The organism is Idiomarina fontislapidosi, from assembly GCF_003226255.1.
GTDB classification, from domain to species: domain Bacteria; phylum Pseudomonadota; class Gammaproteobacteria; order Enterobacterales; family Alteromonadaceae; genus Idiomarina; species Idiomarina fontislapidosi.
The window spans coordinates 1-57,671 of the sequence record NZ_QJST01000010.1; the positions used below are offsets into that span (position 1 = coordinate 1).

General features: G+C 47.7%; 54 protein-coding genes (1 of these 54 running past the window's edge). 25 read left to right on the plus strand and 29 right to left on the minus strand.

The features are described from left to right. Positions 1-214: 214 nt before the first annotated feature. On the minus strand, positions 215-679 hold the full coding sequence (locus tag DFP83_RS10240) for a hypothetical protein (RefSeq protein WP_110575393.1): 465 nt from the start codon (positions 677-679) through the stop codon (positions 215-217). A 14-nt stretch (positions 680-693) separates the two neighbouring features. Further along, complete coding sequence (locus DFP83_RS10245; protein ID WP_110575395.1) at positions 694-963, minus strand: hypothetical protein; 270 nt, start codon at positions 961-963, stop codon at positions 694-696. Positions 964-1,487: 524 nt separating this feature from the next. On the opposite strand from DFP83_RS10245, the gene typA reads away from it, so the two are divergent. Next, positions 1,488-3,326: a translational GTPase TypA gene (gene typA / locus DFP83_RS10250; RefSeq protein WP_110575397.1), complete on the plus strand. Its 1,839-nt coding sequence runs from the start codon at positions 1,488-1,490 to the stop codon at positions 3,324-3,326. Between the two features lie 61 nt (positions 3,327-3,387). Here the strand turns inward: typA and trhA are convergent, their stop codons facing one another. Further along, entirely contained in the window at positions 3,388-4,050 is a 663-nt protein-coding gene (gene trhA / locus DFP83_RS10255) for a PAQR family membrane homeostasis protein TrhA (protein WP_110575399.1), read from the minus strand. Next, positions 4,047-4,328, minus strand: a complete 282-nt coding sequence (locus DFP83_RS10260) for a DUF3081 domain-containing protein (protein WP_110575401.1) — start codon at positions 4,326-4,328, stop codon at positions 4,047-4,049. Before DFP83_RS10260 ends, trhA begins: the two co-directional genes overlap by 4 nt. 212 nt (positions 4,329-4,540) lie before the next feature. Between DFP83_RS10260 and DFP83_RS10265 the strand changes: the two genes are divergently transcribed. Continuing rightward, entirely contained in the window at positions 4,541-5,155 is a 615-nt protein-coding gene (locus tag DFP83_RS10265; RefSeq protein ID WP_110575404.1) for a TetR family transcriptional regulator, read from the plus strand. A 3-nt stretch (positions 5,156-5,158) separates the two neighbouring features. Here DFP83_RS10265 and DFP83_RS10270 read toward each other — a convergent pair whose 3' ends face one another. The 4 genes from DFP83_RS10270 to DFP83_RS10285 all read right to left on the minus strand — a co-directional run bounded on the left by DFP83_RS10270 (position 5,159) and on the right by DFP83_RS10285 (position 7,368). Further along, positions 5,159-5,671, minus strand: a complete 513-nt coding sequence (locus tag DFP83_RS10270) for an NADPH-dependent FMN reductase (RefSeq protein WP_110575406.1) — start codon at positions 5,669-5,671, stop codon at positions 5,159-5,161. 21 nt (positions 5,672-5,692) lie between these two features. Continuing rightward, positions 5,693-6,337, minus strand: coding sequence for a DUF2959 domain-containing protein (locus DFP83_RS10275; protein ID WP_110575408.1), 645 nt, complete (start codon positions 6,335-6,337; stop codon positions 5,693-5,695). Then, positions 6,337-6,573 (minus strand): YqaE/Pmp3 family membrane protein, encoded by a 237-nt coding sequence (locus DFP83_RS10280; protein WP_110575410.1) that lies wholly within the window; start codon positions 6,571-6,573, stop codon positions 6,337-6,339. The genes DFP83_RS10275 and DFP83_RS10280 overlap by 1 nt, the downstream gene beginning before the upstream one ends. 78 nt (positions 6,574-6,651) lie before the next feature. Further along, positions 6,652-7,368, minus strand: a complete 717-nt coding sequence (locus DFP83_RS10285) for an SDR family NAD(P)-dependent oxidoreductase (protein ID WP_110575411.1) — start codon at positions 7,366-7,368, stop codon at positions 6,652-6,654. Between the two features lie 65 nt (positions 7,369-7,433). Between DFP83_RS10285 and DFP83_RS10290 the strand changes: the two genes are divergently transcribed. The 3 genes from DFP83_RS10290 to DFP83_RS10300 are packed head-to-tail and all read left to right on the plus strand — an operon-like array spanning position 7,434 to position 9,682. Beyond that, the gene (locus DFP83_RS10290; protein ID WP_110575556.1) at positions 7,434-8,282 is read left to right on the plus strand and encodes a virulence factor BrkB family protein; all 849 of its coding nucleotides are present in this window, start codon (positions 7,434-7,436) and stop codon (positions 8,280-8,282) included. A gap of 55 nt (positions 8,283-8,337) precedes the next feature. Then, positions 8,338-8,778: a D-aminoacyl-tRNA deacylase gene (gene dtd, locus DFP83_RS10295; protein WP_110575413.1), complete on the plus strand. Its 441-nt coding sequence runs from the start codon at positions 8,338-8,340 to the stop codon at positions 8,776-8,778. A 1-nt stretch (position 8,779) separates the two neighbouring features. After that, a complete protein-coding gene (locus DFP83_RS10300; RefSeq protein ID WP_110575415.1) occupies positions 8,780-9,682 on the plus strand; it encodes a bifunctional GNAT family N-acetyltransferase/hotdog fold thioesterase in 903 nt (300 codons plus the stop codon). Here DFP83_RS10300 and hutH read toward each other — a convergent pair. From hutH to hutC, 3 genes are read right to left on the minus strand one after another with little or no spacing between them, the layout of a single operon-like run. Then, positions 9,679-11,205 (minus strand): histidine ammonia-lyase, encoded by a 1,527-nt coding sequence (hutH, locus tag DFP83_RS10305; RefSeq protein ID WP_110575417.1) that lies wholly within the window; start codon positions 11,203-11,205, stop codon positions 9,679-9,681. The genes DFP83_RS10300 and hutH overlap by 4 nt on opposite strands. 9 nt (positions 11,206-11,214) lie before the next feature. Then, complete coding sequence (hutU, locus tag DFP83_RS10310) at positions 11,215-12,888, minus strand: urocanate hydratase (protein WP_110575419.1); 1,674 nt, start codon at positions 12,886-12,888, stop codon at positions 11,215-11,217. A gap of 13 nt (positions 12,889-12,901) precedes the next feature. Next, a complete protein-coding gene (gene hutC / locus DFP83_RS10315) occupies positions 12,902-13,615 on the minus strand; it encodes a histidine utilization transcriptional repressor HutC (protein WP_110575421.1) in 714 nt (237 codons plus the stop codon). Between the two features lie 126 nt (positions 13,616-13,741). Here hutC and hutI point away from each other — a divergent pair, with 126 nt between their 5' ends. Continuing rightward, positions 13,742-14,962, plus strand: coding sequence for an imidazolonepropionase (gene hutI, locus DFP83_RS10320; RefSeq protein ID WP_110575558.1), 1,221 nt, complete (start codon positions 13,742-13,744; stop codon positions 14,960-14,962). On the opposite strand, the gene DFP83_RS10325 is transcribed toward hutI, so the two are convergent. Further along, entirely contained in the window at positions 14,913-15,968 is a 1,056-nt protein-coding gene (locus tag DFP83_RS10325) for a formimidoylglutamase (RefSeq protein WP_110575423.1), read from the minus strand. The genes hutI and DFP83_RS10325 overlap by 50 nt on opposite strands. Further along, on the minus strand, positions 15,968-16,453 hold the full coding sequence (rraA, locus tag DFP83_RS10330) for a ribonuclease E activity regulator RraA (protein ID WP_110575425.1): 486 nt from the start codon (positions 16,451-16,453) through the stop codon (positions 15,968-15,970). The genes DFP83_RS10325 and rraA overlap by 1 nt, the downstream gene beginning before the upstream one ends. A gap of 169 nt (positions 16,454-16,622) precedes the next feature. Between rraA and DFP83_RS10335 the strand changes: the two genes are divergently transcribed. Beyond that, positions 16,623-18,689: a putative bifunctional diguanylate cyclase/phosphodiesterase gene (locus DFP83_RS10335; RefSeq protein WP_110575427.1), complete on the plus strand. Its 2,067-nt coding sequence runs from the start codon at positions 16,623-16,625 to the stop codon at positions 18,687-18,689. An 11-nt stretch (positions 18,690-18,700) separates the two neighbouring features. Here DFP83_RS10335 and hslU read toward each other — a convergent pair whose 3' ends face one another. From hslU to priA, 5 genes are all read right to left on the minus strand, one after another. Beyond that, entirely contained in the window at positions 18,701-20,044 is a 1,344-nt protein-coding gene (hslU, locus tag DFP83_RS10340; RefSeq protein WP_110575429.1) for an ATP-dependent protease ATPase subunit HslU, read from the minus strand. 10 nt (positions 20,045-20,054) lie between these two features. Then, complete coding sequence (hslV, locus tag DFP83_RS10345; protein WP_110575560.1) at positions 20,055-20,600, minus strand: ATP-dependent protease subunit HslV; 546 nt, start codon at positions 20,598-20,600, stop codon at positions 20,055-20,057. Between the two features lie 125 nt (positions 20,601-20,725). Beyond that, the gene (locus DFP83_RS10350) at positions 20,726-21,289 is read right to left on the minus strand and encodes an SPOR domain-containing protein (RefSeq protein ID WP_110575431.1); all 564 of its coding nucleotides are present in this window, start codon (positions 21,287-21,289) and stop codon (positions 20,726-20,728) included. Positions 21,290-21,292: 3 nt separating this feature from the next. Next, on the minus strand, positions 21,293-23,035 hold the full coding sequence (argS, locus tag DFP83_RS10355; RefSeq protein ID WP_110575433.1) for an arginine--tRNA ligase: 1,743 nt from the start codon (positions 23,033-23,035) through the stop codon (positions 21,293-21,295). 82 nt (positions 23,036-23,117) lie between these two features. Beyond that, a complete protein-coding gene (priA, locus tag DFP83_RS10360; protein ID WP_110575435.1) occupies positions 23,118-25,313 on the minus strand; it encodes a primosomal protein N' in 2,196 nt (731 codons plus the stop codon). A gap of 171 nt (positions 25,314-25,484) precedes the next feature. Between priA and rpmE the strand changes: the two genes are divergently transcribed. Both rpmE and DFP83_RS10370 read left to right on the plus strand, forming a co-directional pair. After that, complete coding sequence (gene rpmE, locus DFP83_RS10365; RefSeq protein WP_006954592.1) at positions 25,485-25,697, plus strand: 50S ribosomal protein L31; 213 nt, start codon at positions 25,485-25,487, stop codon at positions 25,695-25,697. A gap of 252 nt (positions 25,698-25,949) precedes the next feature. Further along, positions 25,950-27,194: a malic enzyme-like NAD(P)-binding protein gene (locus DFP83_RS10370; protein WP_110575436.1), complete on the plus strand. Its 1,245-nt coding sequence runs from the start codon at positions 25,950-25,952 to the stop codon at positions 27,192-27,194. Here the strand turns inward: DFP83_RS10370 and metJ are convergent. After that, a complete protein-coding gene (metJ, locus tag DFP83_RS10375) occupies positions 27,191-27,517 on the minus strand; it encodes a met regulon transcriptional regulator MetJ (protein ID WP_110575438.1) in 327 nt (108 codons plus the stop codon). The genes DFP83_RS10370 and metJ overlap by 4 nt on opposite strands. Before the next feature lie 174 nt (positions 27,518-27,691). Here metJ and DFP83_RS10380 point away from each other — a divergent pair, with 174 nt between their 5' ends. Next, positions 27,692-30,130, plus strand: a complete 2,439-nt coding sequence (locus tag DFP83_RS10380; protein WP_110575440.1) for a bifunctional aspartate kinase/homoserine dehydrogenase II — start codon at positions 27,692-27,694, stop codon at positions 30,128-30,130. Here DFP83_RS10380 and DFP83_RS10385 read toward each other — a convergent pair. Then, complete coding sequence (locus tag DFP83_RS10385) at positions 30,127-32,586, minus strand: penicillin-binding protein 1A (protein ID WP_110575442.1); 2,460 nt, start codon at positions 32,584-32,586, stop codon at positions 30,127-30,129. The two genes, DFP83_RS10380 and DFP83_RS10385, sit on opposite strands and share 4 nt — an antisense overlap. Before the next feature lie 140 nt (positions 32,587-32,726). On the opposite strand from DFP83_RS10385, the gene DFP83_RS10390 reads away from it, so the two are divergent. From DFP83_RS10390 to DFP83_RS10455, 13 genes are all read left to right on the plus strand, one after another. Continuing rightward, entirely contained in the window at positions 32,727-33,440 is a 714-nt protein-coding gene (locus tag DFP83_RS10390; RefSeq protein ID WP_110575444.1) for a hypothetical protein, read from the plus strand. Beyond that, positions 33,428-33,910: a hypothetical protein gene (locus tag DFP83_RS10395; protein WP_110575445.1), complete on the plus strand. Its 483-nt coding sequence runs from the start codon at positions 33,428-33,430 to the stop codon at positions 33,908-33,910. Before DFP83_RS10390 ends, DFP83_RS10395 begins: the two co-directional genes overlap by 13 nt. After that, the gene (locus tag DFP83_RS10400; protein ID WP_110575447.1) at positions 33,907-34,692 is read left to right on the plus strand and encodes a hypothetical protein; all 786 of its coding nucleotides are present in this window, start codon (positions 33,907-33,909) and stop codon (positions 34,690-34,692) included. Before DFP83_RS10395 ends, DFP83_RS10400 begins: the two co-directional genes overlap by 4 nt. Positions 34,693-34,706: 14 nt before the next feature. Beyond that, on the plus strand, positions 34,707-35,933 hold the full coding sequence (locus tag DFP83_RS10405) for a type IV pilus secretin PilQ (RefSeq protein WP_241971630.1): 1,227 nt from the start codon (positions 34,707-34,709) through the stop codon (positions 35,931-35,933). A 119-nt stretch (positions 35,934-36,052) separates the two neighbouring features. Then, a complete protein-coding gene (aroK, locus tag DFP83_RS10410) occupies positions 36,053-36,583 on the plus strand; it encodes a shikimate kinase AroK (RefSeq protein ID WP_110575449.1) in 531 nt (176 codons plus the stop codon). 20 nt (positions 36,584-36,603) lie between these two features. After that, entirely contained in the window at positions 36,604-37,674 is a 1,071-nt protein-coding gene (gene aroB / locus DFP83_RS10415) for a 3-dehydroquinate synthase (protein ID WP_110575451.1), read from the plus strand. Positions 37,675-37,698: 24 nt separating this feature from the next. Further along, positions 37,699-39,165 carry an SPOR domain-containing protein gene (locus tag DFP83_RS10420; protein ID WP_110575453.1) on the plus strand — a complete coding sequence of 489 codons (1,467 nt, stop codon included), beginning with the start codon at positions 37,699-37,701 and terminating at the stop codon, positions 39,163-39,165. A gap of 57 nt (positions 39,166-39,222) precedes the next feature. Next, the gene (locus DFP83_RS10425; RefSeq protein WP_110575455.1) at positions 39,223-40,092 is read left to right on the plus strand and encodes a Dam family site-specific DNA-(adenine-N6)-methyltransferase; all 870 of its coding nucleotides are present in this window, start codon (positions 39,223-39,225) and stop codon (positions 40,090-40,092) included. After that, positions 40,089-40,544 carry a GNAT family N-acetyltransferase gene (locus DFP83_RS10430; protein ID WP_110575457.1) on the plus strand — a complete coding sequence of 152 codons (456 nt, stop codon included), beginning with the start codon at positions 40,089-40,091 and terminating at the stop codon, positions 40,542-40,544. The genes DFP83_RS10425 and DFP83_RS10430 overlap by 4 nt, the downstream gene beginning before the upstream one ends. Then, the gene (locus tag DFP83_RS10435) at positions 40,541-41,218 is read left to right on the plus strand and encodes a class I SAM-dependent methyltransferase (protein ID WP_110575459.1); all 678 of its coding nucleotides are present in this window, start codon (positions 40,541-40,543) and stop codon (positions 41,216-41,218) included. The genes DFP83_RS10430 and DFP83_RS10435 overlap by 4 nt, the downstream gene beginning before the upstream one ends. Continuing rightward, complete coding sequence (locus tag DFP83_RS10440) at positions 41,215-41,703, plus strand: peroxiredoxin (protein ID WP_110575461.1); 489 nt, start codon at positions 41,215-41,217, stop codon at positions 41,701-41,703. Before DFP83_RS10435 ends, DFP83_RS10440 begins: the two co-directional genes overlap by 4 nt. Next, on the plus strand, positions 41,703-42,899 hold the full coding sequence (locus DFP83_RS10445; RefSeq protein WP_110575463.1) for a BaiN/RdsA family NAD(P)/FAD-dependent oxidoreductase: 1,197 nt from the start codon (positions 41,703-41,705) through the stop codon (positions 42,897-42,899). The genes DFP83_RS10440 and DFP83_RS10445 overlap by 1 nt, the downstream gene beginning before the upstream one ends. Positions 42,900-43,514: 615 nt before the next feature. Further along, on the plus strand, positions 43,515-43,997 hold the full coding sequence (locus DFP83_RS10455) for a hypothetical protein (protein ID WP_241971629.1): 483 nt from the start codon (positions 43,515-43,517) through the stop codon (positions 43,995-43,997). A 33-nt stretch (positions 43,998-44,030) separates the two neighbouring features. Here the strand turns inward: DFP83_RS10455 and DFP83_RS10460 are convergent, their stop codons facing one another. Next, positions 44,031-44,675 carry an SDR family oxidoreductase gene (locus tag DFP83_RS10460; protein ID WP_110575467.1) on the minus strand — a complete coding sequence of 215 codons (645 nt, stop codon included), beginning with the start codon at positions 44,673-44,675 and terminating at the stop codon, positions 44,031-44,033. A gap of 148 nt (positions 44,676-44,823) precedes the next feature. Here DFP83_RS10460 and DFP83_RS10465 point away from each other — a divergent pair, with 148 nt between their 5' ends. Beyond that, the gene (locus DFP83_RS10465) at positions 44,824-45,852 is read left to right on the plus strand and encodes a phospholipase A (RefSeq protein ID WP_110575469.1); all 1,029 of its coding nucleotides are present in this window, start codon (positions 44,824-44,826) and stop codon (positions 45,850-45,852) included. On the opposite strand, the gene DFP83_RS10470 is transcribed toward DFP83_RS10465, so the two are convergent. Continuing rightward, positions 45,849-46,400, minus strand: a complete 552-nt coding sequence (locus DFP83_RS10470; RefSeq protein WP_110575471.1) for a DUF1415 domain-containing protein — start codon at positions 46,398-46,400, stop codon at positions 45,849-45,851. The genes DFP83_RS10465 and DFP83_RS10470 overlap by 4 nt on opposite strands. Before the next feature lie 18 nt (positions 46,401-46,418). Here DFP83_RS10470 and DFP83_RS10475 point away from each other — a divergent pair, with 18 nt between their 5' ends. Beyond that, complete coding sequence (locus DFP83_RS10475; RefSeq protein ID WP_110575473.1) at positions 46,419-46,877, plus strand: methyltransferase family protein; 459 nt, start codon at positions 46,419-46,421, stop codon at positions 46,875-46,877. Here the strand turns inward: DFP83_RS10475 and yjjG are convergent, their stop codons facing one another. From yjjG to recB, 7 genes are all read right to left on the minus strand, one after another. Beyond that, on the minus strand, positions 46,878-47,555 hold the full coding sequence (gene yjjG, locus DFP83_RS10480) for a pyrimidine 5'-nucleotidase (protein ID WP_110575475.1): 678 nt from the start codon (positions 47,553-47,555) through the stop codon (positions 46,878-46,880). 9 nt (positions 47,556-47,564) lie between these two features. Further along, positions 47,565-48,077: a DUF2937 family protein gene (locus tag DFP83_RS10485; protein WP_110575477.1), complete on the minus strand. Its 513-nt coding sequence runs from the start codon at positions 48,075-48,077 to the stop codon at positions 47,565-47,567. Beyond that, the gene (locus DFP83_RS10490; protein ID WP_110575479.1) at positions 48,077-48,679 is read right to left on the minus strand and encodes a uracil-DNA glycosylase family protein; all 603 of its coding nucleotides are present in this window, start codon (positions 48,677-48,679) and stop codon (positions 48,077-48,079) included. The genes DFP83_RS10485 and DFP83_RS10490 overlap by 1 nt, the downstream gene beginning before the upstream one ends. Positions 48,680-48,743: 64 nt before the next feature. Then, a complete protein-coding gene (locus DFP83_RS10495) occupies positions 48,744-49,526 on the minus strand; it encodes a ferredoxin--NADP reductase (protein WP_110575481.1) in 783 nt (260 codons plus the stop codon). A 187-nt stretch (positions 49,527-49,713) separates the two neighbouring features. Next, entirely contained in the window at positions 49,714-54,618 is a 4,905-nt protein-coding gene (locus tag DFP83_RS10500; RefSeq protein WP_110575483.1) for a diguanylate cyclase, read from the minus strand. A gap of 93 nt (positions 54,619-54,711) precedes the next feature. After that, positions 54,712-56,625 carry an exodeoxyribonuclease V subunit alpha gene (recD, locus tag DFP83_RS10505; RefSeq protein ID WP_241971628.1) on the minus strand — a complete coding sequence of 638 codons (1,914 nt, stop codon included), beginning with the start codon at positions 56,623-56,625 and terminating at the stop codon, positions 54,712-54,714. Next, positions 56,612-57,671: the 3' portion of an exodeoxyribonuclease V subunit beta gene (gene recB / locus DFP83_RS10510; protein ID WP_110575491.1), read on the minus strand. 2,633 nt of this gene lie beyond the right edge of the window; the window shows 1,060 of its 3,693 coding nt (coding positions 2,634-3,693); its start codon lies off the right edge, out of view; it ends in the stop codon at positions 56,612-56,614. The genes recD and recB overlap by 14 nt, the downstream gene beginning before the upstream one ends.

Genomic DNA, 57,671 nt, shown 5'->3' on the forward strand with positions numbered 1-57,671 from the left:
TGACACTGTCTCAGCTAACCATCCACTTTGAAGGTCGACTGGATGGCCACATAGATTTATGAAAACTTGGCTGACACAGAATATTGAACACTCTCTTTAACATTTTCTTTAACGTGCTAGGTGGTACCTCCGGCTTTATCGCCGCCATAATGCTACTAGCGTCAAAAGACAACCATAATATTACCGATATGAGTTTAATCTTTACATCTCACCTTTAAACTTTATTCTCATAAGTATATTTTATCGAAGGAATATTTTTGAGCAATGACGCGAACTCAGTTTCATCGATATCACATGTGAAAAAATTTCGATAAACATATTCCTGACCGCTAATCAAGACTAGTTCCATCCCTATAAAACCAAACTTTGAGTTCACTAGCCCTATCTCTAGCTCATCAAAACTAATAGTCAAATCCCCACCAAGAAAAATGCGTTCTTTTTCAAAATCGAAAGTTATCTGTGATGGATAAGTTCTCGTAGAAAAAATAATACCAACAGCTAAGGCGATAGCAATTGGACCAAAAACTATCAAGACTAAAGACTTAAATAGCAAGTCTTTAGTCGTTGTCTCTAGCGTTAGGTAGGCAATTAAACTAATTAATGACACCATAACTAGCACAACAGTTTGAGGGTTATACCACTTCTTTATCAATGAAACCTGATTCAATTTTTCTACCACCTTTTAACCTAAAATTATCGTGCTAAACGGCACCTTTGCATTCTCACTACTCGGACTTTACAAAGAAAATCATCATGAACATCGAATCGAGACGAGTCATATACGACTACATCGTAAAAATTGCATGCGGCGTTGAGTGTATAATTCACGCCCCGCTCAACTGCATAAGCGGTCGCAACTGAAGCAACAATACCAACAACTGGACCAAAAACTGTAACAGAAACTCCAAATCCAGCTAATAGACCTGCAATTTCAGCCACCGCCACAGCCTGATCCTCCTCCATGGGTAATACCACGCCCGGGGTCTATATACCCACCTTGATCAATCCACCATCCCCCTAGACGTGGAACTGTCAGAGACGGCGAATGGAAGCCCACGATGAGGCGATGAAGGCTACGCTTCGTTATTTTTAATGGCAGAGGCGGTAGGTCCTGACGTTGAACGGCCTTGTTCAACATAGACAAAGAGCTCATTCATAAGTACGAGTGGCGCTGTCTTTATAGACAACCGGTCTGTCGCTGGATCTCTTTAGAGTTTTCTTCGTTGATGGATTTTTCGAGCTGAGGGCGTATTTCTCGCTCACACTTGCACTTTGTTGAGCATAGGCTTGAGCACCAATTTGGATCATTGTGGACTATTTTGGTGCAAATAATCATAAAATACCGATTATTCATGTCATTCTGATGAAAAATTCAACAGCCCCTTTTTATATGTCTAGCAAACAGGTAGAATACGCGGCTATTTTCATCAACCCCTTGTCGGTTTAGACAACGTTGTTCACTTTCCGACATCAATAGGCTGTTCTTAATGACAACTCAGGCATTTGATATTAATAAACTTCGCAATATCGCGATTATTGCGCACGTTGACCATGGTAAAACCACTTTGGTCGACAAGCTGCTTCAACAATCTGGCACGTTAGCAAGCCGCGGTGAGCTCGAAGAGCGCATCATGGACTCAAACGATCTAGAAAAAGAACGTGGTATTACCATCCTCGCTAAAAACACAGCGATCAACTGGCAAGACTACCGCATCAACATTCTAGATACTCCTGGCCACGCCGACTTTGGTGGTGAGGTTGAGCGTGTTATGTCAATGGCTGACTCAGTATTGCTACTGGTAGATGCTGTTGATGGTCCAATGCCGCAAACTCGCTTTGTAACTCAAAAAGCGTTTGCTCACGGACTTAATCCAATCGTCGTTATTAATAAAATTGACCGTCCAGGCGCACGTCCTGACTGGGTTATGGATCAAGTGTTTGATTTGTTCGACAACCTTGGCGCGACCGATGAGCAGTTGGACTTCCCTGTTATCTATGCATCAGCATTGAACGGTTGGGCAAGTTTGGACGCAGAACAATCGGGCGGCGATATGACGCCATTGTTCGAAACTATCGTTGACCAAGTCAGTCATCCAGATGCGGATCCTGAAGGCGATCTGCAAATGCAGATTTCTCAGTTGGACTACTCAAGCTACTTAGGTGTTATCGGTATCGGCCGTGTTACTCAAGGTAGCGTTAAGGTTAACCAACAAGTGACTATCGTGGGTGCCGACGGCGAAACACGCAATGGTAAAGTTGGCCAGGTATTTAACTACCTTGGTTTAGACCGTATCGATGCGCAAGCTGCGCACGCAGGTGATATCTGTGCGATTACGGGTTTAGGTGAATTAAAAATCTCTGACACAGTATGCGCTGTGGGTAAACCGAACCCGCTTAAGCCATTGACGGTTGACGAGCCAACAGTGACCATGACTTTCCAAGTCAACACGTCACCGTTCGCAGGTAAAGAAGGTAAGTTCGTAACCTCTCGCCAGATCCTTGAGCGTTTACAACAAGAACTGGTTCACAACGTTGCACTACGCGTTGAAGAAACCGATAACCCAGATAAGTTTCGCGTATCAGGCCGTGGTGAATTGCACTTAGGCGTTTTGATCGAGAACATGCGTCGTGAAGGCTTCGAGCTCGCAGTATCGCGTCCAGAAGTTATCATCAAGCATGAAGATGGTCAGAAGATGGAACCGTACGAAACACTGACGGTTGATATCGAAGATCAACACCAAGGCGCTGTCATGGAGAAGCTTGGCTTACGTAAAGCTGAGATGACTGACATGAATCCAGATGGTAAAGGCCGTGTGCGTATCGACTTTGAAGTACCTAGCCGTGGCTTGATTGGTTTCCAAACCGAGTTCATGACCCTGACTTCAGGTACGGGTTTGATGTACCACACATTTGACCACTATGGTCCGCATAAAGGCGGTACTATCGGTCAACGTGTCAATGGCGTATTGATCTCTAACGCACAGGGCAAAGCACTGACCTACGCACTATTTAACTTGCAAGAGCGTGGTAAATTGTTTGCATCGCACGGTGACGAAGTGTACGAAGGTCAAATCATCGGTATTCATAACCGTTCTAACGACCTGACTGTTAACTGTTTGAAAGGTAAGCAGTTAACCAACGTACGTGCTTCAGGTACTGACGATGCACAAACCTTGAGCCCACCGATCCGTTATACACTTGAGCAAGCGCTTGAGTTTATCAACGATGACGAATTGGTTGAGGTAACGCCGGTATCTATCCGTATTCGTAAGCGTGCGCTCACTGAAAACGAGCGTAAACGTGCAAGCCGCGAGCCTAAGAGCTAAGCGTCGCAATAGCACAATAAAAAACCCGCCAATCGGCGGGTTTTTTTATGTTGGGATGTAGTTACTGCGCTGCGACTAACTCGGGTTGCGGCAACACATAATAAAAAATTGAGAAGAAGTGTAGAATACTGCCCGCTAATACAAACAAGTGCCAAATCGCATGGTGATAGGGCATCTGCTTACGCACATAAAACACAACGCCTAAGGTATAGGCTAAACCACCGGCTAGCAGCAATAACAAACCACCCGTATCGACATTATCCAGCATCGGTTTGATGGCAATCAACGCCATCCAGCCCATGCCCAGGTATAAACTCAATGACAGCCATTTAGGTGGCTTTTTCACGCCCAGCTCAAGTACCACGCCAATCAGTGCAATACCCCACGCTACACCGAGCAATGTCCAGCCCCATGGGCCGCGTAAATTAATCAGTGCAAAAGGTGTGTAGGTGCCCGCGATAAGCACAAAAATGGCTGCGTGATCGAGCTGCTGAAAGATTGCTTTTATGCGTGGCCATGGAAATGCGTGATACAGCGTCGATGCGGTGTAAAGCAATATAAGACTCGCACCATAGATACTCGCCGACACAACATGCCACGTATCACCATAAGCGACTGACCACATCAGCATCGCTACCAGGCCCACGATACTTAAAACGGCACCAATGCCATGGGTTAACGCATGCGCAACCTCTTCGAGCACCGTGTAAGACTTATTTGTCATCCTCGTTCTAACCCCGGGGTTTCATAACCCTCGCTGATATTCTTAAGGGCACGAATAAACTGGTCAAACTGCTTACCGTTGTCATAATCCAAACGATACTTATTATGGAACTCCAACGTCAGTTTTACACCATGCCCTTCTAAAAATACGGTATATCCATCGTGATCAGTATAAGCAGTAATACCATCAAGGACGTGCTTACCTTGTTTTGCTTCGCCATGCTCGTGAATTTTCTCGTAAGCATCCAAAATTAGACGAAAATCGACTTCATTTTTCATGCACTGTCTCCTTGCTTGTCCATTAATGTATACATACGTTCATACGTACCATCGCCGTGACTAGACTTGTTCTGCTCCAAATGCCCTTTCAGAGTCTATCGAAATTGGTCAGTTGTCAAATCGATCAGTGTTTATAAAATATACATACAATAATGCATGATAAGAAGAAAATCGCTATAATTAAGCGGTATTTCAATTCTGTGAGGTGTAATTTGGTTAGGCGTACAAAAGAAGACGCGCTTGCGACGCGGTCACAGTTGCTTGATGCAGCTGAGCGCGTATTCAGCGAGCGCGGTGTCACCCATACGTCGATGGCGCAAGTCGCCGAGGCAGCGGGCGTCACACGTGGCGCTATTTACCACCATTTTAGCAATAAAATGGCGTTGATTGAGTCGTTGATGGAGCGTGTGCGTTTGCCCATTGATGAAATGCGCGAGCAGATTGCACAACAACCTGAGTTCGATGCCCTTGTTGAAATCCAAGAGCGTACCAATGAGTTCTTAAACCGTGTGGCCACTGACCCACGCGTGCAAGCACTGGCGAATATCCTCATGCATAAGTGCGAATATATTGATGAGGTTAACCCAATCAAGCTACGTCATTTGAGTGGTCGTAATGACTGTATTTGCGATGTCGAGGCGTTATTTGAAAAAGCCATTCGTGATGGCCAGCTCCCGCCTAAGGTAAGTCCACGGATCGCGGTTATTGGCCTATTTGGACTCGTGGATGGGTTAATTTACAACTGGCTGATGGATGATGGCTACTTCCCGTTAGTAGAGTACGGAGAAGCAGCCATAGATATCTACGTTAAAGGCCTTAGCGCTTAAAACTCAGTCACCTTGACTAAGAAAGTTAGTGAGAAAGTCCTCATCCATTGCAGCAATGGTTTCATCATTGGCATTCGGGCAGCATGCAAACAACGGTGCTGTCCATGCTTGTACATTGCCTAAAATGTCACGCAAATGACTCAATCCACGAATACCACCTAAACCACCCGGCGATGCAGCGGCTAACAACACTTTTTTGCCTTTCCACACTTGCCCATCAACACGCGAGGTCCAGTCGATGGCATTTTTAATCAAGGGTGACACCGATGCATTATATTCGGGGCTTACAAGCACCACTTTATCCGCTGCGGCCACCGCCTTTGCCAATTGTTGCATCGCCTTGGGCACACCCTCAGCCTGCTCATGATCCCCATGGTAGATAGGTGCATCAAGTGCATCTGCATCAAGCAGTTCGAAATCAAACGTGTGTTTTTCTGCGACTTGCACCAAGCGATGCTTTAATTTTGTATTCAGTGACTCTTTACGACGACTACCGCCAATAAACAAAATACTCATGAAAACTCCTGTGATAATGGATTAAGCACCACTGTTCATACTTTCGATAAAGCGGTTAGATTCAGCAATCGCTGATTCCATATCCTTAATTAGATCTGAAATATCCGTCTGCAGGCGATTAAATTCGCCGCGGATGGCATCAATGGCACGCGCATTTAAGTTATGTTTAAGATACAGCACGTTGTCCTGCATTTTCTGCAATACCGGATCCATCTTACCTGCCGCACGTTCCATCACGCGAATCAACTCGCTGTAATGACGCTCAGTCTCACGCAAACGACGCTCGCTTTCTCTGCGCATCGCATCGTTACTATATAACTCGAGCTCTTCGCTCCATTCGTCGAATAAGTCCTGCGCGACGTCATCCACCTCGGCGATACGCTCGTTCACGCGCTCAGCTGCCGATTTACTTGCCTCGTAATCATCACTCAACGCATTGTAGCGCTCTTCAAGCTCACCACCATCAAACTGAAGTAACGCATCGAGGCGCTCCAACGCTGATTTAAACTCTTCTTGAGCATCGCTTTGCGCATCCTTGGCATCGTCGACACGATCAACCAGAATGTCACGCTTCTCGATACCTAACTTCTCCATCGCGCCATAGTAGGCGCTTTGGCAACCTACTAAGAACAGCAATGTCATAATGCTTAATCCAATTTTTCTCATTAGTCTCCCCTTACAGCGCGAACCAATCGTTCATCACGTTTATCTTGATTGTAACTACGTACGACCAAAATCGCGTGAATGATCGCTAGGATATAGACCAAACCCAAGGCGCCGAATGAAAAAACAAACAACACGATACCTAACGCTGTGAGTATCACGTTAAACAACAATTGGAAGATCCGCCCGGTGGTTAATACCGCCAGTGGTGGAATTAAAACAGCTAAAATGTAACGCATAAAAACCCCCTATCGAGATAAATGAAATCCCCCCGTAACATCTTATATTAATGCATTGGTTGCAGGCGAAACACAAGTTTAATAGGGTAATCGTTCTCCATTCCAGTGAAACAAACCTCCGGAATCCTCAGGTTTCAGTCCTTCAATTACCTTTACAATGCGCTCAGCTGATAGCGCTGGTGAATAAAGCTTATCGTCAGGCACTCGCTTCTGAAACGGCTTAGAGAGTTGCGTGTCTGTAGTGCCAGGATGAATCGCTGCCACTACAAAAGACTTGTGCGAGCGCTTCAATTCAATCGCCGCCGTTTTTAACAACATATTTAACGCCGCTTTACTGCCACGATAGCTGTACCAACCGCCTAAGTAGTTATCCTCGATACTGCCGACCTTCGCCGATAACTGCACAAAGAAACGACTCTGCTTCTTATCCAATAACGACTTACACGCTTTGAGAATCATTAAAGGCATGACAGCATTGACGCTAAAGAGCTTACTCAAGTTAGCTTCATTTAAATCGTCGAGCTGCTTTTCTGGAAACGTGTCATCGTCGTGCAGCATACCGATGGTCGACACGACACCTTCAAGCACCTCTCCGCGCTCGCTGAACTCATTCACCCAGGCATGCAAATGAGTTGAGGTATAATCCTCGATGGTGGTGTAATGAACGCCTGCAACACGTTCAGTAATGGGGTGACGCGAGACAGCAATCAATGTGCTGTCATTGAACTTTTGCTTCAGCGCTTTCGTTAATGAAAGTCCGAGACCGCCGCCGGCACCAAAGACTACAATTGCCATCCTGTGCTTTCTCCATCAATATAAGACTAATTCAACTTACGCAGAGACAAGTGATTTTGACCAACATGAACTGGAAACTTTGGCTAAAACATGGCTTTAAATTTTCTCGACACGTCGCGCTTCGCAGTCAGTCCGATGCGATTAACGTGACCGCGGGACACTTAACCTATGTCAGCCTATTGTCTCTGGTGCCACTGTTAGTGGTGACGTTCACCGTGTTTTCTGCATTCCCTGTATTTGATGATTTAAAAAACAATATCGAAAGCGCTTTGTTTGCCAATTTATTACCCACCTCGGGCGAACAACTGAAAGAATACATTGACCAGTTTGTTGGCAATGCATCACAGATGACGGCAGTGGGTATCGCTTTCTTGTTTTTCGTCGCAGTGGCGTTGATTTCGGCGATAGATTCGGCGTTAAATAATATTTGGCGTGACACGAGTAGTCGTCGCTGGACGGTTTCATTTGCCATTTATTGGATGATATTAACACTGGGACCCGTGCTGATTGGCACAGGCCTCGCTGCAACATCTTATTTGGTTTCGTTGTCACAGTTTGCCGAGGATTACGTCTCGGGTATTCGTAGCTTTATGCTCTCAATCGTGCCTATTGTGACCAGTTTCGTCGCATTTGTGTTGTTGTACCAATTGGTGCCCAACCGTCCCGTAAAATTTCGTTATGCGGCTTTTGGCGCGGCGTTTTCGGCCATCTTGTTTGAAGTAAGCAAACAAATATTTTCGCTCTACATTACGCATTTTCCAACGTACCAAGCGATATATGGGGCTCTTGCTACGGTGCCTATTCTAATTGTTTGGATTTACCTGTCATGGCTGATTGTGCTGGCGGGCGCGGAGATGACCGTGAGTTTAGAAGAGTACCGCTTAATCCATAAAAAACGCACACGCTCGGATTGATCTGTGCACCAGAATCGACAACCATATACATTTTTTACGGGTGAGAGTCGCTAGCATGATAGGTTTAATTCAACGCGTAAGCCGTGCTCAAGTGGATGTAGAGCAGACCACTGTCGGTAAAATAGACGCGGGTTTACTCATATTATTGGGTGTAGAGCAGGGTGATAACGAGCAAAAAGCTAAACGTCTCGCAGACCGTATTATTCATTATCGCGTATTCTCCGATGACGAAGGCAAGATGAACCAAAGTCTAATGGATAAAGGCTACGCGACCTTGGTGGTATCACAATTTACGCTGGCAGCGGACACCCGCAAAGGACGCCGGCCAAGCTTTTCGAGCGCCGCCCACCCATCTGATGCACAACACCTGTATCAGGTATTTTGCGATCACATAAAAGCGCAGGGCGTGGCCGTTGAAACAGGCGAGTTTGGTGCTGATATGCAAGTCAGTTTGGTTAATGACGGCCCTGTTACTTTTGAACTTCGAGTAGATTAACATGTATAAAGTCATTACCCCCAGTACAGAAGCCGAGTTCGAAAAGTATTTTCACCTGCGTTGGCGCGTGCTGAGGGAACCCTTTCAGCGCCCGCTGGGTTCAGAACAAGATGAATACGATCAGGTGGGTTTGCATCGTATGGTGGTCAATGAAGCCGGTGAGCCTGTCGCTGTTGGACGTTTGCATTTTAATAGTCCCGAAGAGGCACAAATACGATTTATGGCAACCGCACCAGAGTACCGTGGTGAGGGGCATGGGGTCGCTATCATTTTTGCACTCGAGAGTGCTGCACGTGCTGAGAGCGCGACTCACGTGATTATTAACTCGCGAGATACCACCATCGGCTTTTACAAAAAGTGTGGCTACCAAGTGGTTGAAGAGGCCGATACGGTCAAAAACCCCATGGCCGAGCATCAGCTTAAAAAGTCATTCAGCGAACAAAACCGTATTATCTATCGCCCCGAGTGGTGTGAAGAACTGCAAAATACGTGGGCTAAAGAGATTCCTATCTCTGACGCCATGGGGATCAAGATCCATCAGTACACAGGTCGCATGTTTGAAACCCGCGCCCAATTATCACGCAATATCAACGTGCACGGCACTATGTTTGCGGGCAGTATCTATTCATTAGGAACGCTCACCTGTTGGGGACTCTTGCACCTTCAGCTGCTTGAACGTGAACTTGAGGGCTCTGTTGTACTCGGTGATGGCAATATTCATTACCATAAGCCAGTGACACGAGAGCCGCGTGCAGTCGCCTATTTAAGCGATGTCACAGGTGACTTTTCTGCACTAAAAGAGGGTAAAAACGCGCGTCTCATGATGAAAGCACAGATTATGGATGAAGAACGACCCGTCGCCGAATTCACGGGCCGTTTTGTTGTGCTTGCTAAACGCGACTAGGCGGGAGTGATATCGGCTAAGGTTGTACCTAGACGACCGGCCTTAATGAGATCACTTGCCGCCTTAATGTCTGGGGCAAAATAGCGATCTTCGGCGTAGTAGTCGACGTGTTCACGTAAAATGGCAAACACTTCCTCGAGTTTTGCGCTGGCTTTGAGTGGTCGTCTAAAGTTTAACCCTTGTGCGGCCTCTAACCACTCAATCGCGACAATATCAGCAATGTTATCTGCAATATCGCTGATCTTACGAGCGGCAAAGGTTGCCATGGACACATGATCTTCCTGATTGGCTGATGTTGGCAAACTATCAATTGAAGCAGGATGCGCCAAGGTTTTGTTCTCTGAAGCAAGCGCTGCCGCTGTGACTTGTACCATCATAAAACCCGAGTTAACGCCGCCTTCTTCTACCAAGAACGCAGGCAAGTTACTTAAGTGCTTATCGATCAACAATGCACCTCGGCGCTCTGACATCGCACCTATTTCGCTTGCAGCAATTGAAATGATATCAGCGACCATCGCAACCGGTTCCGCATGGAAGTTTCCACCCGAAATAATATCTTCTTGCTCACTAAATACCAGTGGATTATCGGTCACACCATTCGCTTCGCGCTCGAGTATCGTTGCTGCATGTTTAAGTTGATCGTACACAGCCCCCATGACCTGAGGCTGACAGCGCAACGAATAGGGGTCCTGAACCTTTTCACAATGTTCGTGGTCTTTGGCGATTTCAGAACTCTCCGTCAGAATATCTCGGAAAGCAGCCGCCACTTGTTGCTGACCGATCTGACCTCTCACCTCGTGAATACGGGCATCAAACGGCGCACGCGATCCCATCGCCGCCTCGACCGATAACGCGCCCACAAGAATTGAACTATGAAAAACCCGTTCAACTTTAAACAACCCAGCCAATGCCAATGCCGTTGATGCCTGTGTACCGTTTAATAACGCGAGACCTTCTTTAGGCGCCAGTTCAAACGGCTCCAAACCGGCTTTAGCGAGTCCCTCTTTGGCGGTCATCCGTTCGCCATTCACTCGCACTTCACCTTCGCCCAACAGCGGCAATACCATATGTGCCAACGGCGCGAGATCACCCGAAGCGCCTACCGAGCCTTTGCTTGGGATGCAAGGGTAAACCTCATTGTTAAGCAGTGCAGTTAAAGCATTAATGACTTTTAAACGAATACCTGAAAACCCGCGCGCCAGCGAATTAATCTTCAGTAACAGCATCAAACGGACCACTTCATCGTCCATCAACTCACCCGTTCCGACAGAATGAGAGAGCACAATACGACGCTGTAGGTCGGTCAGTTTCTCCGGTGGGATGCGCGTGTTCGCTAATAAGCCAAAGCCGGTATTGATACCGTAAACAACTCGCCCTTTATCTAATACCTTTTGTACCGTTGCTGCGGAACGTTCAATGTCCTCGATAGCGGATTCCGCTAACTCAAGTTGCTGTGGTTGAAAATACCAAGCACGGAGATCAGCGACTGTAAGCTGACCTGGATTCAGTGGAAACTGGCTCATGATGACTCCCTATTTCTCGAGCATGGGCAAGTCTAGCCCTTGTTCTTGCGCACAACGTTTAGCAATATCGTAGCCTGCGTCTGCATGACGCATCACACCCGTACCGGGGTCGTTCCATAGCACTCGACCTAACCGCTGCTCCGCTTCATCGGTACCATCAGCGACGATCACTACACCCGCATGTTGTGAGTAGCCCATACCCACACCACCTCCGTGATGTAAGCTCACCCATGTTGCACCGCCGGCGGTGTTTAACAGGGCGTTCAGCAGTGGCCAATCAGATACTGCATCAGAGCCATCTGCCATGCTCTCGGTCTCGCGGTTCGGGCTTGCCACCGAGCCGCTATCTAAGTGGTCACGTCCAATCACGATAGGCGCTTTCAGTTCACCATTACGGACCATGTCATTGAACGCCTTAGCGATACGCGCACGATCTTTTAAACCAATCCAGCAAATACGCGAAGGGAGTCCTTGGAAGCTAATCCGTTCTTTCGCCATATCCAACCAATTGTGGAGGTGTGGGTTGTCTGGAATCAGCTCTTTAACTTTGGCGTCGGTTTTATAAATATCCTCTGGGTCACCTGACAGCGCGACCCAACGGAATGGGCCAATACCCTCGCAGAACAATGGACGAATATAAGCTGGCACAAAACCTGGAAAATCGAACGCATTGGCAACGCCTTCGTCTTGCGCCATTTGGCGAATATTATTTCCGTAATCAAGCACTGCTGCACCTTGCTGCTGAAAATGCAGCATAGCTTTCACTTGCACCGCCATTGAGCGTTTTGCTGCCAATACCGTTGCTTTTGGGTCCTTGTCCTGTTCTGCTTGATACTGCGCTAATGTCCAGCCCTGTGGCAAATAGCCATGCAATGGATCATGGGCGGAGGTTTGGTCTGTCACCACGTCTGGGGTGACATCACGCTGTTTGAGCTCTTCATAGACATCGGCGGCGTTACCCAACAAGCCCACCGAGATCGCTCGGCCTTCGGCCATGGCATCATTCATCAATGCCAATGCCTCGTCCAAATGTGTTGCTTTATGGTCGACATAACCCGTGCGTAATCTAAAGTCGATACGACTCTCATCACATTCAACAGCCAGCATACAGAAGCCAGCCATCGTTGCCGCTAGCGGCTGAGCTCCACCCATGCCGCCAAGCCCGCCAGTTAAGATCCATTTCCCTGCCGCATTGCCATCAAAGTGCTTACGCGCAACCGCACCAAAGGTTTCATAGGTTCCTTGAACAATCCCTTGCGAACCAATGTAAATCCATGAGCCAGCGGTCATTTGGCCATACATCATCAAGCCCTTTTTATCGAGCTCGTTAAAATGTTCCCAATTCGCCCACTCGGGAACTAAATTAGAATTGGCGATAAGAACACGCGGTGCGTTTTCATGCGTGGGAAATACCCCTACAGGCTTACCCGACTGCACGAGCAGCGATTCATTCGGCTTTAATCGTTCGAGGGTTTCGACAATCTTATCGAAGCATTCCCAACTGCGGGCTGCACGCCCAATGCCACCATAAACGACAAGCGCCTGTGGATGCTCAGCGACCTCTTCATCAAGGTTGTTCATTAACATGCGTTTAGCGGCTTCAATTTGCCAATTTGCGCAAGTAAGTTCTGCGCCACGATCAGCGCGAATCACTCGCGACTTATCCAAACGGGTGAATGACATGGTTAACTCCTTTCTAATCTGATTTAGGCGCTTCAAAGTTCATGTGCCCGCCTAGTTTGAATCGTGAGCCTGGGTGCGTCAGAATCGCATAGCTGACCACTCCCCCCGAACTCCATGTCCGGCGAATGATGCGTAAACAAGGCTCGTCACGACTGATTTGTAGTAATTGGCACACAGAAGAAATCGGATGAATCGCTTCGATTTGATGACTTGCCTCGGTCAGCGGTGTCACCACGCACAAATATTCATGCGGTGTCACTTTGGTGTAGTCCTGTTTTAAGTAATCAGGTACCAACCTGGGGTTCACATAACGCTCTTCGAGTTGGACTGGCAGGTCGTTTTCTAAATGCGTGATGGTTGAGTGTAATACTTCGCTACCTGGTTCAATTTGCAGCGCTTCAGCTACTTGACTCGATGCATCCTGAACACGCAGGTGATGCACCTTGGCACGGTACTCATGACCCCGCTCACGCACTTCATCAGCGATATTTTTTATCGCCATAAAAGATGTTTGCGATTTAATAGGTGCCACAAAAGTGCCCGCACCTTGCGTACGAATAACCAAGCCTTCATCGGCTAATTCCTGCAAAGCGCGACGCGCTGTCATACGACTCACCGAAAACTGTTCAGCAAGAGCATTTTCAGAGCTTACGGGGTGATTTTCCGGCCATTCGCCGGTCTCGATTTTGTCGTAAATGAACTGTTTAATATTCGAAAACTTGGCCATGGGACACCTAGCGCATATGCGTTGAACATGCAAAAAAGTTTAGATCAGATTATTTGTCTATACAACCTGTATTTGCTAATCTATTGACTATCCGCTTGCCGAACACAATCGTAAGAGCCACATATGATGCAACGAATCGAGAATATTCAATTAGTTACGCTAGCAGCCGAACAGTCTGACTATGGACTCATCGAAGATGCCGTGGTGATCATTAATGGCAGACATATTGAGTGGGCAGGGCCTGCGTTTGATGCCCCGACTACCCCGATGGCAGAGGTCATCGACGGTCGAGGTGGTCTGCTGACGCCAGGACTCATTGATTGCCATACCCACCTGGTTTGGGCGGGTTCGCGTGCAAATGAGTTTGCTCAACGGCTCCATGGCGCAACCTACGCAGAAATTGCAGAGGCTGGCGGCGGCATCGCCGCAACGGTTCGAGCGACCCGAGAGGCCAGTTATGACGAGCTACTTACACTTGCACTGAAACGCGCAAAAGCTCTGATTGCGCAAGGTGTAACAACATTAGAAATAAAATCAGGCTACGGGTTAGACTTAACTACCGAACGTAAGCAGTTACAGGTCGCTCGCGCAGTGGGTGAGCAACTCCCCGTTCGGGTTAAAACCACGTTGCTTGCTGCTCACGCCATTCCACCCGAGTACAAAGATAACGCGGATGGCTATATTGATGAGATCGTTGAGAACATCCTGCCCACGCTTGCAAACGAAGGGCTCGTCGATGCTGTTGATGCATTCTGTGAATCCATTGGCTTTTCGCCCGCACAAACACAACGTGTGTTTGAAGCAGCTCAGTCATTGGGCTTACCCGTCAAACTACACGCCGAGCAAATTACCAATCAACAAGGTGCTCGCCTCGCTGCCCAGTTTAAAGCCTTGTCAGCCGATCATTTAGAGCAACTCGACGAAGAGGGCGTTAAAGCGATGGCCGCTTCAGGTACGGTGGCAGTGCTATTACCGGGGGCGTTTTATTTTCTTCGCGATGACCAAGTACCGCCGATTGAGCGCTTACGGGCCCACTGTGTGCCCATGGCCATCGCAACCGATGCCAACCCAGGCTCATCGCCGATTCACAATTTGCAACTGATGCTCCAAATGGCCGCGACTTTGTTTAGATTAACACCCGAGGAGTGCTTACGCGGTGTCACAGTCAATGCAGCTAAAGCTCTCGGAATGAGCAATCAGATAGGCGAACTCAAAGCCGGTATGTATGCTGATCTCGCACTTTGGGACATTCAGGATGCCGCTGAGTTAACGTATCAGTTTGGCGTTAACCCACTGATTAAGCGGTGGTACGACGGCGTCGTTCACGTCCCAGCATATAGGCAATAACGAGCTCAGTTAAAACCTGTCCTGTCTGCTTTAGGCCGTCGTCAAAGCCTGTTGGACACAATGAGGGTGCCGCTTCCGCGAGGTGTAAGTAAGCGGCGTCTTCGAGTTCAGCAAGCCGTTTAACATAGCTGAATCCCTGATCGAGGCTTAACCCACTGTAATTTACAGCACTGGCCGGCACACCTGTTAAGCAATCCACATCGACTTCGATACCCAGTGGTCGTTGCCAACTGACTGACTTCGCCGCGACTTCATCCATAACCTCAGCAAACGGGCGTCCGATAATACTGTGAATAGCATGGTAGCGCATGCCTGCATCGGCCATTTGACGCAAACTTGAACCTGAGTTTTTGGCTTGATGTAAACCCACAACATGATAGTGCGACAACGCGCCATCGACATAGGCATAACTGAACCCGTTGCCACTATGACGGCCTTCGCGCGCTCGAAAATCGGCATGAGGATCTAAGTTAATTGCGCCGCAGGCTTGTCCCGTTGCGTTTGATAAACTCATCAATAACGGATACGCGTTGTTATGCCCGCCCCCGATAAGAATGACCTCAAACCCACGTTGAAAGAGCGGTTCGACCACTTCTCGTACACGCGCATCAACGCGACGAACAAGCTGCCGAATCGTTTGTAAATCGTGTTCATTGGCGACATCAAGCGGCTCGGCTTGACTCATTAGATCATCGCAGTTAACAGCGCCAACCAGCAACAGCTCATGAGTAGAAAGAAGACCAGTATGCTGCAAGTTAGCAAAACTGTTTAAAAATGCCTGCCAACCACCTTCAGCGCCTGGGCGGCCTAAGTTCCCTTTGACACCGATACTCTCGGGAACGCCAACCAGTGCCACGCGTTGACCCTGTTCCCAAGCTTTATTTAATGCTTCTGAATACGACCCAGAGGCGAGTCCACTAATGGCCTGCCCCACTTTGGTCTCATGTGGACGTAACTTAACATAACGACTTAAATCGTCAGTATTCAAAAACTCAGGTGTTTGCATTATTCGATATCAAGTGGCTCTGGCGACAAGATAACACCGGTGCTATCGACATAAATATGGTCCTCCGGCAAGAAGGTCACCCCACCAAAATTGACCGGAATATCGATCTCACCGATACCCTCACTTGGCGCTCCCACCGGAATTGAAGCAACGCCCAAAATACCGATATCGAGTTCTTCAAGGGCATCGACGTCTCGTACAGAACCGTAACAAATAATCCCTTCCCAGTCGTTATCAAGTGCTTGCTCAGCAATTGCTAAGTCAATCAATGCACGGCGAACCGAACCACCGCCATCAATTAGTAAGACTTTTCCACCACCGTCTTGATTCAGCGTTTCCTCAATCAATCCTTTGTCTTCATGACATTTAACGATGACCAACTGACCACCGAACGATGAACGTCCCCCGTACGACTCAAACATAGGTTCGACAACATCGACCATATCTGGGTATAAATCACAAAGTTCTGAGGTATTGTATTCCATGACTGTGTCCTGCGTTAGACAGTGCGAATTCAGTTAGTATAACGGTAATTGACCGTTTTAAAAACGCTCAATAGTGGGTTTGTTAAAATCTTTGAATACTTATACTTGAATTAACATACCAATGACGCGTAATCTAATGCCATTATAACAATAATTATTACTATTTCTGATGCCTGATCTCGATTTGGTCACCTCGCTGGCGATCGAAACATTAACTCATGTTATACAGACGCTGATGTTGTTAGGGTTCGCAGGCTTGTTGCGGTTTTATTTTAAATCGTACCAACAGGGCTACCTCAGCGACTGGTCAATAGCATGCTTAAGCTATGGCGCGAGCGAGTTTATTCGAGCGGTTTTAACATCGAGCGCGCTCATCGGTTTGACACTCCCCGACTGGGCATCGCAATCCCTTTACACAAGCTCTATTTTTTTACATTACACAGCACTCACCTACATAGGGTTAGGCGCATTTAATGCAACAAAAGATCGAGACCCAAGCAAGTTAACTCGCCGGGTATTGCTCACATTAACTGCCATAGCGTCATTACTAACGGTGTTGTGGATGTACACTAACCGAGCAGGTCAGCTGACCGTTTTCGAATCTGAGTTACCCCGTTTTGTCGTGCCTGCGTTGCTGTTCTTAGGTATTAGTCTATTTATGTTCCTGCGTATCCCACCCGGTTTTGGCCCTAAAATCGTGGCATTCGCATTTCTTTTTCTGGCTATCAAGAACCTCATTCTCTCCGCCATTTTGCTGTTCACGACAACTATCTATTTAGACTGGATTATCAGCGCACAAGGTTTATTTACCATCGTGTTTCTAACCATCATTATGGTCGGTATTGTGATCTGGTTACTTGATTCCGAACGTTCGACCTCATTTTATGCCGTGCAGCGAGCAGAATATTTGCACACCCACGACGCCTTAACTGGTGTTGCCAATCGCCAGCAATTGGTGAGTAAAGTTCCAGTTTTAGTCGACTACTGTCGCTCTAACAACCAACATCTCTCGGTTATGCTCTTTGGCGTTTCGCGGTTTAAGTCGATCAATGAGCGACTGGGTATTCGAGGCGGTGACCAAGTATTGAAAGAAATAGCGCGCCGTTTACAACACTTTAGACACAAACCTATCGCGGTGGCACGCATCAGCGGTGATGTATTCGCTGTCCTGTTCGATCACCTGAAAAGCCGTCGCCATATACTCGACCTGGCTAAAGAGCTTCAACAAGAAGTCACCCGGCCAATTGAAGTCAATCAACGTCAAATATCGCTTTCGGTTGGCGTGGGCATCTCTCGATACCCCCAACACGGGGTCAATGCTGAGGTTTTACTCAACAAGGCAACGCTCGCACTGACTGAGGCTAAGCACCAGAATGCGTCAAACATCACTTTCTACGAACGTGGCATGGATGATGCGTTCTCGCAGCTCATTGATATGGAGCCTATTTTACGTAAGGCGTTCAAACACAACGAGTTCGTACTTTACTTGCAACCTCAGTTTGATTTCGACTATCAGCAATTATGTGGCTTTGAGGCATTGATCCGTTGGCAGCATCCCGAACGAGGATTACTCTCTCCAGCCGAGTTTATCCCGCACATTGAGCAACTCGGCCTCACTGAACTATTGGACAATTGGGTACTTGAACGTGCTGCAGAGATCCTCAAAGAATGGCAGACACGTTTCAAGCATGTATGGCCAATCGCAGTAAACCTGTCAGCTCAGCAATTTCAGCAATCAAAACTCGTCGAGCACCTTACCGAGCTCATGACGCGTCATCAATTGGATGCCAGTTTCCTCGAGCTAGAAATTACCGAAACAGTGGCTATGTCAGATTTAAGCAACGGCATGGAAGTCATCCGACAGCTACGCGATATCGGTTTCAAAGTGGCAATTGATGACTTTGGTACAGGTCACAGTTCATTGGCTTACCTGCGCTCGTTGCCTATTAATAAAATTAAAATAGATCGTAGCTTTGTGAGTGAGTTGCAGGTCAACCGAACCGATGCCACGATTTTAAAAGCAATGATTCGCCTCGCACATGGTTTAGGTAAACGTGTCATCGCTGAGGGGATCGAGACTCAAGATCAGCAAGACATATTGCAGCAACTCGGCTGCGATATGATGCAAGGTTATTTCTACTCACCGCCGATAAAACTCGAGCTCGCCGAGCAGCTAATCGAAAACGAATTGAAGTTGGGAAGAGAGCCGTTGCCATCTTCGTTGGCAACGGCGTAAATCCGAGTCGCTTACAGAATGAAGCGGCTGAGATCCTCATCTTGAGAGAGCTCGCCGATATGTTTGTCGACGTATTGCGCATCAATACTGATGCTATCACCGCTGTGGTCGGTAGCGTTAAAAGAGATTTCTTCCATCAAACGCTCAAGTACCGTATGTAAACGACGAGCACCAATGTTTTCGGTCGTTTCATTCACATGGAAAGCAATTTCTGCAATCCGCTGAATGCCATCTTCGGTAAAGCCGATTTCAACACTCTCAGTGTTTAACAGGGCTTTATACTGAGTCGTCAATGACGCATTAGGCTCTGTAAGAATACGCACGAAATCACCACTTGTCAGCGCATCCAATTCCACGCGAATCGGTAAACGGCCTTGCAGTTCTGGAATCAGATCCGAAGGCTTACTCATTTGGAACGCACCCGAAGCGATAAACAGAATATGATCCGTGCGAATCATGCCATGCTTGGTATTCACCGTAGTGCCCTCGACTAACGGCAGCAAGTCACGTTGCACACCTTCGCGTGAAACGTCGGGACCACTGGTATCTCCGCGCTTACAAATCTTGTCGATTTCATCCAAGAAGACGATACCGTTTTGCTCAACCGATTCAATCGCAGCTTCTTTAACCTCATCAGGGTTAAGTAACTTCGCTGCTTCTTCATCGATTAATTGCTTAAACGCATCTTTAATCTTCATTTTGCGTTTTTTGGTCTTGTCGTTGCCCATGTTTTGGAACATGTTCTGTAGCTGCGACGTCATTTCCTCCATGCCCGGAGGTGCCATAATTTCGACGCCCATCTGCGGCATCGCCAAATCAATTTCGATCTCTTTGTCGTCTAAACTGCCTTCACGCAGTTTTTTACGGAAGACTTGGCGCGAGTGACGCTGATCATCATGACCTTTATCCTCTTCAGCGCCCCATCCGCCAGACGTGCGCGCAGGTGGCAGTAGCACATCAAGAATACGATCTTCTGCGGCTTCTTCAGCGCGATAACGCACTTTCTGCATCATATCTTCGCGCTTTTGCTTCACTGCGACATCGGTTAAATCTTTAATGATCGACTCGATTTCCTTACCGACATAACCGACTTCGGTAAACTTCGTCGCTTCCACTTTGATAAAGGGCGCACGCGCAAGTTTAGCCAGGCGGCGCGCGATCTCGGTTTTACCGACACCGGTTGGACCGATCATTAGAATATTCTTAGGCGTAACTTCATTACGCAAATCATCACCAAGCTGCATTCGACGCCAGCGGTTACGAAGTGCAACAGCCACCGCGCGTTTAGCCTTATCTTGACCGATAATATGTCGGTTCAACTCATCAACTATTTCTCTTGGGGTCATATCTGACATCGTTTATCCCCTACTTACTTTTTGAAGCAGCGATGGATTGCTGCTCTTCGATGGTTTGATGGCCATTTGTGTAAACACAAATGTTGCCCGCAATAGTGAGCGCTTTTTCTACAATGTCGCGCGCCGATAACTCGGTATTTTCCAGCATCGCCGTTGCGGCAGCTTGGGCATAAGGTCCGCCCGAGCCTATCGCGATAAGATCATTTTCTGGCTGCACAACATCACCATTACCGGTGATAATTAATGACGTTTCTTTATCCGCCACTGCAAGCAGCGCCTCTAATCGACGAAGTGCACGGTCGGTGCGCCAGTCTTTAGCGAGTTCAACGGCTGCGCGCATCAAATTACCCTGGTGTTGTTCCAGTTTTGATTCGAAACGCTCAAATAATGTAAATGCGTCGGCGGTTCCGCCCGCAAAACCGGCGAGAACTTGGTCATGATACAAGCGGCGTACTTTCTTCGCGTTACCTTTCATGACGGTGTTGCCGAGTGATACTTGGCCATCGCCACCAATCGCGACTTTATCGCCGCGTCTTACGGATACTATCGTGGTCAAAACAAAACCCTCTCTAGCTAATGCGGTGAGTTGCATCGAGTGATGCAACACGATTATTAGCTATTTGAGGGTTTAGTAATGAGATTTCAAGGCATCTGACGATGCCTTTGCAGTTTTATGACGTTTTAATCGAGGTTCCAGTTCCAAATTGCACAACCGTATATCTTCGCTCGTTGCAATTTATGGCGGTCACGTTCGGCGGCACGTTTGGTTTCGTAAGGTCCTAAAATCACACGGTACCACAGGCCGTTCTTGCCCTCGGTACCACGCACTTGGCTCTCTAGACCTGCCATCGCTATTTCGGCGCGCAGGCGTTCGGCATCCGATTGCTTTCTAAACGAACCACACTGCATTAGCTTAGGTGGACCAAGCTCACGTTCGGGTACATCGACCTCAACTTGTTTGCTTTCGAGTTCTTCGATGTATTGCCACTTTTCTTGTGGTTTAACAGGTAGGTCATCAACTGCTTGCGCATTCTCCTGCTCCGCGAGCGCTGAATTATCACCATCACCTTTAATCGTAATTAAGCCGTATACGAACGCAGCGATCAGCGCAATTACAATAACCACAGCCACCCATGGGACCTGTTTAGTCTGCTTAGGCGCCGCGCCACGAGTCGACTTCCCGCGTTGAGACGTCGACTTACCTGACTTCTTTTTAGGTTTTGGTTTACGGTTCGCGTAATCCATAACTTACATCTTTTCTAGCGTTGGAATACCAAGCAAGGATAGACCTTTTTCGAGCGTGTTCGCGGTTAAACGCGCCAGCTTGAGTCGGCTGTTACGTACCGCTTCATCCTCTTGATTAAGGATCGGGCATGCCTCGTAGAAGCTTGAGAAGTAACCTGCAAGCTCAAATAAGTAACCACATAAGAAGTGTGGCATTGCTTTATCAAATACGCGGTTAACCACTTCCTCAAACCGAACCAGTTGATTGGCTAGCGCAAGCTCACGCTCATCTTCTAACAGCCAGTCAGCGTCCATATCAAATGAACGCTCGCCTAACTTGTCAAAAATACTATTCACGCGAGTAAACGCATAAAGTAGATAAGGTGCAGTATTGCCCTCGAATGTGAGCATCAGGTCCCAGTCAAAAATATAGTCTGAGGTTCTGTTTTTTGATAAGTCAGCATATTTAACAGAACTGATACCGACCACTTTAGCGACCGCTTCTTGCTGTTCAGCCGTCAAATCAGAGTTTTTCTGCTGCAATAATTCAAGCGCTCGGCGTTCTGCTTCATCCAACAGATCGGCCAGTTTGGTCACGCCACCATCACGGCTCTTATAAGGGCGTCCATCCTTGCCCATCACAGTGCCGAAGCCGTAGTGTTGTGTTTCTATATCGCCTTCAATGAACTTTGCCTTACGCGCTAAGGTAAAAATTTGCTCAAAGTGCAATGACTGACGTGCATCGACAAAATACATCAGATAGTCGCCACCCAGCTCTTTTTGACGATATTGGATTGCAGCAAGGTCAGTGGTCGCATACAAATAACCACCACCCTTTTTCTGCACAATAATCGGAAGGGGTTCGCCTTCTTTACCTTTAAACTCGTCTAAAAATACGCATTGCGCGCCTTGGTCTTCTACTAACAGCCCTTGCTCTTTAAGATGTTCGATAACACCGGGCAGACGGTCGTTATAAGCACTTTCGGCCATCACATCATCACGGGTTAACTTCACACCCAAACGATCATACACTTCCTGACAGTGCGTCAGCGACACATCAATAAATTGATTCCACAGCTTCAAGCAATAGTCATCACCTGACTGGAGCTTGACGACTAGTTCACGTGCCCGCTCAGCAAAATCTTCGCTCTCGTCGAAGCGCTTTTTGGCAGCTTTATAAAAAGTTTCTAAATTACTAAGCTCATAGTTAGCCGCTTCGCTATCCAGCTCTTCCATGTGCGCAAGCAACATACCGAACTGTGTGCCCCAATCACCCACGTGATTCTGACGAATAACAGTATGACCCAACATTTCGGCAGTACGCGATACGGCATCACCAATAATCGCTGAACGTAAATGGCCGACATGCATTTCTTTAGCTAAGTTAGGTGACGAATAATCAATCACGATCGTCTTAGGATTATCAGCTGCTTGAACACCGAGATCCGCACTGCTGAGCATCGCAGTCAGCTGACCTTTTAGCTGATCTTGAGCAATGGTGAAGTTAATAAATCCAGGCCCTGCGATGTCCGTTTTCGCGATCAACGTATTCGCTGGTATCGCCGCAATCACTTTTTCGGCGAGTTGACGAGGATTCATTTTTGCTGGCTTTGCCAACATTAACGCTAAATTAGAGGCAAAGTCGCCGTGCGACTTATCTCGGGGTCGGTCCAACTGAATCTTCACGGTTTGGTCCGTAGGAAGAATACCGTCAGCTTTTAATTGGCCCACAGCATCAGTAATTAACTGTTCGAGTTGTTCTTTCATCGACACGACTACCTGTATTAACGTTAAAAGGGAAAGAAAAGTGATTCACAATAAGAGGGTTAGTTTACCTGTTTTTGCGCGTTTATGTGAAGTCTTGTGGATCAATGTCTAGCGACCATCGTATGCGATTGAGAATACTCAAGTTTTCCCATTGACTCAGTAAATACTTTGTCACTTGGTAGCGCTGTTTCCGTGAACTGGTTTGCAGTATCCACTGATAACGATAACGACCCGCTCGTTTTTCCATGAGTGCAGGAATAGGACCTACGCCCATCACACCGTCAACTTGGGGCAAACATGCGGCCATTTGCTCTAGCGCTTCAACCACTTGCGCTTTGTCGGTACTTTCGGCTCTTACCAACGCCCAATGTTTAAACGGTGGGAGTGATGTAGCTTGGCGCTCTGCCAATGCCGTTAGCGCAAAGTGTTGATAACCGTTGTTGAGTAAGTCCTGCACCAGATCATGCTCGGGATGATGCGTTTGTAGCACAACACGGCCGCGCTTATGAGCACGTCCGGCACGCCCTGAGACCTGCGTAAATAGCTGGGCTAACCGCTCAGGCGCACGAAAGTCGGCACTGTACAACGCGCCATCGACATCCAACAGAGCAACCAAGGTCACATTCGGAAAATGATGCCCCTTGGCCAGCATCTGGGTGCCAACCAATATATGGTGCTTGTGCTCCGAGGCAGACTTTAAATGCGCATCAAGCTCGCCCTTACGCCGAGTTGAATCTCGGTCGATACGTAACACACTGTGCTCGGGAAACCGTTCATTTAAGAAGTCTTCGAGTTGCTCAGTGCCCACGCCGTGCGAAATAAGATGGGTTGAGCCGCATTGCTCACATTGCTTGGGAACCGGGCGTTGGCTGTCACAGTGGTGACAATGCAGTCGGCGCTGCGCTTGGTGTAACGTATAATAAGCATCACACCGTTTACATTGGGCAATCCAACCACACTCATGGCACATCAGCGCCGGAGCAAAGCCGCGTCGGTTAAGAAACAACAGCACTTGATTATGTTTATTCAGCTCGGCTTCGATTTGTGTCAGCAAAGGCTCTGACAAGCCGGCTTGCATCGGTAAGCCTTTTAAGTCGATTAGCTCATGCTCAACCTGTTCGGCGACACCCGCACGTTGTGTTAACTGCAACCAATGGTATCGATGATTAACAGCGTTACTTAGGGTCTCAAGCGCGGGGGTCGCACTACCTAAAATGATAGGTATATCAAGTAGTTGAGCACGCTTAATGGCAATGTCTCGAGCATGATATCTAAAGCCGTCCTGCTGTTTGTAAGAGAGATCATGCTCCTCATCAACCACTATCATGCCTAAGTTTGCAAAAGGCGTAAAAATCGCAGAGCGAGTGCCAATAACGATCGCAGCGCGATTTGAGCGGCTGTTTAACCAAGCATGCAAACGCTCGGTATCGTTCAAGTTAGAATGCAACACCTCAACAGGCACATCAAAGCGTTGCTTAAATCGCTTAATGGTCTGCATGGTCAAGCCAATCTCAGGCACCAACACCAGTACTTGGCGTCCCGCTGTGAGCACCTCTTCAATTGCTTGCAAGTACACTTCGGTTTTACCGCTGCCCGTGACTCCTTCCAATAAACAGCATGCATGGCCATCAATTTGCTTTATCGCGCTCAGCGCTACCGCTTGCTCTTGATTGACAGCTAAGGGGTCCTCACTGAGCGCCATGGTCCAATGTTGTTGCGCATCAAGCATCGGCGTTTCTTCAACGCTGACCACCCAACCCTTGTCGCAGGCGGCCGTCACAACGGTCGTGCTGATTTGTGCTTGCTTGACCTGAGTTGCACTTAACCGTCCTTGTTGCAATAGCTCAATTAATTGCTTTTGCTTAGGCGCCCGCTTAAGCGCATGCTCGTCGACATCAGGCGCATTTGACGTCAGCTCAAAATACGTAATAGGTGCGTAACCGATGGGCTTACCTTGACGTAATAACACAGGTAAGGCATTCGCAAACACATCACCTTGACTGTGCTGATAATAGTCTGCCGACCAGCTCAATAGTTGCCACAGCTCCGGCTGCCACACCGCATCATCATCGAGTTGAGCCACAATGGGTTTAGCCTCAAAGCCCTGAGGGTCTGTTGCACGGGTCTCTGTAATGATGCCTATCAGCTGACGCTGACCAAACGGCACTCGCACGCGAGCCCCAAGCACAGCTGGCTTGGCCAAGGTATACTGATAGGTAAAGACGCGCCGCAATGGCAGCGGTAAAGCGACTTCAATATAGTGCGGACTCTGTGTCATGCCGCTATTCTGAAACGCAATGAACGATAAAACAAGCGCAATAAGCCTCTTGAATGATCAGTGAAGATCGCATAAAATGCCGCGCTCTTAAACATTGTTGTTTTTTTACACATGGTGTCCTGCGCAAAAGAGGCGACTGGATAGCGATGTGGCCCAACTTGAGGTATTCCCATGAAACAAGGTATTCACCCTAAGTACGAAGCAATCAAAGTAACTTGCTCGTGCGGTAACGAATTTGAAACTCGTTCTACTCGCGTAGAAGATCTACACATCGACGTATGTTCTGAGTGCCACCCATTCTACACTGGTAAGCAGCGTGTTATGGACACTGGTGGTCGTGTCGACAAATTCAAGAAACGTTTTGGTACATTGGGCAAAAAATAATTGCTCGTACACAAAACGTATTAAAACGAGCAGTTCAGCACGTTTTAATGAAAAAGGCGCCAAATGGCGCCTTTTTTCGTTTCTCTCTCGCCTACACCATGCATTGTTAAAGAAAAGTTAACTGGTGCGATTTTAAACACATCAAAAGTTAGACCGACATAATGAGGCCTGATAAGCAGGTAAGATTTGTTATTTTCTTATTTGCCTTTATCCTTATGCTTCATCCTTTATTCATTTTGTCAGGTTGCCTAAATGTCAGATTTCCGCCAGAAAGCTTTGGATTACCATCAGTATCCCACTCCCGGTAAAATCTCGGTTGAGCTCACCAAACCGGCGGACTCCGCCAAAGACTTAGCGCTTGCGTATAGTCCTGGGGTCGCCGAACCTGTAAGAGCGATTGCTGAAGATCCAGACAATGCGTATAAATACACTGCAAAAGGCAACATGGTCGCGGTGATCTCTAATGGCACGGCGATTCTTGGGTTAGGTAATTTAGGCCCACTCGCCTCTAAGCCGGTGATGGAGGGCAAGGCACTCTTGTTTAAACGCTTTGCCGGTCTCGATTCAATTGATATTGAAGTGTCACACCGCACCACTCAAGACTTCATTAACACGGTAGCTAACATCGCTGACACCTTTGGCGGTATTAACCTCGAGGATATAAAAGCCCCCGAGTGTTTTGAGATTGAACAAGCCCTTATCGAAAAATGTAACGTCCCAGTGTTTCACGACGACCAGCATGGTACTGCCATCGTAACAGCCGCTGGCATGCTAAATGCGCTTGAAATTCAGGGTAAGTCACTCAAGGACGCGCGCATTGTGTGCATGGGCGCAGGTGCCGCTGCTATCGCATGTATGGAGTTGCTCATTAAGTGTGGCGCACAGCGTGAACATATTTATATGCTGGATTCTAAGGGCGTCATCCACACACGCCGTGAAGATCTCAACGAATACAAAGCCTTATTTGCCAATAACACCGATAAACGGACACTGGAAGAAGTGATTGAAGGCGCGGATCTCTTCTTAGGCGTATCGGGTCCTGATTTACTCGCACCCGAGGCTCTTAAACTGATGGCCGAGAAGCCTATTGTGTTTGCCTGCTCTAACCCAGACCCAGAAATTAAACCTGAATTAGCACAAGCAACGCGTGACGACATTATTCTCGGTACAGGTCGTTCCGACTATCCAAATCAGGTGAATAACGTGCTGTGTTTTCCTTTCATGTTTAGGGGCGCGCTCGATGTCCGCGCCACCGCGATTAACGATGAAATGAAAATAGCGGCAGTCGAGGCAATCCGCCAGCTGGCAAAAGAAGAGGTGCCGGACGCGGTTAAAAAGGCGGCAGGTATTGATGAACTGACCTTCGGTCCGGATTACATTATCCCTAAACCGATGGATCCACGTTTATGTCAGCGTGTCGCTAGAGCAGTAGCCGAGGCAGCGGTCGCATCGGGTGTTGCAAAAATTCCGCTGCCTGATAACTACATGAAAGATTAAGGGGTATCGAGCTCGTCATCCGCAGGAATTGGAAGTCCGCGGGCTTCTAATTCCTCTCTTACCGCTTTAGGGATTTTATTTGGGTTCGTTTTTTCCAAGTCAGCGTCGGTTGGCAGCGGTTGACCCGTAAAAGCATGTAAAAACGCTTCGCAGAGTAATTCGCTGTTCGTAGCATGACGCAAGTTCTTAACTTGGCGGCGGGTTCGCTCATCGGTGAGCACTTTAAGCACGCGAGTCGGTATTGATACTGTTACTTTTTTTACCTGCTCGCTCTTTCGCCCATGCTCAGCGTAGGGATAGATATAGTCACCATTCCACTTCATCGTGAGAGTCCTGCCTTAGTCAAAAACCATATAAGTTATATTGAATTTTACTCAATCCCAGATGAAGGTCAAATTTTATCCGTCTAGATGGCTAAAATTTGCTGACATTTGTTGTTTGATGTTTTAGCCTTAGTGAATACATCAGTTAATTCATATATTTGAGGGGTATCGCCAATGAGCGTAGAGCCGAGCTTAGACCAGATTCGAACGGTTGCAGATAACGTTCAAGTGCATAAGTTTGGCGGCAGTAGTTTGGCTGACGCTTTTTGTTATCGTCGAGTAGCACGCATTGTAACCGAATATGCAGGCGCAAGCGATGTCGTTGTTGTTTCAGCGGCAGGCGACACTACAAACCGCATTCTTGCAATCATCAAAGCACAACGAGAGTCGGGCGATACAGCAGATATACTGCTGGACCAACTTGAGCGCTTCCAGCAAGGCTTAATCACCGAGCTACTGGGTACTGAATTCGCATCCCCTCTACTCGAGCAATCAACAATCGATTTTCAACGCTTTCGCGATTTTGTATCGGGTGAAGAGCATATTGAACACGAAGCTGAACTGCTGTCATACGGCGAACTTTGGTCCGCTCGATTGCTCGCAGCACTCCTTAGAAAGCAAGGCACAAAAGCAGAACACATTGACGCGCGTGACTTCCTGAAAGCGGAAGATGCACCCGAACCGATTATTCAGGAGCTCGAATCACGTCATAACTTGCTCAATCGTGTCGCTCCTTTCCCAGGCACACGTTTTATTGTGACGGGTTTTATTGCACGTGGCTTGCAAGGCGAGAGCCTCACGCTTGGACGGAACGGCAGTGACTATTCGGCAACCTTGGTCGGCAGCTTACTGAATTCGAAGCAAGTCACTATCTGGAAAGATGTTGCCGGCGTTTATTCAGCCGATCCTCGCAAAATTGAACGCGTTGTAAGCTTACCGACATTAGATTGGAGTGAAGCAGAAGAGCTGGCTCGCTTGGGCAGCCCCGTCTTACACCCACGCACCTTTCAACCCGTTGATCGGGACCGCATGGTGATTTCTGTTCGCTCAAGTTTAAAGGTCGAAAACCAACAAACGCGGATTGGCAACTTTGAACACACCGAACCTAAAGGTAAAGTCTTTACGTCGTTATCTGAAGTCGTGTTGTTCAAAGTAGAGCTCAATGATCGCGAGTTAGTAAAACAGCTCGAAGCATTAGATTTAACACCACTCGTGAGTTGGACCGAGCCAGAAAAACACCAACAGTATTTAGTGTTTCACCAGAACCACTTGAACTATATAAGCCAGTGGCTTGAACGTATTAAAGCGGGCAATGCGGTCACACAAATCCACGGTTACTCAATGGTCGCGCTAGTGGGTAACCGAATTCAAGAAACAGACCAGTACAACACCTTTAAACTGCAACTCGATGATCAGCAAGTACGTCGTTTTGCCGTCAGCGAGGATGGTTGTTCAGCCGTTGCAATTCTAGAGCAAAAGCTCGATAACCGTTTGCTGAACCGTCTGCATAGCCAGCTGTTTAATTACCGCCGGAGCCTCGGGGTACTGGTTATTGGTCGCGGTAATATTGGTACCGCATGGCTCGACCTATTCCGCCAACAACGTGACCGCATTAACCAAGTGATGGATGTGCGCGTCATTGGCATCGCCAACTCTAAAAAGCTGTGGCTTGATTACAGTGGAGTAGAGCTGAATGATTGGCAGGCAGGTTTTGACCGTTTATCACGCCCTTATGTTCTAACTGAATTACTGCGTGAATTGCCTAATGCACCTTACGACGAGCTGGTCATGATTGATTTAACGGACGCTAAGCCCGTTGCACAGCTGTATCCGAGTTTATTCGCCAACGGTCTGCATATTATCAGTGCCAACAAACGTGCGGGCTCTGCAGAGGAGTCTCTGTATCGTGAGATTCGTACAATTCAGCATGAATACAAGCGTGAGTGGCTATACAACACTACGGTAGGCGCAGGTTTACCACTCAACTACGCCATCAATGATTTACGCGGGTCAGGCGACGAAATTCGCAGTATTTCAGGGATCTTCTCTGGCACCATGTCATGGCTGTTTGAGAACTTCACCGATGGCGTTAAGTTCAGTGATTTAGTGTTAGAGGCTAAAAAGCGCGGTTACTCTGAACCCGATCCGCGCGAAGATCTGTCATGTCAGGATCTGGTGCGTAAACTGCTAATTCTAGCGCGTGAAATCGGTCTCAACCTCGATTGGGAAGATATCAGTGTCAGCAGCTTAGTCCCAGAGAGCTTACGCGATATCTCAGCAAGTGAGTTCTTAGAGCGAGCTGAAGAACTCGATGAGCCAATGGACCACATGCTCAAAGAAGCCGCAAAAGAGGGCAATGTACCGCGTCTACTAGCAAGCTTCTCAGTCTCTGAAGAGGGCCGTGTCAGCGCAAAAATTGGAGTAGAGTATATTCCAGCTGGCGATATGCTTGCCAACCTCATTCCTGGTGAAAATATCTTTGTGATATATACCGACTGGTATTCAGAGATGCCGCTAGTGATCAGCGGACCAGGCGCCGGCAAGCATGTTACCGCGGGCGGTGTGCAATCTGACCTTAACCAATTACTAGCGAAACTAACGGTGACGGGTTAAAACAACCCGTCTTCGTTATTAAATATGTCTTTATTATCGCGCTCATCTTGAGCATATTCATTAGGCTCAGTGCCACTGATGAAATATTCGAAACGACTGGTATAGTCGTTTCGATGCGATAACTTCCCAGTTTCCATATCGATACGCACACTCACCACATTCGGTGGGATAGTAAAGTCTTCTGCGGGGAACTGACCGACCGCTTTTTCCATATAGAGAATCCAACCGGGTAATGCCGTTTTTGCACCGGCTTCGCCGCCCGATATGGGTTGCTCTTTACTGCTCAAAAGTGGGTTCATTGTTGTGCTACCCAAAGCCCTTGAGACATCATCAAAGCCTACCCAAGTCGTCGTCACGAGCCCAGTCGTAAAACCCGAGAACCACGTATCTTTTACATCATTAGTGGTACCGGTTTTACCGGTAATCGCGCGGCCAGTGACATTAACGATAGGTTTAGCCCGCTGAATACGCCAAGAAGTACCATTCCACCCGGTTTTGTGCGCCCAGCTACCACCGCCCCAGACGGCTGAGTTCATTGCTTGAGTCACTAAAAACGCATTCTGCTCAGAGATTATTCGAGGCGCTGGATTGTCACAGGTCTCACAAGCGACTTGCGGCTCGGCTTCATATACCACCTCACCGTCACCATTCTCTATTCTCTCGATAACATATGGCTCAATCAGATAGCCGCCGTTCGCAAAGGTCGCGTAGGCACGTGCCACTTCCATCGGCGTCATCGATAACGAACCTAACGAAATCGACTCATTTTCGGGAATTGAATCACGCGGAATACCAAATTTGGCAATATGATCTGCTGTAGTTTTAACACCCACTTCTCGTATTAAACGGACAGACACTACGTTTTTAGACTTCGCCAATGCTTTCCGTAAACGAATAGGTCCCTCATACACATCAGGCGAGTTTTTGGGCCGCCAAGCAATGCCGGCGCCAGGATTCCACTGATTGATGGGCGCATCATTCACTAAGGTCGCCAGGGTAAATCCTTGTTCAAAGGCAGCCGAATAAATTAATGGCTTGATGTTAGAGCCTACTTGTCGCGCTGCCTGTAACGCACGGTTGTATTGGCTCAGGTTGAAGCTATAGCCACCGACGACTGCGGCAACCGCACCATCTTGTGGCTGGAGAGACACAATTGCAGAGCTCGGTTCAGGAATCTGCGCTAATCGAAGCCGGTTATCCTCTCCTACTGTACGCACATAAATCACATGACCGGGTTGCATAATATCCGACGCCAGCTCGGGAGGTTCTCCCTGACGCTCTTCATTTAGGTATGGACGCGCCCACTTCATTGCATCCCAACCTAAGGTGGTGAGTTGCTCATCACCCTTGATCATAATTTGCGCCGATTGCTCCTCGACCTTAACCACAACAGCAGGTGTGACCGCACCAAAACGCTCAACACGGTCTAAGTATTTAATAATTTCGCTCTGATTTAGTGCTGGCTTACCTTCTTCGGTACTCCATAACACACTCACCGGACCTCGATAGCCATGACGCTCGTCATATCCATGCAGGTTGTCCCAAATCGCTTGCTGCGCGGCTAACTGCACATCACTACGTACACTGGTGTACACGTTATAACCGCCGTTGTAGGCTTCCTCCTCGCCAAACCGATCGACCATATCCTGGCGCACGACTTCAGCCAGATACGGTGCATTTACGGTCACTTCAGCGCCGTGGCGTCGCGCAGTGACAGGGGCGTCAACCGCCTCATCAAACTGAGCGCGAGTAATTTTTTTCTCGTCGAGCATACGCAGTAAAACGACACGACGACGTGCCTTCGACGCTTCGGGGTTGCTGATTGGATTTAGGTTCGAAGGCGCTTTAGGTAACCCTGCGATGGTAGCCATCTGTGCCAGCGTTAACTCACTTAACGACTTGCCGTAGTACACCTGTGCCGCGGCTCCGACACCGTATGCACGATGGCCAAAGGCAATTTTGTTTAAATAGAGCTCGAGAATTTCGTCTTTTGTAAGCAGCTGCTCAATGTGTAACGCGATAAAGGTTTCTTTAATTTTTCGCATCCAGGCGCGATCAAAACTTAAGAAAAAGTTTCTCGCCAACTGCATGGTGATAGTACTCGCACCTTCTTTCACTTCACCGGTGGTGACTAACACTCCAAATGCACGAGCAACACCGATAGGGTCGACACCAAAGTGCTGATAAAACCGGCTGTCTTCCGTCGCGAGAAATGCATCGACCATCGTTTGAGGCACATCCTCAAGCTTCACGGGGATACGGCGTTTTTCGCCGAACTGCGAAATCATTTGACCATCTTTTGTGAATACCTGCATGGGGGTTTGCAGTTTCACTTCTCTTAATGTTTCGACACTCGGCAGTTCAGGCTTTACATAAAGATAAAGCCCGCCCACAGCCAGTATTCCCAATACGCCCAAGATGGCGGCTATCCATGCGAATCGCTTTAAAAACCTCAAAAAATTACCCCGTTACTGTGACGTTGTTGAATATCTGACACATCTGTTCGACCAACTATTATGGCTGATTTTTAAACTAAACACTACGCTTGCAGCCGTTAACACAATACAAAATTTGACTGCATTAATGGCCCATATTCATGAAAGCTGTACTAACTGCTGCATTAATCGATAACGACCACACCTCGTTACTTTCGCTCAAGCTTAAACGAGGACAATTCGTGCCAAATGAGCGCGCTGATAAACCCATTTCTCAGGTTAACTGGCATCGTTATAGAGCGCGTCTTTGCCTTGTCATACCAAGCCAGTTTGTTCATCTAAACTATTCACCCAATGCGGCTCTTAAACAACAGCAAGTATCTCCGCTGTATCAAGATTCGCTTGCTTTGCCTGGGTCAGGTTCTCTGCGGGTCACAGGTCACGAGGAGGCGATAGAACGGCTCACTCAACAGCTACCTGTCACCGCACAAGTACTCGAACCTGCTGCTCAGGCGTGGGTACGTTACAGTAATTATATACTGCCTTCTTTACTCCCTTACACCGAGTCGAAGCGTGCAATCACGGAGTGGGTGATCCTTTGCAAGGAACAAACCCTTTATATTCTGCTACGAGTAGAGCATGGGGTTCTAGTGTCTTTACACTCGCTTTCACGTATAGATGCCATTCGTTTGGAACCCCTACCCGCGATGATACTTAGCTACTTATCGTCTAGCGAGGATAGCCTGGCTAAGGCATGCCTTGCGCAGTTTAACGGTGTTTGGGTAAACATCAATTCAACGAACCAAAGTGAGCACTCCTCATGTTCGCTTCTGTTCGGCGCTGCTTTACGAGGCTTTTTCCCTTGGCATGGATAAACCTTGCCGACTGGCAACGCGCTCAAAACCAGCTTTGCTGGCGACAGCGACGCAGAACGCTCTATGCGTTAGGCCTGTTAAACTTTGCGTGCACCCTGATAGTGAGTTTACCTTTATTTCTGCAACTGTTTGCTAAGGATCTTGACCAAACTCAATTAAAGGTCAAGCAGTGGTATCAAACCCGGCAAAGTGTGTTATCCCAAGCAACGCAAACTCAAGAAGCTGCGTTGCGCAACCAGCGCCAAGTACAGCACTTGAGTCAGCTCGTTTCTCTCGAAGAAACCAGCTTATCAGGGTTCAGGCTTAAGCAAGCGCGCTGGACCGCAAGTCAGCTTTCATTATTTGGCGACTACACAAACACCGAAATGCTTGCACATTTGGTTGAGTCGTTGCGGATAGAAGGTCAGCAGAGTGTTCAGCTGCAGTTGCAACCGCAGCGCCGTGCGCAATTAGATGTGTTTAAACCATGAAACACACATTCATTAACCCAACCATACTTTACTACGTGTCGTTGTGGCTCATGCTATGCGTGAGTCCTACCATTTTGCTAATAACTTCGTGGCTTTTAGATAATCAACACAGTAAAGCAGGAAAAATAATTCATGAACTGGTTGAAGAGATCACCTCTCTGCAGGACTCTCTGTCTTCTACAACTGAACTCACAAGTAGTGTTATATCGACCTCAGATTGGCTCGCTCACACTCTAAAAATTGCACAACGACACACAGTGAAGCAACAGTTGCCTTTTGTATCGGATTCTCAACTCCGGCTTCAATTGAATGGAACACCTGAGCAATTACATCAATGGATAACTGAATCCTTTCATTACTGGCCATCAAATCAGTTACATCCATTAGTTATTTCTAGCGTTGCCTATCATCGACTCAATAATGACGATGCCGAACTGTCGCTTGATTTTATTGAATCAGGACCCGCATTTGCTGCTCTGGACATTCCCGTCCCCGCGTCAAAGGGTGCGTGTGAGTTAAAGGGCCGAGGACAACCCTTGGGCGCTTGGCACGACCATAAACTCGTGGCGACGTTGGCGACCGATGACACCTTTTTTGCATATTTTCAAAACGCAGATGGTGGCTGGATTGTGGCAACGTCAGGCGACTACTTCCAATCACCAACCACCCTTATTACTGAAATTACTCGTGAGTCCGTCGCGTTTAAACAACTGGAGTACTTTCCGTGTGCAATTACAACATTCCAAAGCACAGTCAAGCGTGCAAACGATCCGACGTTTTAGGCTGGATTTATTTCGTGCTGATTTACACGTTGTGCTTTTTGCTGCCGACAATCGCCACGGCAAGCGATAAGCCTAATATTACATTGACGCTGAAGGATGTCGATTTAGTCACTGCCTTTGAAATAATTGCCGACAAAATCGAGCTTAACCTTATCGCTGATAAAGCCATACAGGAGACGGTCAGTTTGTCTGTCAGTGATGTCGATGCACTTGAGTTACTGCATCAACTTGCCGAAAGCTATGGTTTGACAATACGCATGAATAACAACCTAGTACGCGTCACACGAGCAACATCGACCCAGTCTGAAGTAGAGGCAACACAACAAGCGGCGCTGCCTCACCTAATACCCCTCAATCATGCGAAGGCAGAGGATATCGCCCAGCTTCTTTCAGAAAACGAGCAGCGTTTGCTTTCAAAACAAGGCGCAGTTTCGATTGATGCGCGAACCAATACGCTGATTTTGAAAGAGTCTCCCGCTTACATGGAAGGCATTAAACAATTAATCGCGCAACTTGATGTACCGGTCAAGCAAGTCATGATCGAGGCGCGTATGGTCACTATGAAAAGTAATGCCATTGAGCAATTCGGTGTTCGTTGGGGCGACCTGACGACTCTTCGAGAAGCGGGAAACAGCACACAGATCATTGAGGGCATGCGTGTTGACTTACCCTCCGTTCCTGCCGCGGGACGCTTTAAAGTAAATGTCGGCAAACTCTCCGATGGCTTATTGCTCGATCTCGAACTCTCAGCGATGGAACAAGATAATCAAGCAGACATTATCGCGAAGCCAAAGATTTTCACCTCTAACCAACAACCGGCTTATATCGAGCAAGGCACCGAAATTCCGTATGTCGAGAGCGCTGCCTCGGGCGCTACCGCTGTGAAATTCAAAAAGGCGGTCATGGGATTGAGGGTCACTCCACAAATCACATCGAACGACTATGTAATGCTTGATTTGACCATTACACAAAATACCCGTGGCGATACCGTATCAACGCCAACAGGCCCCGCAGTGGCTATCGATACTCAAGAGATGGCGACTCGTGTGTTAGTAAAAAGTGGCGAAACGATTGTACTGGGTGGAATTTTTCAGCAATATGAGTTGAAGGATGATACAAGTGTCCCCATATTGTCCTCGTTGCCGCTTGTCGGTAATCTTTTTAAAAATCAGCGTGAACAATCAGAAAAACGTGAACTGGTTATTTTCGTTACACCCACGCTGTTAAGTGAATCGGAATAAATTTGCTAAAATGCAATCTAATTGAGATAATCCCGCTTCTTTTCGTTGAGTTGGGGGACGTCTCCAGACACTCCGGATTCGTGATTTACAGCTAATTTAACAGTGATGTAAGCAGGAATATGGCTGAGAAACGTAATATTTTTCTTGTCGGCCCAATGGGCGCCGGCAAAAGTACGATTGGTCGTCAAATTGCCAGACAACTTCATTTAGATTTCTACGATTCAGATACAGAAATTGAACGACGCACCGGCGCTGACATCAGCTGGGTTTTTGAGCTGGAAGGTGAAGAAGGCTTCCGAGTGCGGGAAGAAAAAGTCATTGAAGAACTGACTGAGCATATGGGCATTGTTTTAGCGACAGGTGGTGGTTCGGTCATGAGCAAAGAAAGCCGTAACCGTCTTTCTGCTCGTGGCGTTGTCGTGTATTTAGAAACGACCATCGATAAACAATTGGCTCGTACACAACGCGACAAGCGTCGTCCTCTTATTGCCGAGGCAGACGATCCGCGTAAGGTGCTTGAAGAGTTGGCTGAAGTACGCAACCCGCTGTACGAAGAGATAGCGGATATTGTGGTACGCACTGACGAACAAAGTGCCAAAGTCGTCGTGAACGAGATTATTGAACAACTTGGGGTTAACGGTTTAGGTTAACCTCTTTGGGGAGCTGTGTTATGACCAATGTACATGTTGAGTTGGGCGAACGCAGCTACCACATTCATATTGCCGCCGATAATCTACGCCAACTTAAGACGCTGCTACCTGACTTAAACAAAAATGTGTTCGTGCTAAGCAACCCGACTGTCGCTAAACACTATTTTGCGCAGGTCGAAGAAGCTCTTGTCGAGCACCACCTCGTATTGTTTGAGATGGACGATGGTGAGCAGTACAAAAGTCTGTCTTCGTTTGAAGCAATTACCAATAAACTGATTGCCGAAGGATTTAGCCGAGATTGCGCCATCGTTGCTTTAGGTGGCGGAGTGGTAGGCGACTTAGCGGGCTTTGTTGCTGCAACCTATCATCGTGGCGTGGACTTCTATCAAATCCCCACAACGCTACTTTCTCAAGTTGACTCATCGGTTGGCGGTAAAACAGCGATCAATCATCCACAAGGCAAAAACCTCATTGGTGCGTTTTATCAACCCAAAGCCGTTGTCATCGATCTGAATTGTTTAGCGACCTTGACTGAACGCGACTACCGCAGTGGTCTGGCGGAAATCGTAAAGTACGGCATCATTTATGACGCCGACTTCTTTCAATGGCTCGAACAACACGCCGATGCACTGTCAAAGCGAAGCGAATCAGCGCTGCAATACGCTATTCAGCGCAGCTGCGAAATTAAAGCAGAAATTGTTGCTAAAGACGAACGTGAGTCAGGTATTCGTGCGTGGCTAAATTTAGGGCACACCTTTGGTCACGCAATTGAAGCGGCGACTGAATACGGTGACTGGACACACGGCGAGGCTGTTGCAGCTGGCACTATTATTGCATCTAAGCTATCAGAGAAAACACAGCGGATGTCTTCGTCAGATTTCCGTCGCGTGCTAAACCTGATGTCAACGTTACAGTTGCCAACGCAAGCGCCTAACATGGCTTTTGCAGACTGGCTTAGCTACATGAAGCGCGATAAAAAAGTTAAAGATAATCGAATTAACTTTGTGCTACCGCTCGGCCTTGGTAAGGCGGAAGTCACTAACAACCTAACTGACGAGGAGCTAGCCGCTGTGCTGACTGAATGTTGCTAGAACGCATCACATAGGAAGCATATTATGCCGGCTAACGCCTACTCATCACATATCGTCGCAGCACCTGTTAAATCCAAGCCTTCACAACAGGCGGTGATTGATCGCTTGCATGAACACTGTCAACACAGTGACACCTTGGTGCTACTGCACGGTCCCCAAGGTAGCGGTAAATCAACTATCAGTGAGTTATTTGTTGAGCAAGCCTCTAATTATGCCGAGTGCGCTTGGGTGCAAGTTTCAGAACGTTCATCGGTAGAACGTTTGCGAGCGCAAATTCTTAATCAACTTTTTGGTACCATCAGCTTAAATGATGAAACCCTAAGTCGTGAAATACAGCGCCAGCGCCCGCTGAATCATGCGGTGATTGTGATCGATAACGGTGAACTGATGCCGGACACCTTTTTGGCTGAGTGTGTCAACACGGTCAACCAACTCTGTGCACTAGGACAGCGCGTAAGCATCGTCATTTCTGCCGAGTCGCGTTGGGTTTTTCAGCAAACACCACCACCGCAATTACGTGTAAAGCGACCCGAATTAGTTGAGATTCCTCCATTAGGTAAAGAAGAGCAGATGCGCTTTATTCAGGCACTCTTACCCGAACGCCAACGCGCACTTTGGAACCTCGATAAAATTCAGCAATTTTTAGCCACTATCAATGGCTACCCCGGCGAAATTCAGCAGCGTTTGCAGTTGAAGCTGATGACCCAGTCACAGCGTTACGCTGAGCCTGAAGAGGTCGATCACGACAGTTTTTCGAGTCAATTAGCCCATGAAGAGGATAATCTTGAATCGGCGTCGCCGAAAGGCAATGTGCCTATCGTTAAAATTCTCGCAGCGAGTATCACGTTAGCCTTAGCGGGCTTAGCGGCATTAAACTACCAAGCGATTCTCGACTATTTTAGTCCTCAGGAGGATGCAACTTCAACGGTGGTAACGGCGCCTGAAAAAGACACTAGCCCGGCAGAGGACACAGCAAGCAAGACCGTACAGCAGGAGCTCCCACGCTTTGAGCCAATTCAGTCAAATCAGTTTGAAATGTTACCGGCCGAGCTAGCAACGTCCTATCGCGAGGCGCTGCACTCCCTTAACCGCGTAGCCGCATCAGAGAGCGATCCGCGTGAGGTCGAGCTTCAGCTGATTAACGATAAACGCTCCTTACAAGAAGCGGAGCCGCCCACACACGCTCATTCGTTGACTGACCGTCAATGGGTGGCGCAACAGCCGCCTCAAAATTATGCCGTACAGCTCACAATTGCTAGCGATAAACCAACCTTGATGGAATTCATAACGCGGAACGAGCTCACCCAACAAGCACGTATTTATCAACGTCAAAAAGATAACAGCTTTGTCGTTATCTTAGGGAGCCACAACACGATTGACGCGGCGCGTGCAGAGGCGGCCGCACTACCAGACGCTTTAAGGGCTTTAGGTCCTTGGGCTAAATCTTATGCTGTGATTCAACAGGAACAAGGGCAGGCAAGCGGAGAGTAATTTTCATATGTTTGGCTTTCGGGTACACTAGTCTTTCAATCCACCAAAGGCCGGCTAATGAAACGAAATCGGGCATTTTTAAAATGGGCAGGAGGCAAGTACGGCCTGGTTGAGCCCATCAAGGCGTGTTTGCCCGAGGGGCGTAAGTTAATTGAGCCTTTTGTTGGTGCAGGTTCAGTATTTCTGAACACTGATTATGACCGTTATTTACTTAACGACATCAACCCCGATCTCATCACACTGTACCAGTTTGTGAAGCGCCGCCCGAAAACATTTATAACCGATGCGCAGCGATTTTTTACACCGCGTAATAATCAGCAAGACGCCTATTACGCGCTCAGAAAGTCATTTAATGAGAGTAATGACCCGTATTACCGTTCGCTACTGTTCTTATACTTGAACCGACACGGCTATAACGGCCTATGTCGCTATAATAGCCGCGGTATATTTAACGTCCCATTTGGCGACTATCGTAAGCCTTACTTTCCAGAGGCAGAAATAGAAGTTTTTGCAGAAAAAGCAAAGCGTGCTAAGTTCGTCTGCAGCTCTTTTGAACAAGTGTTCAGGAGAGCGAGGAAAGGCGATGTTATATACTGTGACCCGCCCTATGCACCACTTGTACAAGCGAGCAACTTTACCAGTTATGCGACAGGTGGATTCAGTTTAGATGAGCAAAGTGAATTAGCTCGACACGCATTACGGGCAGCTTGTAAACGGCAGATTCCTGTACTAATAAGTAATCACGATACGCCGTTAACACGCGCATTGTACGAGCAGGCAAAAATCAGTAGTCTGAAGGTTGCTCGTAATATTAGCCAAAAAGGTGACGCACGCAAACCCGTCGCAGAACTTTTGGCACTGTTCTCCCACGAACATCAACGTAATGTGATTCCAATTAAACGTGACATTAAAAAAGTAGGGACATGAACTGGTTTTTAAGAACTTTTGACGAATTAAACACCCATCAGCTCTATGAAATTCTAAATATCCGCCAAGACGTTTTTGTTGTAGAACAAAACTGTCCATATTTAGACGCTGATGGTACTGACTTCGACGCTGAGCACCTTTTTGCACGCAATGAAAGTGGTAAGATGGTCGCTTATGCACGTATATTCAAAGCATCACAAGGTTGCTCGCCCTCAAAAATTGGTCGGGTACTGACCACCGCCGACGCCCGACGTTTAGGTTTGGGGCGAGAGCTCATGCAACGCGCCATCGACTACCTTGACTCACGTGCCCCTGATAACCCGATTCAAGTGCAAGCGCAGACTTACTTGAGAGATTTTTACCAATCGTTCGGATTTGAAGCCATTAGTGAAGACTATCTTGAAGATGATATTCCACACGTTGATATGCAACGAGCTGCGAAGCATTCATGAGCGCCGACTTTCAGCTAAAGCAAACTAATAACGGCCTGGAGCTTGTCTGGTTAACAGGTCCAAAAGCAATTAAACCGCTAAGTTTAGACTTTAGAGTGGGAAAAGCCGGTTATCGCGCGGTTCACTCAAGTTTAAAGTCAGAGTCGCTGATAAAGGCGCTCGGCATTACTGGTAAGCGTAAACCTAGGGTGTTAGATGCGACAGCAGGATTAGCTCGCGACGCGCTAATGGTCGCTGCTTTTGGTTCATCAGTTGATTTAATTGAGCGCCACCCGTTAGTACGTGCTTTACTGAGAGATGCCATTAATCGTGGGCGGGCTGGCACAGACAAAATTGCTGATTGTTGCGAGCGTATGCAACTGCTCGACTTTCAGCATGTAAATCAAGTGCCAGCTCAGCAATATGATGTGGTATACCTAGACCCGATGTATCCGAAGTCGGGCAAGCAGCGCGCCCAAGTGAAAAAAGACATGCAAATGTTTCAACAATTAGTTGGTGCTGATGAAGATGCCGACGAGTTATTAGATCCTGCTTTGCAAGCTGCTAAATATCGCGTCGTGGTTAAACGTCCCGATCATGCCGACTTTCTAGGGCAAAGAGAACCGAATACGCAAATTATCAGTAAAAAGCATCGATTTGATGTTTATATAAAGCAAGGATTCGAACAATTATGATTAAAGAAAATGGTCTATTACCGTCTGGCTCACTCACCTCAAAAGGTGAATTAGGTATCCAACATTACGACCCGCAAGAGCTTTTCGCAAAAGGTACTCATGTCCTTTTTGCAGTGCCAGGCGCCTTTACTCCGACCTGTTCGGAGAAACACTTACCAGGGTATGTATCGCTTGCCCAAGAGTTTGCTGAACAAGGGGTTCAAAGCATCAACTGCCTTTCAGTTAATGACGCCTTTGTAATGAAAGCATGGGGTGATCAGCTGGGGATCGGAGATGAAGTTCGGTTATTGTCTGATGGTAATGGTGAGTATAGCCAAACACTCGGGTTAGCGAATGATACGGGTGCGTTTGGTGGTATCCGTTCAAAACGTTACGCCATGGTTATCGTCGACGGTATCGTGGAACACCTGTTCGTCGAAGACGAAAAACAATTTGAAGTCAGTGCCGCAAGATATGTGCTCGATGTATTGAAGTCAGAGCAGTAATGGCGTTATTTGATGTAGTGATTATTGGTGCGGGGGCTGCCGGTTTACACTGTGCAGCTCATGCCGCACGCAATGGTCTCAAAGCTATTGTCGTAGACCACGCTAAACAGGCGGGCAAGAAGATTCTGATTTCTGGTGGTGGGCGTTGTAACTTCACCAACATGTACGCGAGCCCAGAAAACTATCTCTCAAGTAACCCGCACTTCTGCAAATCTGCCTTGAGCCGTTACACCCAATGGGATTTTATTGGATTAGTCGCGGAATACCAGATCCCCTATGACGAGAAGACGCTCGGTCAGCTGTTCTGTGACGAGTCAGCTAAAGACATTGTGCGTATGTTGCTCGATGAGTGCGAACGTTACGGCGCCAAAGTACAGCTGAGAACCGAAGTGTTGGATGTTGACTACGAACAAGACACGTACCGTATTAATACCTCGCAGGGCCAATTGAGCGCCAGCAAGTTAGTCGTTGCCTGTGGCGGACTCTCTATGCCTAAGCTCGGTGCTACGCCGCTGGGGTACCAAATTGCGGAACAGTTCGGTCACTCGATTGTCCCTGTACGCGCTGGCTTAGTGCCGTTTACCCTGCATCCGCCCGAAAAGGAAGCGTTTGCCGAGCTCGCCGGTGTATCAATGGATGTTGCAGCGAACGCCAACGATGGTCACTTTAGCGAAGCAATGCTATTTACCCACCGCGGCCTTTCAGGTCCTGCGATGCTGCAAGTTTCTTCGTATTGGCAACCCGGCGAGGCGATTACCGTTGATTGTTTGCCTGGTACCGATGCGCTTGAATGGTTACAAGAAAACCAAGCTAAGCAACCGAAAGCACAGCTCAATACCGTATTACAGCAGCTGTTCGCAAAGCGCGTCGTCACTCAACTGGGTGCCTATCATCAATGGCCCTTGACTCACCGACTCGCAAATATCAGCAAAAAAACCTTTCAAACCATCGCTGAACAGCTTAACCAATGGCAAATTAAGCCTAATGGCACTGAGGGTTACCGGACCGCAGAAGTCACGCTAGGCGGTGTTAATGTGGATGAAGTCAGTTCTAAAACAATGCAAAGTAAGTTGCAGCCTGGATTGTTTTTCATTGGCGAAGTACTCGATGTGACCGGCTGGCTCGGCGGCTATAACTTCCAGTGGGCATGGTCCAGCGCCTATGCGTGCGCGGAAGGGTTGGCTAATGTCAACTAAAAGTGAACTCTTTAAACGCCTTTTTATAGAAAATTAGGAGACCCTTTCAGTTGTCTCAAGGGTAAAACCTATGTCTAGTAATGAGAAAACGTTTTCATTTAATGTAGCAAATATAATTTGAATTTTGTTTTTTGTTGGTGTCCTAGTACTTTTTACAAATGCCAGTGTTTACAACGATATTACATACAAAAGCATTTTATCTATGTTATGTATTCCGACGTACATATACTTTATTTTTCACTCAATTAGAAAAATTAAAAAAAATAAGAACGACTACATTAAGATAGATGACAACCAGCTAATCTACAGAACTTCTAAGTGTAAAACGCGTGTTGCGATGAAAGAAATAACGAAGTCACATCTGATTCACAACCTCATGAATAAAGAAATATTTATTGAAACTAATGACTCAAATTTTTTGATAGACGCGTTTGGATTCCCAAGAGAGGTACTCAAGTTACCTGGAATGATCGAACAAAATAAAAACTCGAGAGTGGACGTTGATAAAGCCTGATGCTATCAGGCCATAGCGCTTTATCATTTTCATGTAAAGAACGCACTAAAAGCCGATAAATTGCGTATACTCAATCAATAGGGACTTGTTTGGAGTGTATTATGCGCAACGCCTTTTCTCGACGTTCGGCCTGGCTCACGACGGCTGTTATGCTTTTGGGGCTAACGGCTTGTTCCTCGAAACCCTCGACCGTTATGATCGGCGAGGCACGTCCTGCAATCAACGTCGACGCTGTCAAGCTCTATCTAAAAGAACCCGCGCAATACGATACGATCGCACTTGTATCGGTATCCAGCGATGGTAGTTGGAGTTTTGGTGATCAAGCGCAAATGGATGCGGTTGTACAACGACTGAAGGAACAGGCGGCTAAACTGGGCGCCAATGGCATATTGTTACAGACCACGGGCGAAAAACGTGATAATTCTGTTTACGTAGGAACAGGGATTGGCAGTTATTCAGGCAATGTAGGGCTTAGCGTTCAATTAGGACGGCTTTTTGGGCTCACCGATAAAACCGCTGAAGGCGTCGCCATTTATGTCCCCAATAGCGCATCAGAGAAAGAGCACCAAGAAAAACAGGATTAGCGTGCGCCACAACTGGGCACACGCCACGCGCCGTTAAATACGTTTAACAGCCGCCTCGACACCATGCTCGCCCGTGAGCGCATCAAAGTGCTTACCAATCGTGTTGTCTGCATCCAAGCAACGAATGAGAATTCTCGCCACATCCTCTCTGGCGATCGTGCCGCGACCTAAGTTCTCAGCCAGCTCGATTTTTTCTTCCCCTGGCTCATCTGTTAAACCGCCAGGACGAACAATAGTCCAATCAAGTTCGCTACGCATCAGCTCTTTGTCGGCGTAGTGTTTGGCGACATAGTATGGCAGCAAATCCTCATTCCAATTTTCGCGATTGTGCGCCTGTAACGCACTCACGAGAATAAACCGATCGGCAGCAACTGCGTGCGCGGCTTCCATTGTTTTAACCGCGCCATCCAAATCAACCATCAGTGTTTTATCATCACCTGTGGCGCCACCTGAGCCGGCTGTAAAAATCACAGCATCAATATCTTCAAAGGCTTTTTCGATGGCACTCACAGGACCTTCTAAATCCAACAGGCGCGCATCAACGCCTTGGTCTTTCCAACCATCCACTTGCGCTTGTTTGCGCACCATCGCGACAACTGGATGAGTTTTAGCTTGTTGCAACTGCTCGACCACGTGTGTACCAATTTTTCCGTTCGCACCTACTACTGCAACTTTCATAACGTCTCCAGATTAAATAAAAATACGAATTTATAAAAGGGTTACGAAAAAGTCGTGTTAAGAGTTCATGATACGGAGGGATCTGAGTGGACATTTAGATGCGTATTAGTCATGATTTATTACATTCAATTATATAGGATTTGCTGTCATGCCTCGTCGTATCTTTATACCGCTTACCTTTTCGGCGGCGTGCCTTGCGTCCACCGCTCAAGCACAAGATCTCTCTGCCATGCAGCAGTGTCTCCTCGACGCGATGAATAAAGAAAACGCCTCTGTGACCATTGCCGAAGTACGTCAGCAATGTACCGAGAAGTTGCGAGAAGAGGATGATCAAGACGTCGTAAAAATTGACGAAGTGAAAGAGCCTGGGGCGCTCACTAAGCGCATGCAAAGTGAAAAAGTCACAGAGTTCGACCCCTACGTGTTAACCCCTCACCGCCGTAACTATATTTTACCCGTTTGGGGAACAACAGATATCAATACGGCTCCGTATCAAACGTTTGAAGGTTATGAAGATAACTTAGAGGAATACGAAGCCAAACTTCAGCTCAGCTTTAAAGTACCTGTCAATAAAGAGAGCTTGTTAATTGAGGGCGATAAGCTATTTTTTGGCTTTACCATGCAGTCTTGGTGGCAGGTCTACGCCAGCAATATCTCTAAACCGTTTCGCGAGACCAACTACCAACCCGAAGTGTTCTACACCACACCGACAGGTTGGCACCCATTCGGTACTAATACCGGGTTAGCAATCGGTATCGAGCATTTATCAAATGGTCGCAGCCAAGCTCTCTCGCGCAGTTGGAATCGTGCCTACGTGCAGTTTGTCGCTGAAAAGGGCCCTTTTGTTTTCAGTCTTAAACCATGGATTCGCTTTCAAGAGGATGCGAAGACCGATCCAATGCAATCGTCGGGAGATGACAACCCCAATATCACCGATTATATCGGCGATTATGAGTTCTCGGTTGCTGCCAATATTGATGACTTCGAGTATACGTTAAACCTACGTCACGCCATCGAAACAGGTCGTGGTTCAGCTGAGTTTAATTTTACCTTTCCGCTATGGGGTAAATTTATTGGCTACACCAGCCTCTTTACGGGCTACGGCGAGAGTTTAATTGATTACAACCATAAACAAACCCGTCTGGGTGTGGGTATTGCACTCAATAACGTGCTCTAACCTTTTCCAGCAGTGATTGTCGCCAGTTGCTGAGCAAAGTACTCGGCACCTCGGCGACGACAGTACTCAATATTACGCTCGGGAATTTTTTCAGGGTGTTCAAATTGCTCCAACGCCTCTTCCATCATATGTTCACGTAGAAGGTGCAAAACCGGGTAAGGCGAGCGGTTGGTATAGTTTTCTGGGTCACTTTGTTTAGCATCAGCAAAGCAATAATCAGGATGAAAGTGGGCTAATTGAAACTCACCGGCGAAGCCTTGCAATTCAAGCAGTTCATTCGCCTGGTCAAGCAAATCTAAAAAGTCGTAAAACCCTTCGACGCCGTTAGGTACAATCAATAATGTGGTCGCTATTGCGCTCTGCTCCTGTAACGTCAATAACTCATGATTGAGAGCCTCAAGCTGACTAAGGCGGTCCTGCTCTGGCACAACACAATAACGAACCCGTTGCGCCTCGACTTCTGGACGCGCGAAAGGACAAAAATTGAACTTAACCACAACCTCTTGTACCCAACGTCGGGTTTGGTCAATAATGACGTGCTGTTCCATCGTTGATCATCCTAAATTATGAAAGCACTTGAGCTCAAAGTACCCCCACTATTACTGGTCATTTTGATCGCCGCGCTAATGTATGTATGCGCTTTGCTATTTCCCTCGGTCCAATTTGGCTGGGTGCCGACTTGGGTCCGTATCACATTATTGGCCATCGGCTTTTTGCTGCCGTTACTCGGCTGGTTGGCTTTTAGTAAAGCAAAAACCACCGTGGATCCCCGCGTACCTCATCAATCGAGCGCTTTAGTGACGTCAGGGATCTATCGCTGGACTCGCAACCCGATGTACCTTGGCTTCCTGATTATTCTATTTACTTGGGGCCTATCCCTGCAGAATATGGCAGCACTGCTAGGCTTACCGGTATATATGTTCTATATGAACCTATTTCAAATTCGCCCCGAAGAGCGCCAACTCGAGAACCGCTTTGGCGACACCTATGTCGACTATAAAAAGCGCGTCGGCCGTTGGTGGTAACTAAGCGACTAGATCAATTAATTCACTCAAATGCCGAATAGTATGGTTGGGGCTGACTTCATCGGGACAGGGTGCCTCATGCTCATTGAGCCAACACGTGTGCCAACCAGCGCGTTGCCCGCCGAGTATATCCGAATGCGGATTATCTCCAACCATTAAGATCCGATGGGCAGGAACGTCCTCAGAGATGTATTCACGATGGGTATGATGGAAAATCTCTGGGTGCGGCTTCGCCACGCCAAGTGCCTCAGAAACAACGACAAAGTCAAAGTACTGCTCAAGTTGGTGCGCTACTAGGCGTTCTTGTTGAAGCTCAACAAAACCATTCGTGATGATGCCCATCCCCACCTTTTTATCGAGCGAGTTCAACATTGCCTCGGTACCGTCTAGAGTCGAGGAGATACTGCCCATCTGCGCCATAAACTGACGATTAAGCTCCATTGATGACACACCTAAACGCGCTTCCCAATCGACAAAACGGCGCGCCTTGATGTCTGCTGCGGAGATTTCACCTCGTTGAAAGGCGTCCCATAACGGTGCATTAACCTCTTTAAAACGCTGAAAGTGCGCTTCGGTAAAGTCGACCTCGTAAGACTGTAACAGCTGAGTCAGACCGCGCTTAGCATCAAATCTAAATAACGTTTCATCAGCATCAAACACCACCCAATCATACGACATTACTTCCTCCTAGTGCGCCACCGTCCGACGTTTTCTGAGCGGCCATAATAACAAGCTCAACAACAAATCGGCTAGCAAACTAACGATTAATCCGACCGCGACCGCCATTACAAGTGCTTCAGGCGTCAGCCGAACGGCATAATCATAACGCGCCCAAGCCTCACTGCGTATGTCGACTACAGGTGATAAGAACGTTGTTTGATAGCGCTGCCAATGGCCTTGCTGGTATTGATTCCAAGCCGATTGTAATGTCTGATAGCGCTGATAAATGCTTTCGATACTCTCGCCACCATCAATAAACACGGGGTCATCTGAGGCTCGATAGTAATCAATAAGACGTTCAATAGAGCCGTCGAAATAGCGATCAGCTTCCTGTTGAAACTCGGCCACGCTGGCTTTTGCTTCGTTCAGGTGGGCATATACGGCGTCGCCATACTGGTCAACAAACTGGGGGACTTGGATGCCTATCATGGCTGCGACGAAAAAGCATATCAAGCGTCCATAAGCTGCTAATCTTTTCATTATTGAGCGCCTCGGTATTGCGCAATTTGCGCCTTCAACTCGGGTAGCACCTCATCTTCAAACCAGCGGTTTTTGGCAAGCCAGCGGTTATTGCGTGGACTCGGATGAGGTAAGGGCAGTATGCCGTGTTCGAGCCAAGCTCGCCAATTTTTTACACGTTCAGTGAGTGTCCGCTCGGGTTTAATAGCGGGTAACCGTTGACCATGCCACTGCTGAGCATATTGCCCTATCGCCAAGGTCAGCCGTAAATGGGGAAGTTGAGCGAGTAATTGTTCGCGCCACGCATCGGCACATTCCGCTCGGGGCGGCGCATCGCCCGATGCTGTCGTACCTGGGTAGCAAAAGCCCATGGGTAAAATAGCAAACTGACAGGCATCGTAAAAATCGGGTTTATCAACACCTAGCCAAGACCGTAATCGTTCGCCACTGGGGTCATCGAAAGGTTTCCCGGATCGGTGTACACGAATACCGGGCGCTTGGCCCGCGATAAGAATACGTGCGCTGGGATGAAACTGAATGACAGGTCGCGCTCCTAAGGGTAATTCAGGCTCGCATAACGTGCAGTGACGCACTTCGTCTACGGTGGTTTGCCACGCCTTCATAACAGACTCCTTAACTCCAGCCGTTCTGTTAGCGTGGCAAACTTGGTGCCTTGATGCAATGCGTTTACTTTTCGATAAACGCTTGCTCAATCACATAACTGCCTTGTCTACGTGATGTCGCTTTACTAAAGCCTCGCTCGTTCAAGATAGCCATTAAGTCCTGCAGCATGGCGTCATTTCCGCACAACATAAAACGGTCATGCTCCGGATCAATATCAGGTAAACTTAACTTGCGCGTAAGTGTATTCGACTCAAGTAACTCGGTGATGCGTTTTTGATGGTCTTCATCGCGAAATGGTTCACGTGTGACCGTAGGGTAGTAGCGTAGCTTTTCCTTAACCCAATCACCAAAGAACTCATTATTAGGCAAGTCTTCGCCAATTTCTTTTTGGTAAGCAAGCTCCGATACGTAACGCACACCGTGCACCAACACCACCTGCTCGTACTGTTCGTAAATATCAGGGTCTTTAATTACGCTCATAAAAGGCGCTAAACCGGTCCCAGTAGACAGCAAGTACAAACGTTTGCCGGGTAGTAAATGACCCGGCACAAGCGTGCCTGTCGGACGCGTCGACATAATAACTTCGTCACCAACTTCAATATGTTGCAAACGTGAAGTGAGTGCACCATCGGGTACTTTGATACTGAAAAACTCCAGTTCATCTTCATAGTTTGCACTGGCAATACTGTAAGCACGTAACAAAGGCTTATCGTCGACCTCTAAGCCAATCATCACAAACTGCCCATTTTCAAAGGTGAATGAGCGCTGTCGAGTGGTTTTGAAGCTAAAGAGTGTATCGTTCCAATGACGTACTTGAGTGACTTTTTCTGCAATGGTACTGCGCATGGCGACTCCTAAATCACTGTTTAAATCATGAACAGGTTAACATAGGATAATCTAAATGAGAATTTTTTTCATTTAGTATTGCAAATGAGAATAGATTGCATATAATTAAATTGCACTTCACGTTAGTTAGCTGTGTGAGCAGTTGTCGTACGGTGTTTCGAATTACAGGCGCGAAACACCGTACGGCTCACTTTTCTAATTCAACATGACACACTCGGTTTTTACCAAGCGACTTCGCGCGATAGAGCGCACGGTCGGCACGGTTCAAAATCGATTCAAATTGAGTATCTTTCGGCTCAAACTGCGAAATTCCCATACTGACCGTGTAATCGACTTCTTCACCACTGTGTTTGATCGAATCAAGTTCAATAGCTTTGCGTAGGCGTTCAGCAATGGCTAAGACCTGTGAAAAGTCTGCCTCACGGATAAGTAATGCAAACTCCTCACCGCCAATCCTTGCTGCGACGTCGTTGATACGTATTGCATGATTAAACTGCTCAGCCATCGCCTTGAGCACCTCATCGCCAGCACTATGACCGTAATGGTCGTTAATAACTTTAAACGAATCAATATCCATCATAACAACCGCTGCTTGATGACCTTGGCGCTTGTACACATCAAAACTTTGCCGTAATTCGTTCATAAAGAAACGGCGATTCGGCAATTGAGTCAGCGCGTCGGTATTGGCAAGGTGCTGCAACTGCTGTCTTACTTTGTCATGAGATGCCATCTCGGCATCAGCAAAGCGCATACGCATCTCGGCCTCAGCGCGCGCTTCGCCCTCGCGAGCCAATGCTCGCATTAAATCAAGATTGCGAATCGAAATCGCAGCTTGCGCCGCGATAAACTCCACAATCGGCATCTGCCGCTCATTGAATGCGTAACGGTTGCGGCTATGTTCTAGGTACAGTACGCCAATCAAATCCCCCAAGTAGACCAAAGGCACGCTAACTGCTGAGCCAGAAAAGTCATTGATATGATTATTCTTGATATCCTCAGCGCGGTTATGCCAACTCCGGTTTATTAGCGTGTGTTCGTTGATGTGCTGAAGCTTTTTCACTTTTGCCACATGTCTGATCATTGCGGTCGGTAGGTTATTGACCTGATCCAACGCGACGCTGGGTTCAAAGTATTTCTCAAGATTATGTTCGACATCCATGACGAGTTTAAGCTCATCATCCTCGCATAACATGAGGGCAAGTCGCTGTGCGCCGGTTTGCCTCACTAGAATACGGGATACCTCAGATACAAGGCGATCGTGCTCGGTAAATGCTGAAAGCGCTTGAGCGATCTCGATCACCGCATCCATGCTCATTGAGTAACCCGTTGAATGGGGTTTACGCTCGCTATCATTCATTACCTCGATCGCGTCCCAACGCTCCATCACGTGATGCCGCTGTGATGAATACACCGCTGCGAACCCAGGATGACCTTTACTTTGCCAATAATGTTCAGCGCGCGTCGCAATTATCGCAGCGGTTTGCCACTGACCTTGCTTCTGAGCAAGCCGCAATGCTCTGTCATAGTGACCGAGTGTTTGCTCCATCTCATCCTTACAGCGAGCTTGCTCCGCGCGCATTAGCGCCAACCAATGCTGAAAATTATCAGACTGCCATACCGTCCAAGTGCTGTAACGCTCAATGGCAATATTAAGAGGTCCGTCATCAAGTTGCTCAAGCTGGCTCAATGCTAATATGCGTAACCCAGGCCAATGCGCCATGGGAAGTAAACCTTGTACTGACGTATGCTCAATGTAGCGTTCACCGAGCTCAAGTGCTTTTTGTACCACCATTCGCTCGTTGCCAACTAAACCTTCGATCAGTCGCATGCAACCCAAAATGGCAAGTACTTGATGGTTATTATTTACGGTTGCTTGGGCAACATGCTGCTCAAAGTTACCGCGGAAGTGACCGATACCACTCAATCGATACATCACCCCGAGCGCACCTGTCATCAGGTCAATACCCCAGGTATTGCCACGCTGCTTGGCGTACTCAAGATAATGTTCAACGCGCGGTACTAGCTCAGAAAGCGGTTCACCAGATAAAAATCGGCAATAGGTATCATGACCAAAGCCATAAACAGCATATTGCAAGTTGCCCGACTGTTGACCACACCGGTAGGCAGCCATGTAATCATCGCTCGCAATTCTCTGCGCCTTAAACCAATGGCTGAGTGAGCTTCCCATCATAAGAAAGCCCATACTTTGAGCACTCATATCACCACGTTTTCGTGTTAATGACTCAGTGACCCGATACAGTGATTTAATCGGCGCGCTATCGGCAAGCCCATGATTTACAAGTAACCCACCGAGTGCTGGAAAGGTGTACCCTGCGGCACCATTTGCACCGTAAGTGACCATCAACTTGAACTGAGCGATAACGACACTCGACCACAGCCGAGGAAAAGCACGATAGCAAGGGGGTCCAACGGCTATCAGTAACGCTAAGATCGCGCGTTGGGTGTCATCTTCAAGCACTGGTAAGTGCTCTAAGTCGTCATATGAACGTTCCGACACGGCGTCCGCGACCATCTCTTTTAAAGAGGATGTGTTGAGCTCAGCTTCCTCTGGAAGACCTAAATCAAAAAGTGCCAGTCCCTCGCGAGCAAGCTTAACCGCCTTTTCATAATCTGCACTTAATGTCGCTTGCTGCACCCATTTTGTATACAAACTGGCTTTGTTAAGTAACGAATCGGTATTGCCAATCGCTTGCTGAACAAAGTATTCCGCTCGTTCAAAATTCGAGTTGAGATATTCAAGCTCACCTCGTTCAGAATATAACGCATAGGCCAAATCGGGATCGGCCTGCCACAGTGTCTCGAGACATGGATTATCGTGCATGCCTTGCCGTAAGATAGTTAAGGCTTCAGCAAAGGCACCTGCCGATGATGCTTTCTTGGCGGCATGCACCACCAAGAGTAAAAAGGCGCGCTGCTCAGCAGCACTTTTTATAAAGTGTTTGCCGCGATATAGATGATTAACGATGCGGATGGAGCGCGCTTCCGCTTGCGCCTGAGCTTGCTGAATGAGTTGCATGCCAAGCTGATAATGGACCTTGGCTCGGCTCATACTATCAAGGATGCGATGAGCAACTTCTTGTACGCGATCATGAATAAATCTAAACGTCATGCTCGACTCGTCGAGCGTCAGCGACCTTATTCCAGCCTCAACAACGACAAACTCCTCATTAATAGCTGGCAACAGCTGTTCCAACACTGTATCGGTCGATTGATCCGTGAGGTTCGCCAACGACTTAACATCAAAACGTACCCCGATACAGGCAGCCTGTGCCAGTAGATTCTGGACATCGCTTGGCAGTAACCGAAAACGGAGCTCGATAACTGAGAAAATGTCATCAATTTCATCCAAATCGTTAATCGCATCCATTTGCCAATGCCAGCCCGTCTCGGCTCGATACGACAACAGTCCTTTTTGCCCAAGTGTTTTTAACAGCTGCCACACCATGAAGGGATTGCCACGGCTGTGTTTATGTAACCAATAGGCCAACTGTTGAAACTGTTTGTTCTCATGCTGAACTTTTTCAGCAAGTAACAGCGAAATATCATCAACGGATAGCTCATCTAGCTTAATATGCTTAATTGGTACAAAGTTCGCGCGTTCGATCTCCTGCATCGCAATACTCAGTGGATGACCGCTATCCACCTCATTTTCGCGTAATGACCCAATGAACAATACAGGTGCCTTACTCGGCTGGGTCAAAATCCATTCGAGCAACTCGACGGATGCTTGGTCTGCCCATTGTAAGTCATCCAAAAAGATAACCAGTAAACGATTGGCGCGTTCAAACACCGATAGAAAGCGGCGGATAGTTTCGCCAACACGTTGTTTTAGCTCTGATGCCGGCAGATTTACCTGCTGAGCTGAGCTATCAAGATCAGCAAAACCAAGGCTGTCTTTTATGTCGGGCGCCCAATTTAAAAATGTCGATAAGTAGTCAGACAGCACTTCAGATAGCCAAGTCCGCCATTGTTCTCGTTGGACTGTCGGCATTTGTTCGAAATAGCCAGCTAAAGATTCAATCGCCGAAAGCCACCCCATGTATGGAACACCACTCGTCGAGTGCTCATATTTACCAGAGATAAAAAAAGCATCATCCGCTGTCATTTGTGGGTAAAGACTGCGCACTAAAGATGTTTTACCAGCACCCGAGCGACCGTAAATAAATACACCCTGAATCCCGCCATCGCGACTCATGCTGTACTTTTTATCAAGTTGCCTAAGTGGGTTGTCTCGACCATACAACGATCCAATCCGCTCGATCTCACTCGCGAAGCCCAATCGAGAAATGCTGTTGATATCATCCTTGCGCTGACCTAACACGACCTGACGCACAGTGCCGAGATCACTGAGTAATTCATCAACGTTGCGATAACGTTGATACGGCTGCTTCGCTAAGAGTCGAGACACGACCTCGGACAACACCTTGGGTAACTCAACGTTAATTTGATCTAACCGTGCGGGCGTCGCCACTAAATGTTGATGCACCAAGCCGCCGCTTGTGTCTGCATCAAACGGGTACTTTCTAGCAAACCAATAAAATAACACCACGCCTAAGCTGTAAAAGTCACAACGAAAGTCGCCCACCGCTTGTGAACGTCCAGTTAACTCTGGAGCAATCGACTTTAGCGAAGTTGGGTTATGTGGCAGAGGAAACCAAGGGGTATGAATGAACCTAATCTTTGTCGCTGCCGACAAGTCGGTCACGATGACATGCTCATCAGTGACATATAACGCACTCGGATTCATCGTCCGCTGAATGAGCCCGTGCTGGTGTGTATGCTTCAGCGCATTGACGATACGCTCGGCAACAGAAATCGCATCGATCAAATTATCCCAGTTAAGCTCATCCAACCAAACGCCTTTAGGCAAAGCAAGTCCATATTGCTCGCCCGCATCATGGAACAATTTAGGATTCACGACCTTTTGCCAGCGTCGATCGTTGATTAAACGCCCTTGCGCGAGAGCATCGGAATCCGGTTCAACACGTTTTAACCATAGTGAGTAATGACTCGTTTGTTCGACGCAATCAAAAAAAATGTGCTCGTCGAGCTTTCGTGTTGAGTGTGGCATTCGTGACGGAGGTCCTTTTGTCTAGGTTCCCTAAATATAGGTAAAGAAACGTATCTTTACATTAGAATCTTTACAAATACGATAAGAATCGACTCAACGATTAATTTTTTTTGATACAGCGTCCAACAAAACGGATTTACGACTGACTACCAAGGTCAATTGCTTTTTCGCACGCGTAACACCGGTATACAAAAGTTCTTTGGTGAGCACAGGCGAATCATGCTGTGGACTGACAAGTACAGCATGCGCAAACTCAGATCCCTGAGACTTGTGGACCGTCATTACATACACCGTCTCGACATGGTTCAGCCGACTCGGCAACACCCATTTTACTTTTCCGTTCACATCAAAAAAGGCGACGCGTAATTGACCGGTTTCTGGCATCCTAAAGGTCACGCCAATGTCCCCATTATTTAGCCGTAAACCATAATCGTTCTTGGTGACCATCACCGGCCGTCCTTCATACCAGCGCTCTGAATCGACCCCTAGCACATCAGCAACATAACGATTCAACGCATGGGCACCCCAAGGTCCGTTACGCAAGCCCGTCAGCAGTTGAAATGCCCCATAAGCATGCAATACCGCGGCGGCATCTCGTTGTTCCGGAGGCGCATTACGCCAAGTTTTAAGAGCGCTCAAATACTGTGAAAAACCATTTTTTATTAACGCGTCAAACCGGCTTTCAGTATCATTCTCCAACATCAGCCAATTCACAGTGCCATGTCCACTACCTTCGGCTTGTGTCGACATCAGACGCGCAAGTGTCTGTGTATCTTGCCGATTGATGGCGTTAGCGACTTCCGCTATTGCCTGCTCAAAACGTCGGGTTTGGCGCAACATGACCACATGTTGCAAGCGCTTGGGACCTTGCTCATCATAATATTCCGTCAGCAACGCTCGTTGCTCAGGGGTATGAGTTAGACTATCGATTGTAGAGGACCAATAACGTCCATTTTCTGCGCCCTCGCACAAATTACCTAACACAGCGCCAGCCTCAACCGAAGCAAGTTGATCTTTGTCACCCAACAATACCAACTGCGCATCAGCCGGCGTTGCCTGCAGTAACGCTGTCATCATCTCGATGTCCAGCATCGAAGCTTCATCAATCACGATCAAATCGGCGCGAATTGGGTTTTTATCATGATGTCTATAACGTCTCGAATGAGCGATGACACCGAGCAATTTATGAACAGTCGATGCCTCAACCTGAATGTTTGCCAACAACGCCTTTAACTCAGCAGGCAGCTTGTCGTTAAGCTCAGATAGCGCTTGGTTAATCGACTCACTGAGTCGCGCAGCCGCTTTACCGGTTGGGGCTGCCAACTTAATGCGCAACGCACGCCCGTGTGTCTGCTGAAACTGCTGCTGTAGCACAACAAGCAACCGAACAACGGTATAGGTTTTTCCTGTACCGGGTCCGCCTGTGATAACACTAAAACCACTTCTTGCAGCGTTCGCGCATGCCATACGCTGCCAGTTCAGTGGCGCGTCGTCTGCGTCGAACAGTGCATCCAAGGTTTTATTGAGTGCGTTATCATCAACCTTGAAACTGGTTTCCATGCGTCTTTCAAGGTTTGCACTATTGTACTGTTCACAATACCAATACCGGCGCAGATACAAACGCTCACCCTCATGCTGGCTCACTAACACGAGTGGACTACTTTGCGAATCCTTGCCCTGCAGAGTCACTGATGATTGCCAACTTGTATCAAACACGTTGAGCTGATTGAGCAGTTCGGTAGGCGATGTAACAGTGTAAGGACGACCCGACGGCGGCAATGCTAAACACCGCTCAGGTGAATTTTTCAGCTCATCTAGCTTGAGTGACGTCAAGCCGCGCCCAGCTTGATGAGACGTTAACATCGCCAGCGCCAGCATGGCAGGGTGAGTCTCGCCGCTACGCAATAAGAAATCGATCATGGCGCGATCCACAGCACGTATCCACTGATGCTCGAACCACTCATCGGCAACAGTGCGAAGATAACTGAGTGCTTCATGCGACATCATGGCTCTCCTTTCCATCAAACATGGCATCCAGTTCAGCAATCAAAGCGTATGGAGGACGCGCCCGGTAGACGCCTCCGGTCTCTGCGTGATTACCTCGTAAGAATAAATAAGCAATACCCCCCATGTGCGTATCGTAATCATAATCGGTGCCTAGTCGCTGCCTAAGCTGACGATGCAGCGCTAACGTATAGAGCACATATTGCACATCATAGCGACTTGCCAAGATTTTCTCGGTCATCGCGACCGCGCTGTAATCGTCATCAGACACTCCGAGCCAGTTGGACTTGTAGTCGACAACAAAGTACTGCCCTTGATGCTCGAACACCAAGTCGATGAATCCTTTTAGCATGCCATTAAGTTGAGCGCCTTCAAGGTTGGGTCGCGTATGCCCCGAATGAATATGCCGTTGTATTAGTTGATCGAGCTTCACTGCTTGCAGTTCAGATACAGGCAGCCAAAACTCAGGTTCAGCTTTGTAAACTTCTAGTTCAGTCAACGCGATGGCCGGCAGACTGTCGCTAAATCTCATTGGTAGCGCAAGATAATGCATCAGCCAATGCTTGAGCATGTCTCGATATTCGTCCCAGGCTTCGCCGCGAAGCGCTTGTTGAATAATTTCATCCACCTGTTGTGGTTCCGCCACAACGTTAGAGAAGCCTGTAATAGCGCACTGTTCAAGCACATTATGCAGTAATGTGCCCGGCGTAGCTCCCTTGGGGAAACGATGTAAGTGACTTGGCAAATAGCTCAATGGGTCAGCATCCAGCGTCTCCTCACCCCTACGAGAACCCGCTTCTTCTAAAAGATTCATTTCTACTGCCGTTTGGGGACCAGAATGCAAATAATCATTACTCGCCTGATAACGTAAAGCGCTGTAACTCGATACCCACCAGCGGTCGAGCAACTGGGTTCTTGGCATTTCCCGTGCGACCAATGTGGTGTGCTGACGCGCTTGCTCACGCAGCGCTTCAAAAGTCTCGTCCTGCTCTAAACGCGAAACCACACTCACACCCGGTTTGTCCCATGCTTCACTCGTGGCTTGATAC

What these genes read in the sequence shown, in the direction of transcription:
- DFP83_RS10245 (WP_110575395.1), bottom strand. Translation starts at nt 963, where the DNA reads ATGGAGGAGGATCAGGCTGTGGCGGTGGCTGAAATTGCAGGTCTATTA.
- typA (WP_110575397.1), top strand. Translation starts at nt 1,488, where the DNA reads ATGACAACTCAGGCATTTGATATTAATAAACTTCGCAATATCGCGATT.
- trhA (WP_110575399.1), bottom strand. Translation starts at nt 4,050, where the DNA reads ATGACAAATAAGTCTTACACGGTGCTCGAAGAGGTTGCGCATGCGTTA.
- DFP83_RS10260 (WP_110575401.1), bottom strand. Translation starts at nt 4,328, where the DNA reads ATGAAAAATGAAGTCGATTTTCGTCTAATTTTGGATGCTTACGAGAAA.
- DFP83_RS10270 (WP_110575406.1), bottom strand. Translation starts at nt 5,671, where the DNA reads ATGAGTATTTTGTTTATTGGCGGTAGTCGTCGTAAAGAGTCACTGAAT.
- DFP83_RS10275 (WP_110575408.1), bottom strand. Translation starts at nt 6,337, where the DNA reads ATGAGAAAAATTGGATTAAGCATTATGACATTGCTGTTCTTAGTAGGT.
- DFP83_RS10280 (WP_110575410.1), bottom strand. Translation starts at nt 6,573, where the DNA reads ATGCGTTACATTTTAGCTGTTTTAATTCCACCACTGGCGGTATTAACC.
- DFP83_RS10285 (WP_110575411.1), bottom strand. Translation starts at nt 7,368, where the DNA reads ATGGCAATTGTAGTCTTTGGTGCCGGCGGCGGTCTCGGACTTTCATTA.
- DFP83_RS10290 (WP_110575556.1), top strand. Translation starts at nt 7,434, where the DNA reads ATGAACTGGAAACTTTGGCTAAAACATGGCTTTAAATTTTCTCGACAC.
- dtd (WP_110575413.1), top strand. Translation starts at nt 8,338, where the DNA reads ATGATAGGTTTAATTCAACGCGTAAGCCGTGCTCAAGTGGATGTAGAG.
- DFP83_RS10300 (WP_110575415.1), top strand. Translation starts at nt 8,780, where the DNA reads ATGTATAAAGTCATTACCCCCAGTACAGAAGCCGAGTTCGAAAAGTAT.
- hutH (WP_110575417.1), bottom strand. Translation starts at nt 11,205, where the DNA reads ATGAGCCAGTTTCCACTGAATCCAGGTCAGCTTACAGTCGCTGATCTC.
- hutU (WP_110575419.1), bottom strand. Translation starts at nt 12,888, where the DNA reads ATGTCATTCACCCGTTTGGATAAGTCGCGAGTGATTCGCGCTGATCGT.
- hutC (WP_110575421.1), bottom strand. Translation starts at nt 13,615, where the DNA reads ATGGCCAAGTTTTCGAATATTAAACAGTTCATTTACGACAAAATCGAG.
- hutI (WP_110575558.1), top strand. Translation starts at nt 13,742, where the DNA reads ATGCAACGAATCGAGAATATTCAATTAGTTACGCTAGCAGCCGAACAG.
- DFP83_RS10325 (WP_110575423.1), bottom strand. Translation starts at nt 15,968, where the DNA reads ATGCAAACACCTGAGTTTTTGAATACTGACGATTTAAGTCGTTATGTT.
- rraA (WP_110575425.1), bottom strand. Translation starts at nt 16,453, where the DNA reads ATGGAATACAATACCTCAGAACTTTGTGATTTATACCCAGATATGGTC.
- DFP83_RS10335 (WP_110575427.1), top strand. Translation starts at nt 16,623, where the DNA reads ATGCCTGATCTCGATTTGGTCACCTCGCTGGCGATCGAAACATTAACT.
- hslU (WP_110575429.1), bottom strand. Translation starts at nt 20,044, where the DNA reads ATGTCAGATATGACCCCAAGAGAAATAGTTGATGAGTTGAACCGACAT.
- DFP83_RS10350 (WP_110575431.1), bottom strand. Translation starts at nt 21,289, where the DNA reads ATGGATTACGCGAACCGTAAACCAAAACCTAAAAAGAAGTCAGGTAAG.
- argS (WP_110575433.1), bottom strand. Translation starts at nt 23,035, where the DNA reads ATGAAAGAACAACTCGAACAGTTAATTACTGATGCTGTGGGCCAATTA.
- priA (WP_110575435.1), bottom strand. Translation starts at nt 25,313, where the DNA reads ATGACACAGAGTCCGCACTATATTGAAGTCGCTTTACCGCTGCCATTG.
- rpmE (WP_006954592.1), top strand. Translation starts at nt 25,485, where the DNA reads ATGAAACAAGGTATTCACCCTAAGTACGAAGCAATCAAAGTAACTTGC.
- DFP83_RS10370 (WP_110575436.1), top strand. Translation starts at nt 25,950, where the DNA reads ATGTCAGATTTCCGCCAGAAAGCTTTGGATTACCATCAGTATCCCACT.
- metJ (WP_110575438.1), bottom strand. Translation starts at nt 27,517, where the DNA reads ATGAAGTGGAATGGTGACTATATCTATCCCTACGCTGAGCATGGGCGA.
- DFP83_RS10380 (WP_110575440.1), top strand. Translation starts at nt 27,692, where the DNA reads ATGAGCGTAGAGCCGAGCTTAGACCAGATTCGAACGGTTGCAGATAAC.
- DFP83_RS10390 (WP_110575444.1), top strand. Translation starts at nt 32,727, where the DNA reads ATGAAAGCTGTACTAACTGCTGCATTAATCGATAACGACCACACCTCG.
- DFP83_RS10400 (WP_110575447.1), top strand. Translation starts at nt 33,907, where the DNA reads ATGAAACACACATTCATTAACCCAACCATACTTTACTACGTGTCGTTG.
- aroK (WP_110575449.1), top strand. Translation starts at nt 36,053, where the DNA reads ATGGCTGAGAAACGTAATATTTTTCTTGTCGGCCCAATGGGCGCCGGC.
- aroB (WP_110575451.1), top strand. Translation starts at nt 36,604, where the DNA reads ATGACCAATGTACATGTTGAGTTGGGCGAACGCAGCTACCACATTCAT.
- DFP83_RS10420 (WP_110575453.1), top strand. Translation starts at nt 37,699, where the DNA reads ATGCCGGCTAACGCCTACTCATCACATATCGTCGCAGCACCTGTTAAA.
- DFP83_RS10425 (WP_110575455.1), top strand. Translation starts at nt 39,223, where the DNA reads ATGAAACGAAATCGGGCATTTTTAAAATGGGCAGGAGGCAAGTACGGC.
- DFP83_RS10430 (WP_110575457.1), top strand. Translation starts at nt 40,089, where the DNA reads ATGAACTGGTTTTTAAGAACTTTTGACGAATTAAACACCCATCAGCTC.
- DFP83_RS10435 (WP_110575459.1), top strand. Translation starts at nt 40,541, where the DNA reads ATGAGCGCCGACTTTCAGCTAAAGCAAACTAATAACGGCCTGGAGCTT.
- DFP83_RS10440 (WP_110575461.1), top strand. Translation starts at nt 41,215, where the DNA reads ATGATTAAAGAAAATGGTCTATTACCGTCTGGCTCACTCACCTCAAAA.
- DFP83_RS10445 (WP_110575463.1), top strand. Translation starts at nt 41,703, where the DNA reads ATGGCGTTATTTGATGTAGTGATTATTGGTGCGGGGGCTGCCGGTTTA.
- DFP83_RS10455 (WP_241971629.1), top strand. Translation starts at nt 43,515, where the DNA reads ATGCGCAACGCCTTTTCTCGACGTTCGGCCTGGCTCACGACGGCTGTT.
- DFP83_RS10460 (WP_110575467.1), bottom strand. Translation starts at nt 44,675, where the DNA reads ATGAAAGTTGCAGTAGTAGGTGCGAACGGAAAAATTGGTACACACGTG.
- DFP83_RS10465 (WP_110575469.1), top strand. Translation starts at nt 44,824, where the DNA reads ATGCCTCGTCGTATCTTTATACCGCTTACCTTTTCGGCGGCGTGCCTT.
- DFP83_RS10470 (WP_110575471.1), bottom strand. Translation starts at nt 46,400, where the DNA reads ATGGAACAGCACGTCATTATTGACCAAACCCGACGTTGGGTACAAGAG.
- DFP83_RS10475 (WP_110575473.1), top strand. Translation starts at nt 46,419, where the DNA reads ATGAAAGCACTTGAGCTCAAAGTACCCCCACTATTACTGGTCATTTTG.
- yjjG (WP_110575475.1), bottom strand. Translation starts at nt 47,555, where the DNA reads ATGTCGTATGATTGGGTGGTGTTTGATGCTGATGAAACGTTATTTAGA.
- DFP83_RS10485 (WP_110575477.1), bottom strand. Translation starts at nt 48,077, where the DNA reads ATGAAAAGATTAGCAGCTTATGGACGCTTGATATGCTTTTTCGTCGCA.
- DFP83_RS10490 (WP_110575479.1), bottom strand. Translation starts at nt 48,679, where the DNA reads ATGAAGGCGTGGCAAACCACCGTAGACGAAGTGCGTCACTGCACGTTA.
- DFP83_RS10495 (WP_110575481.1), bottom strand. Translation starts at nt 49,526, where the DNA reads ATGCGCAGTACCATTGCAGAAAAAGTCACTCAAGTACGTCATTGGAAC.
- DFP83_RS10500 (WP_110575483.1), bottom strand. Translation starts at nt 54,618, where the DNA reads ATGCCACACTCAACACGAAAGCTCGACGAGCACATTTTTTTTGATTGC.
- recD (WP_241971628.1), bottom strand. Translation starts at nt 56,625, where the DNA reads ATGATGTCGCATGAAGCACTCAGTTATCTTCGCACTGTTGCCGATGAG.